We start from the raw sequence: 50,709 nt of genomic DNA, 5'->3' as shown, positions 1-50,709 counted from the left end.
CAAAGATCCTTTCTGGGAGACGGTGTATGCTGAGACATGATGATCCAGGGCCACAACCTCAGGAAGGGGACATTTCCTCAGTCCGGTTGAACGTTAATTGGGGTGACATTTTCTCAGTCCGTTGACAGAGGAATCTTGAAATCGGGCAGGTGCTGGCCAACCTCAAACCCGTCGTCCTTGCGCTGGTGGAGCAGGGGGTTGTCCTAAACGTCGTGGATTTTCGTGGCGGACCCTGGCTCGCTCTTTAGGCTGTTTTCACCTCCCTGGATTCATCACCCTCGACCGCCGACGGAAACACCTGATACGCCGCGTTCATGGAGTCATTCCCCAGAACGCGGAAACGCATGGCGCAATCCAGGTATTTCCTGGACAGTTCGAGGTCGCCGGCCTTCGGGGCCCCCTCTGCCATGCTGAGATTGATAAGGCGAGGGCATGCAGGTCGACCCCGGCACGATACGGTTCATCCGCCTTCTCGATGAACCCGGGCGCCAACCGGTTCACCAACTGGCTCACGCTGCTCAGGGGCTCGATCCTCCCGTATAGTTCCTCCCGTATAGTTCCATCCAGTCGCGCGGTCCTGCATCCGGCAGAGCTGGCCCCCCCGAGGTACTGGATGCGCTCCTGGTCATCCGCGCCGCCGGAATGCGAATCTTGCGGCCGCCCGGCCCCGAGCTCCGGTACCTGCGAGTCTTCCAGTGACCCGGCTCAGGAAGGCGTAAATCTGGGTGGAACCCTTGGTCAGTACCGGACCCAGCACAGCCAGAACGAGCACATAGACCGCCGCAAAAGGCTGCAGGACGGGGAGCAGCCCGCCGGTCTTGGCAAGCCCGGCCACGATGATCGAGAACTCTCCGCGCGAGAGGATCGTTAACCCGATATTGGCGGAGGCTCGCGGCGATAGCCGGGCCATCCGCCCGGCCAGCATTCCCGCCGCAAGGTTGCCGATTACGGTGAGCACTACCGCGGCCAGGGCCGGCCCCGTGGCCCCACCCAGAGCAAGGGGATCGATGCCAAGGCCGAAGCTGAAGAAAAACAGGGCGCCGAAGAAGTCCCGGAAAGGCACCACCATCTGGGCGATGCGACGGGCGTGCTCCGTTTCGGCGAGCACCAGGCCGACCAAGAGGGCGCCCACGGCCGAAGACACGTGCACTCTTTCCGCCAGGCCAGCCACCAGGGTGAGCCCGGCAAACAACCCCACCAGCAACAACTCTTCCGAGAGTACGGCCAGCCCGTGGTTCAGGCGAAACGCCAGCCGGCGCCCCAGAGTAAGGAAACCCAGCACAAAGGCGAGGGCAACCCCCACATGGCTGAGCGTCTTCAGTGGAGAAGCCTGCCCCGCCCCGATCAGTCCCGACACCAGGGCAAGATACAGCACGATGAACAGGTCCTGAAACAGCATGAGCCCGAGGATGATTTCCGTCTCCGGGTTGGCGGTCCGCCTGAGGTCCACTACCATCTTGGTGACGATGGCGCTGGACGAGACGATCGTAACCCCCGCGGCCGTCAGGGTCTCCCGCAAGGGCCAGCGCATCCACCAGGGAACTAGCAGGCCCAGGGGGAGATTGATCAGGGTGTATACCAGCCCGCTGGCCAGAATAGACCTTCGCGCCCGCAGCAGGCGCACCATGGAAAACTCCAGGCCCAGGAACAGGAGGAGAAACAGGACCCCCAGCCGCCCCATCACCTCGATGATCGAGCCGCTCTGGATGAACCGGAAATCAAACACGCCGAACCGGGGAGCGTGGGGACCGACCGCCAGGCCGGCCAGGATCGCAAAGGGCACGATCGACAGACGCAGTCGGGCACCCAGGAGGCCGGCCAGGGTTATGAGGCTCACGGCCAGCCCCAGCTCCAGGACTACGTTTTCCATCGCTCACCTCCCGGCCAGGACGAGCTTCTTCACCGCCTCCACCTGTTTCCGGTCACCCATGACCAGGAGGGTCGACCCCTCCCTGACCACCTGCTCGGGTCCCGGGTTGAGCTTCTTGGTGCGGTCCGGCTCGATGATGGCGATTACGGTGGCACCCGTGCTCTGGCGCACGTCAAGCTCCCCGATGGTCTTGCCCACCGCGGCCGCTCCCGGCCCCACCCTGTACCACTCCACCACCATCTGGTCAAAGGTGATCTCCACGTCCTCGAGAGCTCTGGGTCGATAGGTGAGGCCTCCCAGTATCCCCGCCACAGCCCGAGCCTCCTCGTCGTCCAGGGTCACCACTGATACGGCCTGTTCGGGATCGCCCGAACTGAAATGATACATTTCTCGCCTGCCATCGTCGTGGATAACCACCACCAGCTTGTCCCCGGTGCGGGTCTGGATCTGGAACTTGCGGCCGATCCCCGGCAGGTCGCACTCGCATATGGAAGCCATGATCATCTCCTCCCTGCCCTGCGCTACTGCCATCATAGCAAAAATAACCTCACTCTGAGGCCGTGATGGTCAGTTGCTTGGGAGTACAGCGCGATGCGATGCCCAGCATCACCCGCCACAGCCCCGGCCTACTCAAAGAGCCACCTCGAACTCGTCAGGCTCAATCAATGCGGGACGAAACACGTCTCTCCTCTGGCCATCGAATCACATCCGCCCGCCAGATGACAGGCCACCAGGTGCCCGTCTGCGTCGACCGTCGTCCGCCCCGGGCCGCAGGGTACGGGAGCCAGGATAGGCTCCTCTTTGGCGCAGCGATCCGTGGCCCGGGCGCAGCGGGGATGAAACCGGCAACCCGCAGGAGGTCTGGTGGGAGATGGCACATCTCCTTCCAGAAGAGGGGTTTGCAGCCACGCCGTCCCTCCGGTGACGGTTGGGACGGCGCGCATCAAAGCCCGCGTGTAAGGATGCTGCGGGGCGGCCAGGACCACCCGGCAGGGCCCTACCTCGACCACCTTGCCCAGGTACATGACGGCGACCCTGTCACTCATGTACCGCACCACGCTCATGTTGTGGGATATGAAAAGGTAGGCCAGGCCCAGCTTCTTCTGGAGTTCCTTCAGGAGATTGAGCACCTGCGCCTGCACCGACACGTCCAGGGCCGAGGTAGGCTCGTCAAGAACCAGCAGCTCGGGCTCGAGGGCCAGGGCCCTGGCGATGGCGATGCGCTGCCTCTGCCCACCGGAAAACTCGTGCGGATAGCGACCCAGGGTTTCCGCACCGAGGCCGACCATGCCGAGGAGTTCGACCACTCTCTCCCGGAGACGCTGGCCGCGCCAGCCGGCTACGTAGAGCGGTTCGCCTACGATGGCCTCCACGGTCATGCGCGGATCGAGAGAAGCCTGGGGATCCTGGAACACAATTTGCACTTTCCGGCGCACCTCGCGGGTAACGCCGGCCGATCCCGACAGCACCTGCCCTAACAGCACACACCCCGAGGTAGGGGGTTCCAGCCCCACCACGACCTGGCCCAGCGTAGACTTGCCGCACCCCGACTCGCCCACCAATCCCAAGGTCTCCCCCCGGCGAATGCTCAGGGTAACGCCGTCCACGGCGCGCACCCACACCCGGGGCCGACCGAACAGGTCCGAAGCCACCGGAAACCACTTGCGCAGGTCCTGGACGCTCAGTACCTCGGCAACGCTAAATTCAGAGCCCGGGTGCGCTGAACCGGTGTGGCACCCCTGAGCCGCCCTGACCCTCTCCCCTGCCCCCGGGGCCATCATGCCTTCCCCTCCCTCGTGCGAACAGGTGCATCTTCAGTAGCGGATGCCCTGGAACCCGACCCTCGCCAGCACGAAAGCATCCGCCCCCCCGGGAGGACCCTGTCTGGCGGCCTGGCGTGGCCACACACCTCCACGGCCTCAGGACAGCGGGGGTGAAACCGGCAGCCCGCCGGGGGACGCAGCAGGTTAGGGACCGAACCCGGAATGGTGCGCAGGGGCTGGTCGGGGGAAAACCGGTCCGGCAAACTGTCGAGGAGGGCGCGGGTGTAAGGATGAAGCGGATCGTCCAGCAAAAGGGGTGTGGGGCCGCTCTCGACCACCGCGCCGGCGTACATCACTGCTACCCGGTGGCACACCCCAGCCACCACCCCCAGGTCATGGGTGACGAAGAGAACCGCCGTCCCCATGCGCCGCACCTTTTCCCACAGTAGCCTCAGGACCTGGGCCTGGACGGTAACGTCCAGGGCAGTGGTGGGTTCGTCGGCGATCAGCAGGTCGGGCCCGCACGACAGGGCCATGGCGATCATCGCCCGCTGTCGCATCCCGCCGCTCAGCTCGTGGGGGTACTGGCTTGCTACGCGTTCCGGGTCAGGCACCCGCATATCCCCGAGTAGCTCGACGGCCCTGGCCCAGGCCGCCTTCGCGCTCAACCCCTGGTGGATCCGCACGACCTCAGCGATCTGAGCCCCAACCTTTATGGTGGGATTGAGCGAGGTCATGGGTTCCTGAAATATCATGCCGATCCGGCCCCCGCGGATCTTCTCCAGTTCCCGCGGCCGTAACCGGAGGAGATCCTGGCCCGCGAACTCTATTCTCCCCTTCATCGTCTTCCTGGCCGCGGGCGGGATGAGCCCGAGCACCGAAAGGGCGGTCACGCTCTTGCCGCACCCCGACTCTCCCACCAGGCCGACCACCTCGCCGCGACCCACGGAGAGGTTAACACCGTCCAGGGCCCGGACGGGTCCCCAGAAGGTGGGAAACTCAAGCCTCAACTCACGGATCGCAAGGAGATCCATGCTGTGCCCCCCAATGCGGCCCCTTCGTCATTGAGTCCGCGTGCGGGGATCGAACAGGTCGCGGAGCCCGTCCCCGCACAGGTTGAAACCCATCGCCGTGATGAAGATGGCCAGCCCCGGAAAGGTCGGGTACCACCACTGGTCCAGAATGAAACGCCTCCCGCTGGCCACCATGGCCCCCCACTCGGCCTGGGGAGGCTGAGCACCAAGGCCCAGGAAGCTGAGCGCAGATGCGGTCAGGATGGCATTACCGACGTCCAGGGTCGCCTGCACCAGCACCGGGGAGATGGAGTTGGGGATAACATGACGGAGGATAATCCACAGGTTGGAAGCCCCAAAGCAACGGGCACCCTTAACGAATTCCCTTTCCCGCACCTGCAGGCTCTGGCCGCGCACCAGGCGGACGTACACGGGTATGCGCACGAACGCCACCGCCAGCATGGCGTTGCCAAGGTTCGGGCCCAGAGCAGCCGCCAGGGCCATGGCCAGGATCAGCGACGGGAAGCTCAGGATGATGTCCATCAGGCGCATGATGACCGTATCCAGGCGACCCCCGAAGTATCCCGACACGCTTCCCACCAGGAGACCTCCGCCCAATGCCACCGCCACGATGAAAAACCCCGCCCCCACTGAGGCGCGACTCCCCCAGATCACCCGGCTCAAGATGTCCCGGCCCAGCTCGTCGGTCCCAAACCAGTGCTGGGGGCCGGGAGGAAGGAGCCGGGAGGCGAAAACGACCTCGTCCGGCGGGTACGGAGCCAGCCTGGGGGCAAAAGCGGCCACGGTTATCACCGCCAGAACCACACCAGTCCCCACCAGGGCTAGGGGATTACGCCGCAACAGGTACCAGCTATACCGCCAGCCACCTCGGGTCCCCATCACCAGCACCCCCTTAACCCACGGCCCTGATCCGGGGATCCAGCCACATGTAGGTCAGGTCCACCACCAGGTTGATGAGCACGTATCCCACCGCGATAAACACCGTAAACCCCATGATGGCGGGAAAGTCCAGGAAGTTGATGGAGTCAACCACGTAACTCCCCATGCCCGGCCACGCAAATATGGTTTCTGTCAGGATGGCACCACCCAGGAGGTCGCCCACGGCCAGTCCCACCACGGTAACGGTGGGGATCAGCGCATTCCTGAGGGCATGGCGGTAAATTACGGATCGGCCAGGGATGCCGTTGGCCAACGCTGTCCTGATGTAATCCTGGGACAACACTTCCAGCATACTGGCCCGGACCTGCCGGGTGACTACGGCTAGGTGAACATAGGACAGGCAGAGGGCAGGGAGTACGAGGTGCCGCACGGTACTCCAGAACGCGTCCGGGCGCCCTGCCAGCAGGCTGTCAAGCAGGAGAAAGCCCGTGAGCCGTGGCGGCGGAACGATGAAGGGGTCCAACCTCCCGGACCCGGGCAGCCAGCCCAGCCGGCCGTACAGGACGAGGAGGGCAACCAACCCAAGCCAGAACAGGGGCGTGGACACACCGGCAACCGAGAGCACCCGGCTCACGTGGTCGGCCACCGTGTCCTTACGGGTGGCGGAAACAATGCCCAGAGGTATACCGACCGCGACCGCCAGGAACATGGCGGTGAGGGCCAACTCGAGCGTGGCCGGAAAGAAGATCACCAGATCCTCGACCACCGGGCGCTGGGTACGGATGGAAATGCCCAGGTCGCCCTGCATCAGGTTCCTCATGTATCGCAAGTATTGCTCCCAGATCGGCCGATCCAGCCCCAGCTGGTGGCGCATCTGCTCTACCACTTCCTGACTTGCCCGCTGACCCACCAGCATACGGGCGGGGTCTCCCGGGACCAGGTGAGAAACCGAGAACGTTACCACTGTTACGCCAAAAAGCACCAGGAGGAGCAAGAGCATCCTCCTGGCGATCAGTTGGCCGAAGCCCATACTCGGCTACTCCTTACTCATGTCGGGCGTATTGAAAATGTTCAGCAACATGGGCTGGAATACGTAGCCCTTGACGTTCTTGCGGAAGGCGACCATGTAGTTCCGCTGGAAGAGGAAGATGTACGGCGCTTCCTGTATGATAATCTCCTGGGCCTGGCGGTACAGCTTCTCCCGCTCAGCCTGGTCGGTTATCCGGGCAGCCTGCCTGATGAGTTCGTCTACCCTGGGGTTCTTGTAAAACGACCGGTTCCCGGCCAGGCCGAAGAATTCGGAGTCGAACCAGTAGTTCATGAACATGTACGGGTCGGCGAAGTCCGGGGTCCAGTTGCCCACCGCCAGGTCGAAATCACCCCGGTCCAGCTTATCCCTCATGGTGGCATAGGCGAGCTTCTGCATCTCCACCTTGATGCCCAACTGGCCGAACGTGGATTGCAGCGACAGGCCAATGGGCTCCCAGGTGGGGTCCCGGTCAGCGTAGAGGTACCCCAGGGTCACCGGTGTCTTCACCCCCGACTCCGCCAGGAGCTGCTTGGCCTTGTCGAGGTCCATCTTGTACTGGAACATATCGGGTACGTGACCCCACATTCCCTTGGGAACAGGCCCGCGCATCTGCACCGCCTTGCCCAGCATCACACCCTTGATGATCCCTTCATAGTCGGTTGCGTACGAAAGGGCCTGGCGGAACTTGGGGTTGTCCAGGGGTCTACGCTGGCAGTTAAGGTAAACATACACTACCGAGAGACTGGGGAACTCCCGCACGTCCACATCGGGGTTCTTCTTCAGTTCCTCCAGCTGATCCACCGACAACTCCTCGGCGATATCCAGGTCTCCCCGTTCCAGTTGCAACCTGCGGGCCGAGGGGTCCTTGATGATCTTGAACATCACGGTGGCGAACTTTGGCCGCGGCCCATTATAATGCGGGTTTAACTCCAGCTTGAAGTACTGGTCTTTCGCCCACTCCACCAGACGGTAAGGCCCACTGCCCATGGTGTGCTCGGCCAGATACGCCTGCCCCTTGTCCCCGTTCTGTTCACGCTCCATAACCTTCGGATTCACTATCGATGCTCCGTTGTTGGCCAGGGTATAGATGAACGGGGGGAAGGGCGCGTTCAGCTTGAACCTCACCGTGTAATCACCCACCACTTCGACGGACTCCAGGGTGGGGAAGGCATCGAAAGGCCCTTTGCCCACGGCGCGCAACCTGTCAAAGGTGAACTTGACTGCTTTGGCATCCACGGGTGTACCGTCGTCGAACTTGGAACCCTGCTTCAGCTTGAACGTCCAGACCAGCCCATCGGGTGACACTTCCCACGATTCGGCCAGGTCACCCTCTACCTCGGTGGAACCCTGACCATTGACCACCTTGTACCGCATGAGCCGCTGGTAGCACGGGTAGGTGATGGCCCAGGAATTGTTCGTCACCGTTACGGCCGGGTCGAGGTTATCTGCATCCTCGGCTACCCCGATCACCAGGGTATCCTGCGGCACTCCGGCGGGCTTGAGCGGGGCCTCGGCCTTCTTGCCGGCACACGAAGTGCCCAGGAGCCCCACCACAAGTAGAGCTACCAGGGCAACTAACGGCCTCTTGCTCTTCCTCACGATCACGTCCCCCTCTCCTTAGCTTGGAGTTACGCTTTCGCTGCCGCTCCCGCCATTATCGTCGTTTTTCCCCGATCCCACCTCCCCGTTGCGTCCGCCGACCAGGCTTCTCCACCCGGGCGGCCGGGTGCAGGTTTCTCCCCGTCATCACAACAGCGGGGCACGGCCCAGCGCCAGCACCGTGAGGAAGGCCCGGAAAGCCTGCACCATGTCGGCTCCCTCCACCCCGATTACCCTGCCCTTGCGTTCTGAGAACGGGTAGACGGAAGCCTGGTCGGCCATCTGCGAGGTGAGGAACTCCACCTCGAAGCGCACGGGCGGGTCCACCAGGAAAGGCCGCGCCGTCCCCACCCGGCCCAGCGCCCTTTTCGCGCCCTCTGTAAGCATCGCTGTGGTGACCGCGGGCGGAAGGCACCGCGCCGTATTGCGGCCGTAAGCCTCCTTGACGGCCACGGTCTCCACCTCCCCCAGCAGGCCGCGCGCCTCCTCGCAAACCGCCCGGTCCCCGCTCACCAGGATGACGGGAACCCCGAAGTACCCGGCAATGGCGGCGTTAATGCCCACTTCGCCCACTTCCCTGCCGTTAAGCCACACTCTGCTCACCAGGGATCCGTAGTAAGTATGGTCCATAACTGCCCCCGTGGTGCCCATGCGGGCGTGGTATCCTATCAGCATGGCGGCCTCGTGCCCCTCGACGCCCTGCATCATGGACAACGGCTTGGTAGGCCCCGATATCAGCTCCACGCCTGGGTCAAGTTCCTCTATGGGCAGGTTGGTCATAAGGTTGTGAGAATCGTTCACCGTTACTTCCCATCCCGCTTCGCGGGCGGCTGCAACCACGGCACCCACGTCCCGTGCCATGAGGCGCCTCGCCCGGTCATAGTACCTCCCCTCCGGGAGCAGGTACTCTGTGCCTGTGACGCCCGTGATGCCTTCCAGATCGACCGATATGAACAACTTCATGCCTCTGCCCCCTGACCATTGCGAATATCTTCGCGCCCGGCGCGTTGGCCGGGCGGGACTGCGAACGCCTCGTTCTTCAAAACGTCACGCCTCCCCGCCGACAATCACCGCGACGGACGGAATGCGAAATCGGAAAATCGGGCTCCTCCCGCCGCCACACTTAACATCGTTCCCTCCAAAGCAAAAGCGGCAGTTTAGCCACGCTATTGTTTTATTCGTCGCTTTAAACCCAAATCCTGCTGGAGGCTGATCGCCCAGTGGGTCTGCAGCGGCTGACGTGCGCTCCCGGCGCCTGTGTTGGTTCTATTGTCACAACCCCGGGCGGGACTCCTCACACGCGCGGCCCGCGCCCCCACTTGCGTTCGTAATACGCGGCGTTGTACCGATCGGCTCCCTTCTGGTCGACGTAACGTCTCGTGCCCATGCCCTGGTGCCACACCGCACTGGCCCACGTGATCGCCACCTGGTACCCCCGTTCCAGCACCCGGTTATTGTAATCCCAGTCCTCGTACCCCCCGCACCGCAGGTATCCCTCGTCGAACAGCCCTACCTCTTCCACCACGTGTCTGGGCATGATCCAGGGACACCCATTTCCCGGCTGCAACCGACCGGCATGGGCAGTCGTGAAGGTTTCCACCTTCTCATCCGTATACTGGCCTGGTTCACCGGTCAGGTTGTACGGAGCAAGTTTGCCCACTTCAGGATGAGCTGCCAGCACCTGGAGCAGGCCTTCCAGCCACCCCCGAAAGAACAGCATGTCGTTGTGTATCCAGGCTATGTGAGACACACTGGCCTGAGAAAGCAGGAACCTAATCCCCTGATTCAGGGCAACGCTCAGGGAGATCTCTTCATTATTACGGATTACCGGTATGCCCTGTGCCTGCAGGTGCTGTGGTGTACCGTCCTGGGAATTGGCATCCACCGCTATGAGCAGGTACGGTGTGGTGGTTGCTCTCCTCAGGCTGGACAGGCAACGCCTGGTTTGCTCCAGGAAGTTATAAGTGGTCAAGATTATGCCTGGCCGGCCGGGACTTACCACGAGTTTGACCACCCCTGACGGCGGGACGTAGTACGCACGTCCACTCTGTGCCCCGTATCCATGCTATGCGAAAGACACCTGTCGCGGGCACTGACGGTCCCGTACCCGGGCGGCCGCAGTGCCCGCGACAAGCGTTCCCCACCATCTCCCTGACCACGGGCGCTTCGATGCCGAGAACCGGTGATCCTCCGCTCAGGCCGGTGCCGTTTGGCCGGTGTCGCCTCTCTTGCGCAACTCCTTCCGGTCAAACCCCATCAGGTTGCCGTGGTCGTCCACCCAGACGTCGTATCTCCCCAGGATGTCCATGGCCCTGGGGATTGATTGCTTCTCCACCAGTTCCAGAGATAGACGCCATTGACCTTCTTCCCTTACCATGCCTGTCACGCTGCTAAGTTGCAGCCCTGTTAACTCCAGCACCTTTTGCGTGCCCGCGCGGACCAGTTGATCCAGGCTCAGGTTCACCGCCCGTCAGCTCCTTTCCAGCTCCCGTCTTGCCAGTAACTGGCGACGGAACTCGCTTAACCGCCTGATTGCCGCCTGCTTAGCAGCCAGCCTGCGCCGGGCTGGCGCGGCCCGGGCGCGGGCCCGGGCTACGGCAGAAGCCAGAGATGCCGCCCACCGCCGTTGCTTTCGCATCTGCCACGTCACCCACCGCTCGTTCACCAGCGCCCCCTCTGCCGCTGGGTCCGTCATCCCCGTGCCCCGCCTGCCGGCCAGCACCCGGAGGGAGGATCTCAACTGCCGCCCGCTCGTGCGCCCGGTAGGGGCAGGACATGTCATACCCCGTCACCTCCTCAACAGGATTTCTGCGTCTTGCATCCGGTCCTGGATCAGCCGGCGCAAGCCATCCACCTCGTCCACCAGCAGGGCCAGGCCCGCTCCATCCTCCAGCGTAAGGTACAGGCAGCGCTGTCCATCCCTCTGTGCCCCCGAGACCCATACTGGTGTCACGGTCTTGATCCTCGTATACGGTAGGGGTGGAGCCGGCACGGCTTCCAGGCCCGTAGTTGTCACCAGGATTTCACCCGGCGTCCAACCCCCGGTTTTCGGGCTGTACCAGACGTGGCCGGGGAAGCAGGCGATAACGCCTTCCGGTTCGGTCTGACCCGCCCACCCCGCGGCCAGCCTACGGGAAGTGCGGGCAACCGCGCGTACCGCCTCATCCCAGTCCTCCCAGATCCCGTACCGAAGCATGGTCTCCACCGCTGCCACGGCAGCTCTCAAGCTAACCCCTATCAGGGGGACACCGGCCAGGGAGATGAGCAGGTCAGCCTGCAGGATGACACCCTTGTCAAGGAGGCGGTCGAGTAGTTGTACCAGGCCTGCCTGTCGGGGTTGGGTTGGTTTCATCGCCCAGGCACCTCTCCAGTGTTACTCGACGAAGGAAAAGGGGGGCCACGGCCCGGTGAAGCGCACGGAGAACCCAGGGATGGCTGCAATCCTGTCAAGGGCTTCTCCCAGCTTTTCCACCTGGCTGGTGGTGGCCAAGCAAGCCACTCTCAGCACCAGGTGCTCACCCTGACCGGTCCTGGCCACAGCCTCCGGTTTGGTTTCCGTGCACCGCGAGGAAATCTCGTCGAGAAAGCGCCGGGCGTGAGCCGAGCACGCACTCCCCACGGCTTCGGCCATTGCTTTGTCCAGTCGCTGTCGTTGCAAGTAAGCCAGGCCCGATGATAGTGAGGCCAGTTCCGCTTCAATAAGGCGGATCGTCTCGCTGGCAGCCCTGGCCTCCCTTTCCGCAGCTCCGGCATCCCAGGTGATCTCCACATCATACTCTGCCTTGCCTTCTATGCGCTGCCACGTGCGGTCCAGACGGTCGTACGCGTCCCGAATCCAGCTTCTCACCACCTCATCCGGGTCGGGAGCCTTGCCCTTCAAGATGGTGTCAAAGCCGGTCGGAATCACAGTGCCCCATTTCGCCATGGCCGCCTCCAGTACCGACTGGTGGGCTTGTAACCACTCGGTCACCCGCTTCGGGTCATCGGACTGGTAAGGCTCGGGAGGACATGCGTGCACCAGGGCCGCGAGATCCCGCTCCCGAACGAGGAAAACGCGGTTGCCGTCCACGCCCACCGCATGGAAATCGCCCTGGGACTCCCCCGTCCTGACCACACCGTAAAGGTACCTCCCTTCCAGACTGCTCTCTTGCCACTCTGGAGAAGCCGGATCTGCTGTCCCGGGGAGTGGCGGTAAAGTCATGTCGCCGGCAGCCGCGGCTGGGGTTGAATGAGGTGCCGGAGCTTGCAGGAGCCGGAAAAGAGCATCGAGGAATTCGTCCTCGCAAGGGTGACCCAGCCTGGCTAGCAGGTCCTCGATCAGGGGGCGGCTCAGCTGCAGTCCTGCAGCCCGTATTGCCAGGGCCAGGTACAGGGTGGCCAGACCGCTCACTGCTCACACCTCCCTCGGCCTTTGCCGGACCGGTCCACGGCTTCCCTCAACTGGCGCGCGACCGCGTGTACCCTCCTGGCTCCAGCGCCCAGGATCCACCAAGCAGCTCAGGAAGTCATCCACCACGTCATCAAGACCGTTCCGTACTGCATCCACGGTCTGGCGGATCCCCTGTTCGGTCTTGATATCGTCCAGAGCCCGGTCCAGGTCGAGGAGTGCACACCCGAGCCGTTCGGCCTCCTCGGGGAGCAGGCGTCCCGACTCCATACGGCGGATAGCCTGGAGTTTCAGGCAGTCGCGGATTATCTCGGCCAGGGCGACTACCAGCCCCAGCACCCCTTCTTTCAGGCGTTCGGCGTCTACGTTGATGGGCATGGGAAGTCATCCTTTTCTACCAGTACGCGCAACAGCCCGTTGCGGCAGGAAACCTGGACCCTCCCGCTCACGTGCAAAGGCGAGCCGACGGCCGCCAGTATCAGCACGTGCCCGTCCTCCTCAAATACCTCGGCCATTGGCCGGCTGGCCGGGACGACCCCGCCGGCAGGCACCTCCAGCCACCAGGCAAAGGTGACCTTACATCCGGTGGCGGGGTCTACCCGGCAGGGACTGAAGATCAGCAAATCACACCCGTACAGCTTCCTGCTGACGGGGTTGATTACCGAACGGATCCGCTCCAGCACCCGGGCATGATCCAGACCGGTGATTTGGGCCAGGTCGTCAAGGCGAGCGTGACCCTCCCACATCAGGTGCCAGACCATCCTGGCGCTGGCACGATCAACCCGCTCCAGCAGGTCACCCAGACCAGCAACCGTCACGGTAACCTCCCCCGTACCGAACCGGCAGTTACAGGGACCGCGGGCTGCGTGACCGCCGAGGCCGCGAGAGAATGCCGCCGCGGGCTCTGCCATCCACACCATGGGCACCCCTCTTGGAGCAACTCGTCAACGGGTACGATCTTTTCGCATTGAGGACAGCTCTCCTTGCCTACGGCGGCTTCTCTCCAAGCTGCCGTCTGCAGGTTGGTGCCAGACGGAAATTCCAGCCCGTAGCGGGCCGCCGTCTCGAATGAAGCCAGGGCCGCTCGCAGCTTGATGCCGAGAAGTTCCACTCCTGCCACCGAAACAAGGATATCGGCGTTGATCACCAGACCCTTGTCGAGCAGTTTGTCTATCACGTCCGCCAGCGTGGATCGGTCCCGTACGGGTTGTATGGGCATGGTGTCACCGCCACCCTTCCTGGTCTTGGAGGCCAGCATTCTGGCCGGCTTCTTCCCCGGCTTCTTCCCCGGCCTCTGTCAGTGCCTGCCAGCGGCTGGCCAGTTCGTCCCATGCTGCCTGAAACGACACTTCGTCGATCTCGCCTTTCCGGTACCTGTCTTCCAGTTCCTGCATCTGTTTGCGCACGGCCTCTCTATCGTTCATTTCTCTGTCCACGACTTCTGCAATCTGTTCCAGGATGAAGCGCAGGGACCGCACGGGTAACGTAACCGGCCAGAACAACAGATTCAGTAAGGAGAAACCTTGATGTCGTACCTGTTCCTCCACCGTCTATCCCTCGCTTTGGTGGGGCCGCCAGGGCAGGTTAATCTCCACGAAGTTATAGGGAGGCAGGGGAGCCACATACCTGAACGACAGACGGTTTGCGTACCGGTCGGCAAGAGCCCGGACAGCGCGCCCCAATTCCGGTTCTCGGTCCCTGCGCGCCAGGAAGGAAGCGTTTATCAACATCCGTACCGACCGGGGCTGGTTTAGCCGGTATCCCAGGCAGCAGGGAGCCAGGTAACTGCAGATCTCCGGGGCGAGACGCTGCCGCCAGGCTTCTACCGTCGCTGCCACCACCTGGCCCACCTCGAGGGCAAGCTGGTAACGCCGGTTGGGATGAAGGGCCTCCGTTGACTGGAACTCTCCGGGCTTGTAGCCTGCCGCACGCATTAGAGCTTCGGGTACCCAGAAGGCCTTCAGTTCGACCTCAACCTTATCGCGCAATCGCTCCAGTTCGGTTGCGAGTAGGCTGCGGTATCGGTCCAGACAGGCCCTCAGTTCGCCCTCGCCGGGAACCACCGTACCAAAGGCGACCGGCAGGACGGTGTACCGATGTATGAGGCTGTTCAGCACCCGGTCGTGGGCCAGCAGGTACGACATCCTGGGGGCAATTACTCGGTTGGGAGCAGGGCTCACAACCGCCGCCATGTCTCCCATCGGGATAAGCCTCACGTCTGCCGGCGGCTCGCCCACTCCTATGGGGCCCAGCGAAACATTGGTCCTGCCGTCAACTATGCCGTACAGGTAAAGGCCTGCTTCACCCACGAAAACATCCGCCTCCCAGTCGACGGCGAAGAGCTTCCACCGCTGCCTGCAGGTGCCGGTCGCGTATCAGGAAATCCCTGCTGCCCTGGGTTATCTGTTCCCTGACCATCATCATGGCGGCCTCCCGGCAGACGGCTGCCAGGTCGGCCCCTGAGAAACCTTCACACCAAGAGCCAAGCCGGACCAGATCTACATCAGGGGCGATCGGGCGGTGGCGCAGGTGAATCCGCAGGATGGCGAGCCGAGCTGCCTGATCCGGGAGGGGCACCTCGAGTTGCAGGTCGAAACGCCCCGGGCGCAGGAGGGCGGGGTCGATCAGGTCAATCCGGTTGGTTGCGGCCAGCACCACCACCCCCTGCAACCCCTCGACACCGTCCATCTCAAGCAGCAACTGGCTGACAACCCTCTCCGCTACACCGCCGTCCTCCTGACCTCCTCCCCGGCGACTGGCCACGGCATCGAGCTCGTCAATGAAGATGATGCACGGGCTGGCCTGCCTGGCCCTCCGGAAAAGGTTGCGAACAGCCTTTTCCGATTCCCCAACGTACTTGGAAAAGACGGTAGGGCCCTTGACAGAGATGAAGTTGACGCCTGCCCTGGTGGCCACCGCCTTGGCCAGGAGGGTTTTTCCGGTTCCCGGGGGACCGTAAAGAATTATTCCCCGCGGCGGATCGATGCCGGCCCGGGACAGGATCTCGGGGTAGCGGAGGGGCCACTCTACGGCTTCCTGTAGAGCCGCCTTGACGTCTTCCAGGCCACCCACTTCTTCCCATGTAACCTCCGGTATCTCCACGAACACTTCCCGGATGGCCGACGGGCCCACCTCTTTGCGTGCCTGCATGAAATCGGCGGCCGTGACCTGGAGCCCGGACAGCACCTCGTCGGGTACCCGGTGGGCGCTCAGGTCCAGCTGAGGCACCACCCTGCGCAGCGCAGCCATTGCTGCTTCCCGGCACAGGGCCTGCAAATCGGCCCCCACGAATCCGTGTGTGGCAGCAGCCAGCTCTTCCAGGGAGACGTCCCCGGCCAGAGGCATTCCTCTGGTATGGATAGCCAGGATTTCCAATCGCCCTGTCCGATCCGGGATCCGGATCTCGATCTCCCGGTCGAACCTTCCCGGACGACGCAGCGCAGGGTCCAGTGCCTCGGGGATGTTGGTGGCACCTATTACCACCACCTGTCCGCGGGGCTCCAGGCCATCCATGAGCGCGAGGAGCTGGGCCACAACGCGCTTTTCCACTTCCCCGTGTACGTCTGCCCTTCGGGGGGCAATGGCATCGATTTCATCCAGGAATATGACGCTGGGAGCACGCGCCTTCGCCTCTTCAAAGATCTTGCGCAGGTTGGCCTCGCTCTCCCCGTAATACTTGTGCATAATCTCAGGACCGTTCACGCAGATGAACCACGCACTTGTGGCAGAAGCCACGGCCCGGGCTATGAGGGTTTTGCCGCAACCGGGTGGCCCGTACAGGAGGACCCCCTTGGGAGGATCTATACCCAGCTGCCTGAACAGCTCGGGGTACCGGAGGGGTAGTTCGATCATCTCCCGGATGCGCAGTATCTCATCTCGCAGACCGCCCACGTCTTCGTAAGACACCGTGGCTGTGGGCTTGTCGTCAGCCGCGGCGGGTTCCACGCGAATCACGGTGTTGCGCTGTACCAGCACCGGACCCGCAGGTATGGTCTGGCGCACACGGAATTCCTGCTGCCTGCTCCCGAACAGCGATGCCCTTACCACATCGCCCGTCACCACCGGCATGGCCTCCAGCAAACGGGAAAGGTAAGTGGATTGCTGCGACCATTCCGGCCACCCGCCATCAGGGCAGCTCAGCACCAGCTTCTGGGCGGGAGTGACGGCTACCGGCCTCACCCGGACGCAATCACCCGTGCCGACCCCGCAGTTCTTTCGGGTGACCCCGTCAATTTGCACCCAGCCTGGTTGCCTGTCTTCCGGCCGGGCCGGAATCACCTTTGCCACGGTGGTACGCTTGCCCGCCAGTTCCACGACATCACCCGTTTCCACTCTCAGGGCCGCCATATCCATGGGGTGCATCCGGCAGAGCCCGCGGCCCACGTCCTGGAACATGGCCTCACTGACCCTCAGTTCCACCGGAGTCACCCCCCGGGCCGGTGGGATCCTGGGCACCGCAAGAGCCGGTGGCGCTCTTTTGGATTCTCACTTCCAGCACCCCGTGACGAACCGACCAGCGTAGCGTGTCGGACCTAACGGGAGCAGGGAGAGGGATGCGACAGAGTGTGGTTTCCCCCGACTTCACCACCAGGTCGTTGCCCTGCACCTGTGTCGAAACTCCTGCACCGACGTGTCTGGCGTGAACCAGTATGCGCAGGGACTCGCCCTCGTCCTGGATTTCGCAATCGGGTGCGTTATTTCGCGTTAGCAGCTGGCTTGCAGCCCGCCTGCGCGGCCCGGACTGCTCCCCCCGCAATCCCAGGCGTATTGAGTAGCCGAAGGTGCAAGCGGCGTCACCGGTGCGGTAGGTGCCGCTTCCGCTAAGGGATTCCTCATCCACGAGCCGCGACAGCGCTTCTCTCAGCTTATCCAGGAAGTCGTTCATTCACCGCTCACTTCCCCGTCGGCATACCAAAGCCGCTTCAGGAATGCCATCACTCCCTGGCCTTCCCCTAAGATGTCCCGGTAGACGTCGAGGATGAACTCGTCCAGCGGACGGGGCGACCGGCCCGTGGCGGCCAGCACTCGGCAGATAACGATGGAAGCCCGTACGGTGGGGGCAGGCTTAATCCCCGGGTCAGCGCGGGCAACCTGCATGACCTTCACCACCTGTCGGACCTGGTCTGAAGGAAGCCCGGACCTGGCCGCAACGATGGCTACCTCCTCCTCGAAGGTGTATGGCTGCAAGCGCATAGTGACCATGCGGTCCCGGAGAGCGTCCTGCGCTCCGTAAACGCCCGTGTATTCTTCCGGATTGCTTGTGAATATCACCCTGAAATCGGGGTGGACAGGTATGAACCCCACGTCCGGCGTAGTATCCGGTAATACCAGCACCCGTTCTTCTACCACTGAGAGCAGGACGTTATTTGTTTCCGGCCGGGAGCGGGTGAATTCATCGTAAACCAGGGTGTACCCGTGGCGACAGGCTGTGGCGAGCCAGCTGTCACTCCAGCGTTGGATAACGTCCTCCTCCACCTTGCGAACGGTACGCACAAACTCGTCAACTACCTTGCGCCGGTGCAGTCCGCGCAATCCCCCCACCAGGTCGCGGGACTCGAGGCTGGCATCGCCCTGCAGGAAGACAACCGGTCGCCCCAGACATGAAGCCACATGCAGGGCCAGGGACGTCTTCCCTACCCCACAGGGGCCCGAAAAATGTACCGCATAACCACAATTCAGGTAAGTCAGAGCTCGCTGCGAAATCCAGCGGAGAGAAGGCGTTTCCACGAAGCCTGCCCCTGGCGGCTGCTTTTCCACGTCTTCCAGCGGTTTGCTGTACGTCATCGTGCCATCACTCCCTAAGAAGTACATTTTTGTCCGTGGTGGCGGCGCGATGCGCCGTGAACAGCTCCCCTGTCCAGCCACGCCCGGGCCACGTTTCGGGCTGCCTGCTGACGGGCATGTGCATGCTCCCGTAACCGGCGATTGAGCACCTGGCGCAGCCACCACCTTTCCTGCGCCAGCTCCAGGCCTCGTCTGCGCCTGTTCCTCTTCGAGCAGAAGCAGGCGATAAGGGCCCCGTCATGAGGTAACACACTCACTTCACCCCTTGTCGCTCTTGGGAAGAAGGTGGCCGGATGTCCAGCGCCGGTCTCCGGACAGGGACTCCGGCCACCCGGTTTCGGGGTATGACAGTCAGCTATGAGGCCTCGCCCCATCCCTGCTTTGGAGCCGGAGGGTGCTCGTCAGGCGTTCGCCGGGAGGAGCCCGACGGCTTCAGCGTAGGTCAGCCACGTTTCTACCGAAGCCACCACGACGCGGACTTCCACGCCCAGCAGCTCGATACCGACCAGGGAAACCAGCACATAAGCGTCGATGACGATGCCTTTGTCGAGAATCCGGTCCAGCACCTCTACCAGGCTGGAAGCACCCAAACTGGTTTTAACGGCCATTTCTCTTCCCTCCTTTCCTGACTGAGTGCTCGGCCGAACCCGGTCTCTGTACTGTATACCACCCCGTCACGGGCTAGACCCCGAGTCGGCCAAGGAGGCTTGCCAGGGGGCTACGGGGAACGGGACCTCGGTTACGACGGTGCGAGTCTGGGCTCCAGTTCCCTGGCGGTAGTCAGTATATGCTCCCGGGGCACCTGAGGACATAAAGTGTAGCATTGCGCCTCGGGTATGAGAGACGGTCATTGCCGTATGAGCAGAGGCAGCAGGGCGGCGGGAAGCCGCACCTTGATCAACGTTTCCATAATCTACGCGGAAGCCGATGGCAGGACGAGGGAGCCGGGACTAAAGGTCGATCTTGCCCCCAGGTCGCTGTTACCGGGTCACCCCACATGGGCACCCGCGGGCATGGGATAAACGAAAAAGCAACAGAAAACACTTCCATCGGGCAGGATGATCACGGATTGCCCGCCCAGGTGAGAACTCTGGATCCCGGGCTTGTGCCGATACTGAAAGAACTGCGCTTGCCGGGCATCCTGGCCGGGTTGCTGGTGGGGGCGACGGCAGCAGCGGCACTGCTTTGGCGAACCCGCTCCCGGGCATGGCGGGGATGGACGCTTGTCTGGGCGCGAACCCTCGCCAGGATGTGGACTGCGGTCGGGCCCTGGCGGGTGGCCGGCACGTGGGCTGCCGCCTTCCTCCTGGGGACAGCGCTCTTCTTGCCCGGCATGGCCCTGGTGCAGGTGCCGCTGCTCCAGGCCGTGTCACGGTGGCAGGCCGGGCTCCTGCCCGACGCGGACCCCCTCGTCCTTTCTATCCTTCCGGTGCTTTTGTCCGGTCTGGTACACGAACCTGTCAAACTCGCCGGCGTCGTTGCAGCCCTCCGGCTGTCATCCTGGCTCGACGCCTGCCGCACCTCTCTCTCCCCGGGCCGGGGACCGGTGCTGGGCACCCTCGTGGGCGCGGGTTATGCGGCCATGCAGGCGGCCTGGTTGCTCTCGGTGGCCTTTTCCACCATCTCCACCCATCGGCAGCTGGGGCTGCTATCGCTCGCGGTTCCAGTATGGGAAAGAGTGACCGCGGCTTTCTACCACGCTGGCAGCGCCGCCGTCCTGGCTTGGGCCTGGACGAGGTCTCCCGCGGCTGCCCTGACCATTCTGGGGATCTCGGTGGGACTGCACGCACTGCTCAGCTACACCCAGGTACTGGTGGGGGCAGGCACCATCGGCCTCTGGCTGCCAGAGGTCCTTGCCACCCTCTTAGCCTTCGGTCTGGTGGGCTACAGCCTGGCGGTGGTCAGACCCGGATTTTCCCCTCCTGCCGCAGGCGCGTCATAAGCGAATCGAACTGGCTGTGCCGGTTCGCCAGGAAAGTGACCGCGTTGGGGGCCTTCTTTGCCGCGACCACGTCCTGGGCTTTTTCGGGGTGGTCGGCACTCAGGATGTGCAGAAAACCGTATACCGCCCCCACTGTCAACTCCACACCCCGAACCTCACGATAGGGAAACGCCGTGCACCGTCTTGCCAGTAGCGATCCTGCTGCCAGGCCTGTCTTGAGGATCAGGAGCCGGGAGTCTGTCGCCGCCAGTGCCTCCCCGGCGTTTCCAATGATCACCGCCACCACCTGTTCTCCCGGTGCCAGGCTTTCCTGCAACAGGGCAGCCACGCTGCTTTCCAGGCCCGGGGACGTGCGTTCCCCTCCCCGGGCCCCCGCAGCAGCCGTTGTCGGAGTGGCTGCGGAGCGGGAAGCCATACGTGCCTCCATGATCACGCTGAAGGCATCCCCCAGCCCGGCCCTTTCCAGGCAGGTAGTGCACATCCTCCTGCCGTCTACCGTCTTGAAGTGTTCGTCTCCCCTGAAGGCCTCTTTGCCGCATACGGCACACTTCACCGTTCCCTCCTGCTTCTGCAGGCACGAGCGGCAGTACCAGCGCCTGTCCACCACCACCAGCGACACCCTGGCCATTCCCATGTTGCTGGCGCCACACACCGAACATTCGGCCACAGCCATCCACCCCCGCCCGGGAATGTTCCTGCTGGTATTATCGGACAGGTAGGCGGCCCGCACAGGCCCGGTGCGCCCCTGGCTAGGTAGCCAGCCCCGGGGAAGAATAATGACGTCCGAGACCCTGGCGATGGTTCGGGGAGGAACTCGGATGGAAGCTGCGGTACCCTGGCGAAAGGCCCTGGGCCTGGTTGACCTGGTTCTCTTCACCGCGTCCGCCATCATAGTGGCTGACACCGTGGCAGCGTCCGCGGCGATCGGGGTACAGGCCATGGGGTGGTGGATCCTCAGCATCATCCTGTTTTTCCTACCCTACGGGCTGGTCACGGCCGAGTTGGGATCGGCCTGGCCCCAGGAGGGCGGCATCTACGTCTGGGTCAGGGAGGCATACGGGCCCTTCTGGGGGACGTTGACCTCCTGGCTATACTGGATCAATGTCGCCTACTGGATGCCCTCCGTGTACGTCCTGTTCTCGGCCGTTCTGGCCTCGGTGTTCTGGCCCGGCCTGGGAAACGTGGGCCAGGCCGCCGTCACCGTCAGCCTCGTGTGGATAACGGTGGCCCTGGGCATCATGGACATCCGGCTGGCCAAGTGGATCCCCAACGTGGGCGCCATCATCAAGGTCGTGCTCCTCCTGCTACTTGGCGGCATGGGGATCTGGTACGCCCTCACCCGCGGAGCAGCCAATTCCTTCGCCCCTCGGGAGTGGGTCCCCCGCTGGTCGGCCACCCTCTCCTTTCTGCCCGTCATCGTGTACAACTACATGGGGTTCGAACTCATGAGCGCAGCAGGGGAGGAAATGCACAACCCCCGCCGGGACGTGCCCCTCGCCATCCTGCTGGCCGGGACAGTCATCGCCGGCGTCTACATGCTGGCCACATTCGGGGTGCTGGCTGCCATCCCCCTGGAACAGATCAACATCGTGACCGGTATCACCGATGCCCTTAAGGTGATGAGCGAGGGTGTGCCGGCGCTGAGCGGCCTGTTCTACCTGGCCTCGGCCCTGTTGCTCGCCACTTTCCTGGCCAACATGGTGACCTGGAGCCTGGGGGCGAACCGGGTGATTGCCGCCACCGGGCTGGACAGGCAGGTGCCCTCCGTCCTGGGGCACATCCACCCCCGGTACGGCAGCCCGGACTATGCCTACCTGATGATGGGCCTGGTGGCCACCATCCTGGCGGTGGGGAACTACCTCACCTTCACCAGCGTGGCCTCGGTATTCTGGACCATCTTTGCCCTGTCGTCGGTGGTGTTCCTGCTCCCCTACCTGCTCATGTTCCCAGCATTCCTGACCCTGCGCACGAAGCGCCCTGACCAGCCCCGCCCCTTCGCGGTGCCGGGGGGCCGGGCGGGGGCATGGTTCTGCACCCTCCTGGGCGAGTTCTTCATTTTCATCGCCTGCCTGTTCTTCTTCTTGCCCCCCGAAGAAACCGCCAACGTGTGGGCCTACGAGATTCAGCTCGTCGGAGGAACCCTGCTCACCATCCTGGCGGGCACGGTTATCTATGCTCAGGGGCGTCGCCGGACTGCCTCCTGAGCAGCCCAGCGACGCAATAGCACCTTGCGGCCCGACGGGGTAACGGCTAAAATAGAACCCCGGGGGGTATGTCGTTGTCGTGCCGATCACCGTCCCACCGACTGCCGCATTACCTTGCGAAAGCGGGGCTGTTGGCCGCGGTAGTCACGCTGGCGCTGGCCGCACTCCTGGGGGGGTGCCGCCCGGCCGACCATTCCGGCGGGGGAGCGGCGCCGGATTTTACCCTGCCAGACCTGGCAGGAAACCAGGTGAGCCTCGCCTCCCTGCGGGGCAAGCCGATCGTGCTCAATTTCTGGGGGACCACCTGACCCGCCTGTCATACGGAAATGCTGCAGTTGCAGCAGATACACGATAGGTTCGGCAAACAGGTGGTTATCCTGGCCCCCAGCCTGGACCCGGAACGGGCTCCCGTGGAGCGCTTCGCGGCGGCAAGGGGTCTCACCTTCACCATCCTGCTGGACCATCGCGGTTCGGTGGCCACAGCGTACGGCATCAGGGCTATCCCCACCCTGGTGCTCATCGACCACCAGGGGAATATCCGCTACCGGCACGAGGGATACCCGGGGACGGCAACCCTGACCCGGGAATTGCAACAACTGATTGCGGAGGCGGAACGGTGAACCACCGGCTAGGAAAGGTTGTACTGCTCCTGGCTCTGGTTGCCCTGGGGGTGGGGGCAGCACGGGGAGAACCGGCTATCATTTACCGCAACGCGGTCACCCTGTGCCTCTCGTGCATCGGGCTGGCACCGTGAGGGTACGTGGCCGGGCAGTTTTGAGCCCGCATGGCTCGGGTGAAGCAGCTGGCCCACCGGCCCCCGGGCGCCCGCGTGGCGTGGGCAAGGTTGGCAGCCGGCGCACGTTCTGGCAAGTGGTTTCCCTCGTGGCGGCGAACCTGTACGCGCTGCCGGTGCTCAAGCACCTCCCCTATCCCTTTCTTCACTGTTACGCCTGCCCGCTCGCGATAGGGGCCTGCCCCGTGGGCACCATTCAGTACTTCCTGGCCCTGGGCCGGGTCCCCCTGTTAACCCTGGGAGCACTGGGAGCAGCGGGCTCCTGGTGGGGGCGCCGCACCTGCGGGTGGCTCTGTCCCTTCGGCTTCGTGCAAGAACTGGGCCATCGCCTGGGCCGCCGCCTCGGCCTGCCCGCATTGCAGGTATCAAACCGCCACTCCTGGACCCGGTGGTTGGTGGCGGCGCTGCTGGTGGTGACGCTGCCCCTGGCCCTGCACGAGCCCTGGTTTTGCAAGCTGTGCCCTGCGGGTACTCTAGAGGCGGGAATACCCTGGCTAGCCGTCGATCCCGGCCTCCGGGAAATGGCCGGCCTGCTCTTTGGGGTCAAGGTGGCGATCCTCCTGGTTATGGTGGCGGCGGTGCTGGTCGTAAAGCGGCCCTTCTGCCGGTTCGTGTGCCCGCTGGGGTTGTTCTACGGGCTGGCCAACCGGTGGAGCCGGCACCACCTGGAGGTGGACCCGCGCTGCACCGGGTGCGGGTGGTGCCGGGACCTTTGCCCTATGGAACACGAAGTATGGCGTGACCCCCGCTCTTCCCAGTGCATCCTGTGCCTGGAATGCACCCGTTGCCGTCACGTGCACTTCAGCAGCGGTCCCTGCATCACCGTCAGCAACGGTCACACTGCCGCTCCCTAGTGAGGGTAATAGCCATGCGAATTGAACTGCTGTACAGCCCGGGTTGACGGCACGTGAAACCGACCCGGGCGGTCGTAGAAGAGGTCCTCTTCGAGCACGGGTTGAGAGTGCCCGTCACCATGGTCCCGGTTCCCGACGCGAGCACCGCTCAGAGGCTGAGCTTCCTGGGATCACCCACTGTGCGGGTGGACGGCCTGGACGTGGACCCCGACGCGCGCGCTATGACGGGATGGAGTCTTGCCTGTCGCGTGTATCCGGGCCCGCTGCAACCCCAGGGGTTTCCGCCCAAGACCATGGTGGAGAAAGCCATCTCTGAGGCCGCCGCCCGCCAGATCAAGCTATAGCCTGGCTGAGGGGGTAGCTGGTGTGTTCTGGAGTAGCTGAATGCTGGCCGATATCCCTCTGTTTTGATCAGCTTTGCTGGGAGATCTCTTTGCGTGCCTCGGCCACCAGGGCCGCCAGATTAACGCTCCGGGAGGGGCTCACCGTGGAGATGGCATGCTTGTATATCATCATCTGGCGACCCTCGTTATCCAGTACCAGGGTGAAATTGTCGAAGCCCTTCACCAAACCCTTGAGCTGAAAACCGTTCACCAGGTAGACGGTGACCGGTACACCTTCTTTACGCACCTGGTTGAGGAACAGGTCCTGCAGATTAACCTGATCTTTGGGCAAAGGTTTCCCCTCCCGATGCTAGCCTTCTGACTTGCCTTTCCTTCTACGGGGGCCAACGATTTCCTGCCGCCATCTCTACTATCCGAGTGATGGCTTCTTCTTCCTTATTTTCTCCCAGGTCTATCCAGATCATCCCCTCTTCCCGCTTCATCCACGTGAACTGACGGCGGGCGAAATGGCGCGTGTTGCGGGCAAATAGCCGCCTGGCTTCTCCCAGGGTGGTCCGCCCGTACAGGTAATCGATCATCTCGCGGTATCCCAACGCCCGCATGCTGGGAAGCTGCGGGCTGTACCCGCGTTCCAGCAACCCGCGTACCTCCTCAACCAGACCGGCCCGCAGCATGTCCTCCACGCGCGCATCTATACGCCGGTACAGCACAGGGCGGGGACGGGTGAGGCCCACCACCAGCAGCCGGTAGGGACCGGGCCGGCGCCGGCTGGCGTGGGCCGAGATGGGGGTGCCCGTGAGCAGAAACACTTCCAGAGCCCGCACCACCCGGCGCAGGTCCCCCGGGTTAAGACGGCGCGCCGTCTCCGGGTCTACCCGGGCCAGCCATTCGTACAGGGCAGAGGCTCCCTCTGTCGCTGCCCGATCATACAGTCGCCTGCGCACGTCAGGGTCGTACGCCGGGGACGGGAAGTGATATCCTGCGGTAACCGCGCGGATATAGAGCATGGTGCCCCCGGCCAGGATGGGCAGGTGGCCCCGCCCGGCCACCTGCGGCACCAGCTCATCCACCGCGTTGCGGAAGTCGGCCACGCTCCAGCGTTGGTCAGGATCCAGGATATCCACCAGGTGATGGGCGACTTCGCGGCGTTCCTCCGGGCTGGGCTTGGCCGTACCGATATCCATGTAACGGTACACCTGGGCGGAATCCCCGGAAATGATCTCGCCGTCTAGGCGACGAGCCACCTCCAGGGCCACCGCAGACTTACCTACTGCGGTGGGGCCACATATCACCAGCAACAGGGGCAATTCGCTCATCGTCTTCCGAAGTGCCGTTCCAGGTCGGCACGGGTGACCTTCAATACCGTGGGCCGCCCGTGGGGACATACCCAGGGATTCTCACAGCAGGCCAGTTGGTCCACCAGGGCCTGGGCTTCCGCCTGGTCAAGAGGCATGGCCGCTTTCACCGCCGCCCGGCAAGCCGCGGTCGCCCGGCGCAGGTGTTCACGGGCCTCTCCCCGGACCGGTTCATCCAGTTCCTCCAGCAGCTCGCGCAGGCACGCTTCTTCGTGGCCGGTTGCCCACTCGGGGACTGCCCTCACGACTGCCGCATCGCCCTCCCATGGTTCCACCTCGAAACCGGCCCGGGATACCTCGTCCCGGAAAGCGCGCAACACCTCCCTTTCCCGGGAGCTGGTCTCGATCACCAGCGGGATCAGGAGCAACTGGCTCCGCTGGGGGAATTCCATGGCCTCGTAGAATACCCGCTCGTGGGCGGCATGTTGATCCACCACGTACAGACCCTCGGGTCCCTCCACCAGGAGATAGGTGCCCATGGCCTGCCCGATCACCCGCAGGCGGGAAAAATTGAGTTCCCACACCGGCCCCGGCTCCCCCAGTCTGGTCCTGCCGACCCGCACCCCGGCGTGCCGCGCCAGATCAAGGGTCACGGCTGCTTCCTGCTTGTTCTCTCCCACCTCGCCCCTGCTCTCCGTCGCCTGCCCCGGGCCCCCTTCCCATCCCCCGGTGGACGTGTCCGCGACCAGCGGGCGGGACATGTCGGAGGCACCCAGGGCTCGGGTCACCACCCGCACCAGCAGGGACTTCACCGCCTCTTCCCGGGCCAGGCGCACTTCCGCTTTGGTCGGGTGGACGTTAACGTCCACGTGTTGCGGGTCGACGGTCAGGAACAGGATGACGAAGGGATGGCGGCCCGGTGGCAACATGGGGCCGTACCCCGCCTCAACCGCCTGGACCAGCCCGGGGGCCCGCACCGCCCTCCCGTTGACGTACAGGGCCTGGGCCCAGCGCCGGGTGCGGAAGGTGGCAGAGCCACCCACGTACCCGGTCACAGATACTATCCCCGGCGGGTAGTCCTCTTCGGGGGGACATACCGGGGTCAGGGCACGGGCGGTGCCGGGGCCGTACAGTGCCACCAGCGTATCCAGCAGGCGACCGTCCCCCGGGGTGCTGAGCACCTGGCGCCCGTCCATCTCCAGGCGGAAGGCAATGTGGGGGTATCCGGCCGCCAGCCGCATCACCACGTCCACGCAGCGGAGACCTTCCCGGTGAGGATCCGAGAGGAATTTGCGCCGGGCGGGGAGCCCCGCCAGCACGTCCCGCACGGTTACCCTGGTGCCGGGGCGAGCTGCCGTTTCCTCCACATGCGCCACCCGGCCCCCCTCGACCACTACCCTGGTACCGGATGGGGCACCCGGCGGACAGGTCACCATCTCCACCCGGGCCACCGCGGCGATGCTGGGCAGTGCCTCCCCCCGGAACCCCAGGGTGGTCACCCGGCTCAGGTCGTCCGCACAACTCAGCTTGCTGGTACTGTGGCGGGCGAAAGCCAGGGGAGCGTCTTCGGGCGCCATCCCGCACCCGTCGTCGCTGACCTGGATGAGGTCGAATCCCCCGCGACGGCAGATCACCACGATGCGGCGGGCGCCGGCATCTATGCTGTTTTCCACCAGTTCCTTCACTACGGACGCTGGCCTCTCGATGACCTCTCCCGCCGCGATTTTTGCCACCGTGCCGGCATCCAGTTGCCGGATCACCCCACCGGCATCACTCCCCTTCGCAGGCCATCTCGCGTCGGGCCCGCTCGCTCAGTTCCTGCAACCTGGCAATGGCCTCCAGCGGCGTCATGTGCAGCACGTCAAGCTCCGCCAACTCCTGCAGCAGGGGGTTAGGACGGGGGTGAAAGAAGGTAAGCTGTTCAGGGGTCGCCTGTCGCTGTGTCACCGGGTTCCCATCGGGGCGAGCCGCGCTTGCCTCGAGTCCGGACAGGATGGTGCGGGCGCGCTCGATCACCGCCTCGGGCAACCCGGCCAGCTTGGCCACCTCCACGCCGTAGGAAGCGTCGGCACCACCCGGTACCACCCGGCGCAGGAACGCTATTTCCCGGCCCCGCCGCCGCACCGCCACCGAACAATTGGCCGCCGCAGGCAGCCGTTCCCCCAGGGCGATGAGTTCCCGATAGTGGGTGGCCAGCAAGGTGTGGCATCCCACCCGGTCGTGCAGGTACTCGGCCACCGCCCAGGCGATGCTCATGCCGTCGAAAGTACCGGTGCCGCGACCGATCTCGTCGAGCAGGACCAGACTGCGGGCGGTGGCATGGCGCAGGGCACGGGCCACCTCGCTCATCTCCACCATGAAGGTGCTCTGGCCGGAGGCAATGTCGTCGTAGGCCCCCACCCGCACGAACAGCCGGTCCACCACCCCCACCCTGGCCCGCCGCGCCGGCACAAAACTTCCCATCTGCGCCATGATGACGGCCAGGGCCACCTGGCGCATGTAGGTAGACTTTCCCGCCATGTTGGGGCCGGTGATGATCAGCAGGCGGCAGCCCGCGTCCAGGGCCACGCTGTTGGGCACGAATTCGCCTTCCTCCAGCATCCTCTCCAGTACCGGGTGCCGCCCATCCTCGATCCAGATGGCGTCCCCGTCGTCCACCTGGGGACGCACGTACCCGTAGCGCACGGCCACCTCGGCCAGCGAGGCCAGGGCGTCCAGATCGGCCAGGGCGGAGAATCCTCCGCCCAGCCTGTCTATCTCGTCCAACACCTTATCCCGCAATTGGCAGAACAGTTCGTACTCAAGTTCGACAAGCTTTTCCTGGGCCCCCAGGATGGTGCTCTCGAGTTCCTTCAGCCGGGTGGTGAAAAACCGCTCCGCCCCGCTCAGGGTTTGCTGCCGGGTCCAGTCAGGCGGCACGAGGGACAGGTTGGGCCGGGTCACTTCGAAGTAATATCCGAACACCTGGTTGTATCCGATCTTGAGTGACCTGATCCCCGTGCGCTCCCTCTCCTGCGACTCCAACTCTGCCAGCCAGGCGCGCCCGTCCCGGGCAGCCCGGCGCAGCCTGTCCACCTCCTCGGAAAACCCGTCGCGGATGATGCCTCCCTCGCGGGCGGATACAGGCAGGTCTTCCGCCAGGGCCCGGTTGAGGAGGTCGGCCAGGTCGCCCGGCAGGTCCAGGCGCTCCTGCAGGGATCGCAGGAGGGGAGAGGCGGCCCGGGCCACCACTTCCTTCACGCGGGGAAGAAGGTCCAGGGTCCGTCTGAGGTAACCAAGTTCCCGTGGCGTTACCGCGCCCGTGGCCACCCGGGCCAGCAGCCGCTCGCCATCGCAGGTGTGCCTGAGCAAGTCCCGCAGTTCTTCCCGCAACAGGGTGTCACCCACCAGTTCTTCCACCGCATCCAGCCGCTCCCCGATGAGGGCCGGGTCGAGCAGCGGCCGTTCCAGCCAGGAACGCAGGCGCCTTCCTCCCGCTGCGGTCACCGTCTGGTCGAGCACCCAGAAGAGGGTGCCCTCGGTCTTCCCGTCCGGCCAGCGGCGGAACAGTTCCAGGTTGCGACGGGCAGTGGGGTCAATGACCAGGTGGTCCCCCACCTGGTAGGTGACCAGTTCCCGCACGTGGGCGCAGGTCCCCTGGGTTTCCGTCAGATACTTCAGGACGGCTCCCGCCGCCCCGGTGGCAGCATCCAGACCCTCACAGCCGTACCCGCTCAGGGATGCCACCTGGAAGTGGGAAAGGAGCCGGCTGCGCGCCTCCCCGGGGTCGAAGTCCAGTTCGTCCCGGGGGGTGAGGATGCCCCCTGCCTCCCGCACCACCTTCCCTATGCCCGGGTCAGCCGCCAGGGCAGGCGGTACCAGGCACTCAGCCGGCGCCAAGCGGGCTACTTCTTCCAGGGCCAGCCGGGAGGCGTCCTGGCCCTCCCATTGGGTGACGCGAAACTCGCCGGTGGAGGCATCGGCGCTGGCCAGCCCCCAGCTCCGCCTGTGAGTGCACAGCGCCACCAGCCAGCGCTGCCCCTTTTCCTCCAGCAGGCGCCCTTCACTCACGGTGCCGGGGGTGACCGTGCGCACCACTTCCCGGCGCACCAGCCCGCGGGCCCTCCTGGCATCCTCCACCTGCTCGCAGATGGCTACCCGGTACCCCCGCTCCACCAGGCGGGATATATAACTGTCCGCGGCATGGCAGGGGATGCCAGCCATGGGGGCCCGGTTCCCCTTCCCCATCTCGCGGGAGGTCAGGGTGATGCCCAGTTCCCGGGCCATCACCTCCGCGTCCTGGTAAAATGCCTCGTAAAAGTCTCCCAGGCGAAAGAGCAGGATACTATCCCGGTGCCGATCCTTCAGGGCCCGGTATTGCCTCAGTACCGGCGTCACAGTATATCTCACCACCCACCGGCCGGCCGTGCAGCGTCCAGGTGAGGGCCCTTTCCACCCTTACCACCACCATCTTCCCCGCCCACTCGGGGGGCCCGGGGAAGACCGTCACCTTGCCCGTGCGGGTGCGCCCGGTGAGCTGTCGCGGGTCACGTTCCGAAACCCCCTCCACCAGAACCTCCACGTCCATGCCCAGCAGTTCCCGATTCTTTTCCAGGGAAATACTGTTCTGGATACGATTGAGTTCCTGGAGACGCCTTTTCTTCTCGGCCACCGGGAGCTGGCCGGGCATGGAGGCAGCCGGAGTTCCCCTCCGGGGCGAGAACATGAAGGTGAAGGCGGCATCGAAGCGAGCCTTCCGAACCAGGTCGAGGGTGTCGGCGAATTCCTCGTCGGTCTCGCTGGGAAAACCCACGATGATGTCGGTGGTAACACTACACCTGGGGACACGGGAGCGGATACGGTCAAGCAGGTCCAGGTACTGGTCCCGGGTGTACCCGCGATTCATCAGGCGCAGGATACGGTCCGATCCCGCCTGCACGGGCAGGTGAAAATGCTCGCACACCGTCCGACAGGTGGCGACGGCCTCGATCATGGCATCGGTGAAGTCGCGCGGATGCGAGGTGGTATAGCGCAGGCGGTCCAGGCCCCCTATCCCATCGAGCCGGCGCAGGAGGACAGCGAAGTCCACCCCGTCAGCCAAGTCACGCCCGTAATCGTTCACGTTCTGCCCCAGCAGGAAAACCTCCCGGTAGCCATTCCGAACGGCGTCTTCTGCTTCGGCCACCACCTCGTCCAGGGGTCGGCTGCGCTCGCGACCGCGCACGTAGGGCACGATACAGTAGCTGCAGTAGTTGTCGCACCCGTACATGATGGTGATCCAGGCCCGCACCCCAGGGGCACGCCGCACGGGCAGCGGCGGGGGCAACCGACCATCGTCCTGCCAGACCTCGGTCACCAGGGTCCCCGGCCTCACCAGGGTCAGGAGTTCAGGTAACCGATACAGGTTGTGGGTGCCAAACACCAGGTCCAGGTGAGGTGCCCGCCTGCGTACCTCGTCGGCCACGCCGGGTTGCTGGACCATGCACCCTCCCAGCGCCAGGACCACCCCGGGCCGCCGCTGCTTGAGCCGCGCCAGTTCCCCCACCCGGCCCCAGGCGCGGTCTTCCGCCGTCTTGCGGACACAGCAGGTCAGGATCACCACCATGTCCGCCTCATCCACGGACGGGGCCGGCTCGTATCCCAGGCCTTCCAGCATGCCGGCCACGTTTTCGGCGTCGTGCACGTTCATCTGACAGCCGTAAGCTTCCACGTAGTAACGACGCAGCGCCGGATCCCCCTCTTTCGGGCCACACCCTGTATCCTCACTCGCCCCCAAATGTACCAGAGCAAATGCGGCAGGGCAAGGTCGCCCGCCGCGACAGCGTACCGGGCGGGGGTGGCTCAGTCCCCTGCCGGCAGGACGCAGCATTACCTGGATGCGGAAGTGCGTAGCGCGACGGGCGCGTATGCTAGCGCCGGCCGAAGAGACGGGACCAGATGCTCCGGCGTTTGCGTTCGCGGCGGGTCCCCCGCGCCACCAGCTCGTACCGAAGTTGCTGCACCTCCTGCTGGGTGCGCAGGAGCGCCATGAGCAGGCGATCCCTGTCCTCTAGCCGCTTCTGCTCGCTGCGGGCCAGCTGTTCGGAGAGTCGCTCAATTTTCTCAATGAGGAGAAGGTCACGGGCAGTGGCACGATCCACGTAACGGACCAGCCGTCCCGACGCCCCCGCGCCCTGGTAGCCGGGAACCACTGCCAATCCCGCAGCTGCTTCCGCCAGCGCCTGCAGGCGGTCGCGGATCTCATCCCGGGACAACCCGGCGTTCCGGAGAGCGACAGCTTCTTTGAGCATACGGAAGGCCCAGTCCGTAAGCCGCCTCTTGCCTGACGGCACATCATCCTGATCCGGCCCGGCTACTCCCAAAATATCCCCGTACTCTGCCAGCAACCCCCGCAGGGTGTAAGGAGAAAGATTGAGGAGAGAACAGGCCTCGGCAAAGGTGTAGCTTGCCGCGCCCGGAGCCACCCGCGGCGTCGGCGGGGTAGCTTCCGCTGTGGGCGGCAAACCCACAGACGCTTCAGTTTCTACCCCAGGCGGCAACGAAGCCGCCGGGGTGTCCGCGCCACGCGGTATCTCGCCCCGTTCCCGACGATCGAGGAGTTCGGCCAACTTCTCCAGGTCTTCTTCCTCGTGCTCAAAACCCAAACCCCGTGCCCCTTTCGCACCAATTGGTTCTTTCTGTATGGAGCGATTTCCTGCTGCCGGCGGGGGCATGACATGAAGCGGCCATAATAGGCAGGGTCGGGCGCCTCCATAATAGGGCAGGAGGGCTGTCTCATGCTGCAACCCGGCGACCAGGAAATAGACGACCTCGGCTGGTTTGACTGGTGGGCGGCACTTTACTGCGACGAAAGCTTCGCCCCTGTCCGGCGTACGGAGGATGACGAACACCCGGCGGTCTGGGATGACGATTATCGTTACCTCAAACCACGTTTCCCGGGCAGCGGGCCACTCCTACTCTGACCCGGTGGAACCGGGCGGGAGCTGCCCCATGGCCCACACTCACCACCTGACCGGGCTGCCCCTTGCCACAATTGGGAGTCCCCCACATGTGCCAGTGGTCGTGATCGCCCACGGCATCGCAGTTGCGCCAGAATTCGGGGGTTATGCCCGTGTAGGTGGGATTCTTCAACAGGCGGGTCCGCGATCCATCCTTGATTTCCCAGGCCGCCTCGCAACCGAACTGGAAATTCAACCGACGGTCATCGATGGACCAGGATCGGTTGATTTCCATGTAGATACCCTGGGTGGTGTCGCGAATCATCTCGTCCAGGGTCCAGTCCCCCGGTTGCAGGTTTATGTTCGTCATACGGATGAGCGGGATGCGGTTCCAGCCGTCCGCCCGCATGGCCCCGTTGGACCTCTGTCCCAGGCGCGGGGCCGTTTCCCGGGACGTAAGGAAGCCGCTGAATACCCCCTGCACCACCAGGGGGACGCACTGGGCGGGAACGCCCTCATCGTCCCAGCCGAACGTGCCCAGCCCGCCCGGGATGGTGGCGTCCGCAGTGATGTTCACCTCTTCCGACCCGTAGCGGTAGCGACCCCGCAGGGAGGGCTCCAGAAAGCTGGTCCCGGCATAGGCGGCTTCGTGACCGAGCACCCGATCCAGTTCCACCGGGTGCCCGCACGACTCGTGCAGCTGCAGGGCCATCTGGCGCCCGTCCAGGATGACCGTGGTAACCCCCTCCGGGCAGGAGGGCGCATCCAGCAACTGGTTGGCCTCCCGGGCCACCCGTTCGGCGTGCTCGCGCAGTCGCATGCGCTCAACCGCTTCCCACCCGGCTGCCTCCCAGTGGCCGCGGTGGGCGTTGGGGTAACTACGGAACTGGACCTCGCCGCCCCGGCCGGCGGTCGCCTGGATGCCACCCCCTGTCGCCACCAGTTCCTGCTCCACCAACGTACCCTCGGTGGTGGCCAGCACCTTCTTCTCGCGCCGGGCACCCACCATCCCCTCGGTAACCCTGAGGGGACCGCCCACGGAACGCATGAGCCGGTCGGCATCGCGCAACAGGTTCAACTTTTCCGTGAGGGGCACGTCAAAAGGATCCTTCTTGACAGGCGTGGCGTAGAAACCGTGTTGCGGCTCCTGGGGAGCAAGCTGTACGGGCGGACCACCGGCACTGCGGCTAGCCCGGGCGGTGGCGACCGCCTCCCGCGCAGCCCGCTCCAGGTCCTCCCTGCTTCCCGAGGAGGTGGCCGCAAAACCCCAGCTCCCTTCCACCAGCACCCGGATACCGTACCCCTCGCTGCGGGAGCGGCTGATCCCCCGCAGGTGCCCGTTCCGCCACCTGACCTCTTCCTGCTCCCGCCGCACCCAGCGTACGTCGGCGTAGCTGCAACCGTGGGCGCGGCAGGCTGCCAGCGCTGCCTCAAGATGAGGACCTATCTCCGCCGTCATCCTGCCTTTCTTCACCGGATTCACCCCCACGGCGATCCGTCACCCCGGCGATATCCTCCACCACGCTCGCCGGCACCGTCACCTGCCCCAGCCTGACCGGGTAGCCGGATCCGGGGCCGTGGCAGTCCGAGCCTCCCGTCACCATCAACCCGAGTTCAAGGGCCAGGCGTTTGTACTTTTCTACCGTCTCCGGACTGTGCTCGGGGTAGTACGCTTCTATGCCCCCCAGGCCCTCGGCTACCAGTTCGGGGATGAACCTGTCGTCGGCGAGCAACCCCGGGTGAGCCAGAACCGCACAGCCGCCCGCCTCGCGTATCACCCTCACGGCCTCCGCGGGGCTCAGCCGCTCGCGGGCCACGTATCCCGGACGTCCCCGTTCCAGGTAACGGTGGAAGGCTTCCTCCACCGAGCGCACATACCCCGCCTCCACCAGCAAGCGGGCCACGTGCGGGCGACCGGGAACACCCCCCGCTGCCAGTTCCTCCAGGCGCCGGGCAGAAAGGGGCATCCCCAACTCGCTCATCCTGGCCACCATCCGCTCCATCCGCAGGCGTCGGCTGCCCCGCAGCCGGCCCAGGGTCTCCCGCAGGCCGGGGTGAGCAGTGTCCACGAAATAACCCAGCACGTGGACTTCTTCATCGTCGCGCTCTGCCCCCAGCTCCACCCCCGGCACCACGGTGATCCCCACCCGGGCCGCCTCCACCTGGGCCTCTGCGATCCCCGCCACCGTGTCGTGGTCGGTGATCCCCACTCCGCCCAGGCCACGCCGGGCCGCCTCCCTCACCACTTCCGCTGGCGTCCACGTCCCGTCGGAGGCGGTGGTGTGGACGTGCAGGTCAAACCTGCCCTTCACCGTCCGTCACCTGCTTGATCACGCGCAGGAAGTTGCCCCCCAGGATCTTGCGGATGTCTTCTTCCGAATAACCTCGTTCCAGCATGCCGCGGGTGAGCACGGGCAGGCGACTGGCATCCTCCAATCCCAGCGGCGTGGCCGGGATACCGTCGTAGTCCGACCCCAGACCCACGTGGTCGGGCCCCACCAGGGACACCACGTGGTCAATGTGACGCAACACGTCCTCCCAGGACGCCTGCCCGTCTTCCCTGAGGAACGCGGGAGCGAAGTTGATGCCCACCAGCCCCCCCGCCCGCGCCAGGGCCCGGATCTGGTCATCGCTGAGATTGCGCCGGTGGTCACACAGGGCCCGGCAGCAGGAATGAGACGCCACGAAGGGCCCCTGACACGTTTCCACCACGTGCCAGAACCCGGCTTCGGAGAGATGGGAGACGTCCACCAGCATCCCCAGCCTGTTCATTTCCTGAACAACCTGTACGCCGAATGTGGACAGCCCGCCCCCTGTGCGTTCCTCGCCCACTCCGTCTGCGATGAGATTCCGCTGGTTCCAGGTGAGAGTGATCAGCCGGACTCCCAGCCGGTAGAGGGTGCGCAGGTAGGCCAGGTCGTCGCCGATGCCCTCTCCCCCCTCGATGGCCAGGATGGCCCCCACTTGTCCCTGCCGGCCCGCCTCCTCGATGTCCGCAGAGCTCCGCACCAGGCGCAGGCCCGGGCAACCCTCCAGCTGCCGGTAGAAGAGGTCGACCAGCTGGAGGGCGCGTTGCAGGCCCCGGTCGGGCTTGAACTCGGGTTCGATGTAGCAGGCGAACACCTGCACATCCACGCCTCCCTCCCTCAGGCGGGGGAGATCCAGATGACCGTCCTGTCGCCGCTCCTCCAGGCTGGCGCGGCTCTGCCACAACCGAAGCACGGTGTCGCAGTGCCCGTCCACCACCACACAGTCGCGGTGCAACTCTTCGGGGTCCGTCGTCTCAATCACCCTTTCCGTCCCGGCCGTGTGGGACCAGCCCGTAGCCAGCCCACATCGCTCGGCAGTTAGTTTCCCCCCGCTCGCCCCGGAAGCGGTCGCGCAGCACCTCTTCCAGGAATGCGGGGGAAAACATAGCGGTCGCGGCCAGCGCGGCGCCCAGGGCAACCATGTTGATTACTCTCTCCCCGCCTGCCTGCCTGGCTGCGTCCCTCAGGGCCACCACCAGCTCGCGCCACAACCGCTCGCCTGAGGGGGCAGCTGCACCCCCGCCCGCAGCGACAGGGCAGGGGATGGCTGTGTCGCGGATGAGCAGGGTGGCGGGGCCGCAGAAGGGCAACAGGCGCCCGTACGCCCCTTCTGACAGGGCCACCACCAGGCCTGGCCGCCGCACCCGCGGATAGGCGATCTCTTCATTTGCCGGCACCACGATCACATCGGAACGGGTGAAGCCCCCGCGGGTGGCAATCCCGTATGAGGAAGTGTGGGCGGCGTTCAGACCAGCCCGCACCGCCGCCTCCCCCAGCAGGGCTCCCGCCAGCACCACCCCCTGGCCGCCTTCACCTCCGATGATGATTTCCCACCGTTGCCCCGGCCCGCACGGGCCGCTCGTCTGTGCCCTCTCGCTTGCCTCGCTGCCACCGCAACCGTTCATCGCTCAGTCACCTCGCCGGCCCTGGCACCCCGGGCAGCTTCCTGCACCTTCCGGTACCTCTCCTCGAAGGGAATGCCCGGGCGGTCCTGAAACACGCCTATGGCCACCTTCCCCTCCCGGTCCTCGGCCGGCAACTCCCAGTACTTCTCCAGGGGGACGGCCACCTTCCGCCAGTGCTCCATCATTTCCACTGGCCCTCCCAGGCGGTTGTACCGGCCGAAGTACACCGGGCAGGAAGACATCACCTCCACCATGGAAAACCCCTGGTGAGTGAGAGCGGTTTCCAGATAGCGGTCCAGGAGGTGAACGTGGTACACGGTGGCCCGCGCCACGTACATGGCCCCTGCCGCCGCGGCCACCCGGCAGAGGTCAAACCCCTCCTCGGCGTGGCCGAGGGGCGAGGTGGAAGTGGTGCTGCCGGCGGGCGTGGTGCCCGAGTACTGACCACCGGTCATGCCATAGTTCAGGTTGTTGGACACCACGGCGGTGATGGTGAGATTCCGCCGGCAGGCGTGCAGGAAGTGGTTGCCGCCGATGGTGGCGCAGTCCCCATCCCCCATGAGAGCCACCACGCGCAGGGAGGGGTTGACCGCCTTAATGCCGGTGGCGATGGCCAGGGCACGACCGTGGGTACCGTGTACGGCGTTCACGTTCAGGTAGTCGTCTGCCCGCCCGAAGCAGCCGATCCCGGTCACCACGACGGTCTGGGTTCGGTCTAGCCCCAGTCGGGCGAAGGCCCGCGCCACCGCGGAAAGCACGACCCCGTTGCCGCAACCCGGGCACCAGAAATGGGGCAGGTTGCGCGTAACCAGATAGGGACGGACCTCGGCTACGGGCATGGCGTCAGCACCCTCTCCAGGCCGGCCAGGACCTCCTCGGGCGTCAGCATCTCCCCATCGTACCGGTTGATGCCGGCCACATCGCGATGGAGAATGCGTTCCACTTCCAGGGCCAACTGGCCGTAACTCATCTCAGCGACCAGCACCTCGCGGGCGTCCGCCGCTGCCCGGGCCAGGGCCCGGGCCGGGAACGGCCACAGCACCAGGGGTACGAACAGACCCGCCGGCAGCCCGGCCGCCCTGGCTTCCTCCACGGCCGCCCGGGCCGCCCGCGCCGCCGCCCCGTACGCCACCACCAGGTAGCGTGCTCCCTCCGCATGGTAGGTCCGGTAGAGTTCGAGATCGGCCGCGTGGCGGGCGATCTTTTCGTGCAGGCGGGCGATCACGCGGGCGGCGTTTTCCGGCTGCGCGTTGGGGAACCCCGTCTCGTCGTGCATGGAACTGGAGACGTGGAACACGTAGCGGGAACCAAACCGGGCCAGGGGTGCCACCCCATCCGGCCCGCCCGCGTAGGGACGGTATTGTTCGGGGGGGCACGCCGGCTCCGGACGCCCAGCGCAGGCGGGCGGCGAGCCGGGCAGCACCACCCGCTCGCGGGCGTGGGCGATCACCTCGTCGCCAAGCAAGATCACGGGCTGGCGCAGCATATCGGCCAGCTCGAATGCCCGCATGGTCAGGTCGTAGCAGTCCTGCACCGTAGCCGGCGCCAGCACCACCGCCGGATGGTCACCGTGGGTCCCCCAGCGTGCCTGCATGAGGTCGGCCTGGGCCGGCCGCGTGGCCAGACCCGTGGAGGGCCCGCTGCGCTGGATGTCCACCACCACGCAGGGAACCTCCAGGGCGATGGCCAATCCCAGGTTCTCCTGCATGAGGGAAAAGCCGGGACCGCTCGTCGCTGTGAAAGCCCGCGCCCCGGCCAGGGACGCCCCCACCAGGGCCGCCATGCTGGCGATCTCATCTTCCATCTGCAGGTACACGCCCCCCACGGCGGGGAGGCGCCAGGAAGCCAGTTCGGCAATCTCCGAAGACGGTGTGATGGGGTAACCCGCATAGAAGCGGGCGCCGGCAGCCAGCGCCCCTTCCAGGATGGCCTCGTTACCCTGCCAGAACTCTACCCTCTCTGCCAGAGCCCAGCCCCCCTATCCCTCGTACGGCCACCCGGGCAGTTCGCACCGCAGCGGCTTGTCCTGCCGGTATCCCAGGGCATACTCCCCGATCATGATCTCCAGGATCTCGCGCGTCCCCTCGTATATCACCGCACCCTTGCTGTTGCGCAAAAAACGCTCCACCGGGTACTCGTTGGAATACCCGTAGGCGCCGTGAATCTGCACCGCATCGGACGCGGCATCGAACGACGCACACGTCGCATACCACTTGGCCAGCGCCGTCTCACGGGTGTTCCGCATGCCCTGGTTCTTCATCCACCCCGCCCGCCAGGTCAGAAGCCGAGCCGCCTCATAGTCACGCACCATGTGCGCGATCATCCGCTGCACGAGCTGGTGCTTGCCCAGGGGAACACCAAACGTCTTCCGCTCCTTCGCATACTTGCACGAGGCCTCGATACACGCCGCAATCAACCCCGTCGCCCCCGCCGCCACCGTGTAGCGCCCGTTGTCCAGGCACGACATGGCGATCTTGAACCCCTCGCCCTCCTGCCCCAGCAGGTTCTCTCTGGGCACAAACACGTCCTGGCACACGAAAGAGCCCGTGTTCCCGGACCGGATGCCCATCTTCCCATGGATGGGCTGCGACGAGAACCCGGGCATGTTGCGCTCCACGATGAAGGCAGAAATGCCCCGGTGGCCAACCTCGGGAGGCTCCGTCCGCGCAAAGAACAGGAACACGTCCGCCACGTCCGCCAGCGAAATCCAGGTCTTCTCCCCGTTCAGGATATACCCGTCCGCGGTCCGGGTGGCAGTGGCCTCCAGCGCAGCCGCATCCGTCCCCGCATTGGGCTCGGTGAGACCGAAGCCACCGATCAGCTCCCCCGTAGCCATGCGCGAGAGGTACTTCTGCCTCTGCGCCTCGTTACCCCACTGCAGGATGCCCAGGCCGCACAGACCCACGTGCACCGACATCACCACGCGCAGCGAGGTGTCAATGCGTTCCAGCTCTTCGCAGGCGATGGCCAGGCTGATGTAGTCCATGCCCCCGCCACCGTACTTCTCCGGGAAAACCAGCCCCAGGATGCCCAGCTCGCCCATCCGCTTGATGAGCCCGACGTCCCACTCGCCCTTTTCGTCCATCTCCTTGATGCGCGGTGCCGCCTCTTTCTCTGCAAACTGGCGCACCATGTCCCGCACCATCCGGTGCTCGTCGGTCAGCGCGAAATCCATCCCATACCCCTCCTTGTTCCCGGGTTCACCGGAGGGTATTTCTCCCTGAGGGACCCCGATACCTGCAAGAACAAAGCCCGCCTCGCGGCGGGCGAACCTGCGCTACCCCGGTGCCACCTCGGACTGTCCTCAACGGGGCTCCACGATGAACTTGATGGCCGTCCTTTCTTCGCCGTTGATGGTGACGTCGGTAAACGCGGGGATGCAGATCAGGTCGATTCCCCCCGGGGCCACAAACCCCCGGGCAATCGCCACCGCCTTAACCGCCTGGTTGATGGCACCCGCCCCGATGGCCTGTACCTCCGCCGACCCCTTCTCCCGGATCACTCCTGCCAGGGCTCCCGCCACTGCGTTAGGGCTGGATCGCGACGAGACTTTCAAGACCTCTGGCACGTCCCTTACCTCCCCGCATACCGTCTTGGGTTTGGCTCTGCGAGTTATCCTACCATATATGGCCTGTCTTGGCAATAGAAAAATTATTATGCCAATGCCCTATGCTACGGTCTATGCGAAATCCCCTTCTCCGCCGGAAGTTCCTTCCCGCCAGGAAATCCTCTGGATCGACCGGGCCTCCCCGGTGGTCTCGTCCACATCTATGCTGACGGCGTTGAACTGGCGCGGGCCCCTGGCCACATCGAACCGGCTGGGCAACTGATCCAGGAACCTCTGCACGATGATCTCCGTCCGCACGCCGATCACCGAGTGCCAGGGCCCGGTCATGCCCGCGTCGGTGATATAAGCCGTGCCCCTGGGCAGAACAACTTCGTCCGCCGTCTGCACGTGGGTATGGGTACCGATCACCGCACTTACCCTACCGTCCAGGAACCAGCCCATCGCCACCTTTTCCGACGTGGCCTCGGCGTGGAAATCCACCAAGATGACGGGGGTCTGGGCACGCAGGCGTTCTACCTCCCGGGCGAGGGCGCGAAAGGGACAATCGAGCAGGACGGGGGCAAATACCCTCCCCATGGCACACGCCACCGCCACGAGGATCCCCGACCTACTCTGCAGCACCAGCGACCCCCGGCCCGGAGGGTCTCCCGGCCAGTTGAGGGGCCGCAGAAGCCGCTCCTCCCTTTCTAGAAAGGGCATCACCTCTTTCTTGTCCCAGAGGTGATTGCCACTGGTGAGCACGTCCACGCCCATGGCGAAAAGTTCGGCCGCCACCTCGGGGGTAATGCCCAGCCCCCCGGCGGCGTTCTCCCCGTTTGCCACCACCAGGTCCAGCTTCCCCTCTTCCAGATAAGAAGGGAGAAGCTGGGCCAGCAGTTGTCGGCCCGGCTTCCCAACCACGTCCCCTACGAACAACACCCGCACCCGTATGTATACTCCCTTCCTCAAGGAGAAGGGGGGCCTTGCGGCCCCCCGCTCTCACTTGGCATAATCCACTGCCCGGGTTTCCCGGATCACGGTCACCTTGACCTGCCCGGGGTATTCCAGCTCGCTTTCGATCTTCTTGACGATGTCGCGGGCCAACCGGACGGCACCCAGGTCGTCGATCCTGTCAGGTTGCACGATGATGCGCACTTCCCGCCCGGCCTGGATGGCGTAGGCCTTCTCGACCCCTTCGAAGGAGTCCGCGATCTCCTCCAGTTTTTGCAGGCGCTTGACATAAGCCTCCAGCGTCTCGCGCCGGGCCCCGGGCCGGGCAGCAGAGATGGCATCGGCCGCTGCCACGAGCACTGCCTCCACCGTGCGAGGCTCCACGTCACCGTGATGGCATTCCACGGCGTGGATGACTTCCGCCGACTCCCGGTACTTGCGCAGGACGTTTACTCCGATGGCAGTGTGGGACCCCTCCACCTGGTGATCTATGGCCTTGCCTATATCGTGCAGGAGCCCGGCCCGCCTGGCCACCTGCACATCCACTCCCAGTTCGGCCGCCATCACGCCGGCCAGATGGGCCACCTCCAGCGAGTGGCGCAAAACGTTCTGGCCATACGAAGAACGGAACTTGAGCCGGCCCAGGAGCTTTATGAGTTCAGGATGGACCCCGTGCACCCCCAGTTCCAGGGCTGCCTGTTCGCCTTCTTCCCTGATGCGCGCCTCCACTTCCTTTTGGGCCTTCTCCACCATTTCCTCGATGCGAGCTGGGTGGATGCGCCCGTCTGCGACCAGCCGCTCCAGGGCTATGCGGGCCACCTCACGCCGGACGGGATCGAAGCCGGAAAGGATTACCGCTTCCGGGGTATCATCGATGATCAGGTCAATCCCGGTGAGGGTTTCCAGCGTCCTTATGTTGCGTCCTTCCCGTCCTATAATCCGCCCTTTCATCTCCTCGTTGGGCAACTCTACAACCGACACGGTGGTCTCCGCCACGTGGTCCGCCGCGCACCGCTGGATGGCCAGCGCTACGATCTGCCGGGCTCGTTTTTCCGCCTCATCCCTGGCCTCCTGCTCCACCTGCCGGATGAGCAGGGCAGCCTCGTGACGTACCTCTTCTTCCACGGTTTTAAGCAGGATCTGGCGGGCCTCCTCGCTGGAGATCCCGGAGATCCGCTCCAGTTCCTCACGCTGCCGGGCCTGCATGGCTGCCAGTTCTTCCCGGGCAATCGCCAGTTCCCTTTCTCGGGAAGCCAGGTTTTCCTCCCGCCGCTCCAGGTTGTCCAGCTTGCGATCGAGTTGTTCTTCCCTGGACATGAGACGGCGCTCGATGCGCTGCAGCTCTATCCTGCGCTCCCTGGTCTCCCGCTCGAACTCAGCCCGCAAACGGTGCACTTCTTCCTTGGCCTCCAGGAGGAGTTCTTTCTTTCTGGCCTCCCCCTGATCGACCGCCTCTTCGACGATGCGTTTAGCCTGGGCTTCCGCCGAACCTATCGCCGCCTCTGCTACCAGCCGACGGACGAAATATCCTGCCAGTAGGCCCACCAGCAGAGAAACCACCATCGCGAGGACGGTGTACCAGCCTATCACCGTCACCTCCCCTCTGGGCATATGCACAAAGGCCGGAAGGAAGCCTCCGGCCAGATTACCACATGCCTACCGATGCGTCCCTTTGCCCACACGCCGGATGCCGGATACTCTATCGATAAACAGCGGTAGTCTGCGCTCCCATCCGTAGGAATTCTAGCTATTTTCCTTTCCTATGTCAAGGATACGGCCAGCTCCCGCACTCGGGAAACGCCCTCCTTCATTTCCACCAGGTAGGCCTTGTCTCCCGTCTGGGCCAGGTGCTGGTTGTGAGTGACCATGATCACCTGGCGTCCAAAAGAAGAACTCGTCTCCTTGAGGAACGATGCCACCCGGGCAATGTACTCCTCGGAGACGTGCTTGGCCGGCTCGTCCAGCACCATCGGCCCCGCCAGGGGCGGCCGGGCCAGGAGCAGCAGCGCCGCTCGCAGGGCGAGAGAAACTACGTCAACCACTCCGCCCCCGCGGGCATCCTGCGGCCTGGTCTGCACCCGGTGGGTGCCGTAACTGGATACCACATAGAACTCGGCTTCCGACCTGCCCGCCCGTTCCTGGGTCACCACCTGAAATTCCAGGTGGGGGCCGAACACGTAGCGCAGGGCATCGGTAACCAGCATCTCCACCTGCTCGCGGGCATCCCGGCGGGCATGCTCGGCCACCGTGCGCAGCAGAGCCGCCACCTGGCCGTACAACTGCCTGTCCCTTTGTCTTTCCGCCAGGCTCTTCCGCAGGCGGGCCAGCTGCTCCTGCAGCTGCTCGCGCCTGCCCCGCCGTTGTTCCAGCACCTGGCGCGCCCGGGCCACCAGGCTTTGCACTTCCAGCTCCGTTGCCGTCACCACTTTGTCATCCCTACCTGCTCGGTCTTGGCTGCCCCGCCCTAGCCCGACCCGGTCAGGAGTTCCCGCGGGATGAGACTCCGGGCCTGTTCCAGGAGGTCCGCGATCTCCTTTTCCATCCGGGCCACCTCGTCATCCAGGCTCTCCGGGGACACCCCGAGTTCGGCCATCTCCGCCAGGATACGTTGCTTATCTTGCTCCAGGGCTTCCAGTTGGCCCTCGGCCTTCGCCCTCAATGTCCTGGCGTTTTGCAGTTGCTGTTTGAGCCTGGCCAGCTCGCCCTCCAGGTTCAAGCTACCTCCTCCCCTCTTCGAACATGTCCGCGAGAATGGTGGGAACCTGGGCCGGCGTGATTGGTGCGCCGCACGTGGGGCACTTCCCCAGACGGACCAGCAGCTGGCCGTAGCGAGCCCTGAGATCCTGTTCCTGGAGGCCAGCCTGATCCCGTTCCCGCGTAGCCTGGCCTATGCGCTCCCGGGCCCGTGCCAGGCGCAACTGCATGTCCCGCAGCTTCTGCCACCGGGCCGCCAGGTCCCCCGCCCACTCCAGGAGTTTTTCCGCCCGGGGAGTATCTGCCAACCGCGCCGCCACCCGCTCCCATTCTGCCCTGCGGGAGGTGGTCTCGCGCCAGCGGGCCGCCAGCTGGCGCAGCCGGGCGTACCGCTCCATGAGGACGTCGGCGTACCCCAGCGCTCTTTCTGCCCGGGGAAGGCCTTCCAGGCGTGCCACCACCCGGCCCAGTCTGGCCGCCTCTTCCCTGGCCCGCACCCACTTCTGCTTCAGCTCGAGCAGCCGTTGCACCCGCTGGCGCACCTCGTGCGCCTGCGCCAGCACCTGCTCAGCTCGCTGCAGGGCCTCTTCCTGGGCGGGCAGATCGGCAAACTCTGCCAGTTTCTCTTCCCACTCGGCGATGTCGCGGCTCAACTGGGCTTCGTCTCGGGCTGCCCGGCCCTCGTCATTCAGTACGTCGCGGATGGCGGCATCGATGATGTGGGCACCGATCACCTGGCTGATCGCCTTAGCCCGCAGGGTGCCCGATGCCTCCAGGAGAAAGGGGCCCTCGAGCTGGCCACCCATGTTCAAGAAGATCCCCGTATCGGCATCCAGCTGCAGGGCTGCCATACCGTGGGCCGCCAGAACCTGGGGCGGTACTCCCCAGCCCACCGCCTCGAAAACCTGCTCCTCGCCGTCCCTGTACAGGACGTAGCGGTTGGTACGGGGTCCCTTCTCCCGCACGATGCGGGTGCCGTCATCGAAGCTGACCGCGACCCGGCAGGTATCGGCCCCCACCCGCACGAAGTCGCTCCCCCGCGGCTCGTTATACAGGACCCAGCGGAGGGCCCTGATGATGGCGGTCTTACCCTGGTCCGAAGGCCCCACGATCACGTTCAGCCCGGGGCTGAAGGCGAGACGGGTGCGGGCGTGGCACTGGAAATTATCCAATTCGAGGCTGGTTATGTACTTCATTGTTCCCACCCGCCCCCGCCGGCCAGCCGTTCCCGGGCCATCCCGACGCGGCGCAGGGCCTCAACCTTCACCTCTTCGGGATACCCCTGTCCGCTGGCGATGGCCGCCACCATGTCCTCCACGTTGTACAGGTGACGTCCGTCCCAGGCCTCCCTCACCCGCTGGATGAAGTCGGCCAGTTGGGCTTCCCGGTAGGCCGCCGCTTCAATGAGCGAGCGATCCAGAACCTCGTCCCCGGGGGGTGCACTGCGCAGGGGTATGCCACGCACGGCGATGCCTCCCCCGTCCACCTCCACCAGCACCACCTGCGGGCGGCGGGCGACCTCGGGCAGGGTGGCCTCCAGCCGCACCATTGCTCCCGGGTTGACGAACAGGCGCCCCGGCACCGGCTCCAGGGGGAGGCGGGAATACCCCAGGTGGTAATGGCCCACCAGGGTGAGGTCGGCCTCGGTCTGCGGAGCCACCCGATCGATCAGTACGTAATCGAGCCCCGGCACCCATGGCTTCTCAAGCAGCATGCCATGGGCCATGTGGATAGCCACGTCGGCGCGGGCATCCTTCTTCACCACGTAATCCTCCCCGTCGCCGCTGTCGATGTCGTAGCGGAAGGGCGCACCCGTCAACTGCACTACGGGCCTGCCACCTCCGCCCAGCCACACCACCTCACCCCGCCCGATAAGCCTGATGCCCCCCAGGGCCTCCACCAGGCCGAGCAATGTGCGGGGCAGGCTCTCGGGGTTGTGCCCGTACACGTCGTGGTTTCCCACGATCCCGTAGATGGGCACCCGGCAGCGACGAAGCACCAGCACGAATTCGCGCACGACCCCGGGGGCCAGGTCGGGGCGATCGAACAGGTCCCCCAGGTGGAGGAGGGCATCCACCTGCAGGCTCTCGGTGAGCTCCACCACTTCCTCCAGCTTGGCCCGGCAGGTGGCGAAGAAATCGTCCCGGCGCCCCTGAGGAGATGTCCCCCTCAGGTGGGAGTCAGCAACCACCAGAAATCGCATCCTCAGCCTCCTCGCCCAGGACCTCCCTGGTCACTTGGCTCGCCAGTTCCCACTCGAAACCCCGCCTGAGCAGATGGGCCTGGAGGCGAGCCGGGTCGACGCGCTGCCGGTTACGCCGGAGCCAGGCCTGGGCCGCCCGCCGGGCCGCCAGCCTTTCCGGATCTACCTGCCCGCTGCCCGGCTCTTCCGCTTGCCCGCCCGGCTCCGCCGCAGCACCCGCCCCCCCGGCAGGCCCGGTCACCCCCACCGTCCCTGCGCTCCCGGCCAACTCGGCCAGGGCCTGACGGATGTGCTCGCGGCTCACTCCCCGGCGGGCGAGCCTGTCCGCCAGCGCCCTTTTACCCATGGGGCGATACACCAGGGCTTCCTGTATGTACGCGCGGGCGTAGGCCAGGTCGTCCAGCAGTCCCAGCTCACGCAGGCGCGTCACCACCTCTTCCTGCACTGACGCGTCGTAGCCGCGCCGGGTCAGGGCCATCCTGATCTGGTGTTCCGTCCGCGGACGCGCCAGAAGCCGCAGGGCACACTCCCGGGCAGCCTCTGGCCCGCCGGGTGCGCCCCGGCCCCCAGTGCCGCGGCTAGGCGTCGTCATCACTGGCTGCCGCCATCTTCACGGTCCCCAGACTGAGGGCTTCCCGCACCTTTCGCTCTATCTCCGCCGCCGTTTCCGGGTGCGAACGCAGGTAATCGCGGGCGTTTTCCCGGCCCTGCCCCAGGCGGACATCCCCGAAATTGTACCAGGTGCCCACCTTCTGCAACACGCCCACGTCCACACCCACGTCGAGTATGCCACCCTCCCGGGAAATACCCTGTCCGTAAATGATGTCGAAATCGGCCTGCCGGAAGGGAGGAGCCAGCTTGTTCTTGACCACCTTCACCCTGGTCCGGGACCCGATCACTTCCGTACCGTGCTTGATGGCCTCCTGCTTGCGTACCTCCAGGCGGATGGAAGCGTAAAACTTGAGGGCCCTGCCTCCGGGGGTAACCTCGGGGTTACCGAACATCACCCCCACTTTCTCCCGCAACTGGTTGATGAAGACCGCCACGCACCTGGTCTTGGATATAGCACCGGCCAGCTTGCGCAGGGCCTGGGACATCAACCGGGCCTGCAGTCCCACGTGGGAGTCGCCCATCTCGCCTTCCAGTTCTGCCCGCGGCACCAGGGCCGCCACCGAGTCCACCACCACCACGTCCACGGCCCCGCTGCGGACGAGAGCCTCGGCGATCTCGAGGGCCTGCTCCCCTGTATCCGGTTGAGAAATGAGGAGGTTGTCGACGTCTACCCCCACCCGGCGCGCGTACACCGGGTCGAGCGCGTGCTCGGCATCGATGAATGCCGCCACTCCTCCCATCTTCTGGGCCTCGGCGATGATGTGGAGGGCCACTGTGGTCTTACCCGACGCCTCCGGGCCGTAAATCTCCACCACCCGCCCCCGCGGTATCCCGCCGATCCCCAGGGCCAGGTCCAGGGCCAGGGAACCCGTGGGGATCACGTCCACCTGCATGCGGGCCGTCGCCTCTCCCAAACGCATGATAGACCCTTTCCCGAACTGCCTTTCGATCTGGGAAAGGGCCATCTCCAGAGCCTTGTCTTTATCCATGCGGTCCCCTCCTTCCTGGTCGGGAGCCGCTTCCTCTGCTGAGTATATCATCCTGTCCGTGAGGGGGACAAGCACCCGGGGCAGCCCGCCGACCCGCCATCTCCTCCCCACAGGCAGCGCCCCTTGGCCCAGCAAGCACTACCCGAGCGGAAAATGGGCAAGCGGGGTGTAAACCGGGCCGCCACGACCCAACACGCTCTGGAAAAGCACGATCTCGTTCACCGCAACGTCCCGGGTGGCGAAGCTGGCCTGCTCCAGCATCCTCACCAGGTCGTCCAGGCGATGGGGCGAACGCACGCGGCCCACGGTAAGGTGGGGCGAGAACGGTCTGTTCTCCCGGGGAAATCCCAGGTGGGCGAGTTCCGCATCCACCCTGCCGGCCAGGTGCCCCAGTTCCGCTGCTCCCCGGCCCACGCCCACCCAGATCACCTTGGGGCGACGGCGGGAGGGAAACGCCCCCGTCCCCGTTGCCTGAAAATCAAAGGGGGCCACGCCCCGCGCCGCCCGGCCCAACGCCTCCCCCAGATGGGGGAGCCGGGAAGCGTCCACTTCCCCCAGGAATTTAAGGGTGAGGTGGAAGTTCTCTTCCTCCACCCACTTGACGTCCGCCCGGGAACTGCCCAGGTACCGCACCAGTTCACCCAGGGCCTGCCGCACGGAGGCAGGCAGTTCCACAGCCACGAAAAGCCTCAACCCTATTCCCCCCCGGGACTGCCGGTGACCAGGTAACGGTACAGGGTGGTGAGGGCAACCTGACAGGCACGCTGCCGCACTTCCTCCCGGTCCCCCCGGAGGAAATCCGACCACGTGAACACGCCTTCCGGCCCGGCCAGGGCAAAGCACACCGTTCCCACCGGCTTACCAGGCTTGCCCCCTCCCGGTCCCGCCACTCCCGAGACGGCCAGGGCCAGATCGGCCCCCAGCCTGGCCCGCACACCCTGCGCCATGGCCCCCGCCACCTGCTCCGACACCGCCCCCAGCTGCTGGATGAGGCGAGCGGGGACGCCCAGCTCGGATTCCTTCACCTCATTGGCGTAGGAGATAATCCCTCCCAGGAAATAGCGGGAGGATCCGGGCACGGAGGTGATCCTGGCGCCCAGCATGCCACCCGTGCAGCTCTCCGCCACCGCCAGGGTAAGGCCCCGCGCCGCCAGCTTCTCCCCCACTGCCTGGGCCAGAGTTTCCCGGTCCGCCCCGAACACCCGCCACCCCAGCCGTCGCCGGATTTCGTCTTCCACGGGGGCGATGAGGGCCCGGGCCTGCTCGGGACCCGACGCTTTCGCCGTAACCCGCAGGTGAACCTCTCCCGGTTTGGCGTACGGTGCCACGGTGGGATTGTCCCAAGCGAACAGGTCCTGTACCAGGTGCGCCACCTGTGCTTCCCCCATGGCGCACACCTTGAGGGTGCGGCTCAGGATGACCTGCCCTCCCGCCCCCCGTTCCCGCAGGATGGGCTCGGCATACCGGTCCCAGATAGCAGAGAGCTCTCCCGGCGGCCCGGGCAGGAGCACCACCACTTTCCCTGCCTCCTCCAGGAACAAGCCCGGGGCCGTGCCCACCGGATTGGGGAGTATCCTGGCCCCGCGGGGAACCAGGGCCTGCTTGCGGGCGTTCGGGGTGAGAGGTCTCCCCCGCCGGCGGAAGAAACCCTCGATTTCCGCCATGACCTCCGGGTCGAACTCCAGGGGCCGGCCGAGGACCTGCGCCATCACTTCTTTGCTCAGGTCATCCTCGGTGGGACCCAGCCCGCCGGTCACCACCACCAGGTTGGCACGCTCCAGCGCCTTCCGGAACACTTCCGCCATGCGCCCGGGATTGTCACCCACCGCCACCTGGTGATACACGTCCACGCCCAGGGCGGCCAGACGCTGGCTCAGGAACTGGGCGTTGGTGTTTACGATATCCCCCAGGAGGATTTCCGTCCCCACGGCCACTATTTCCCCGATCAAGCCGGCCTCTTCACCTCGGCTGGAGAATTCTGTCCGGGGGGCCGGATTCCTGCTCCGCGAAGGGGCACGGGCCGGACCAAGCGAACCTTCCGCACCGCCGGCCCGGGCTGCCCGGCGCTCCCGAATCCGAGGATGGCGCGGATCTCCTCACCGGAGAGAGTTTCCGAATCGAGCACCCGTTCCGCCAGGCGGCGAATGGCCTCGGTCCTGGGGCCGAGCAGTTCCTGCGCCCGCTGCCTCTGGCGGGACATGATATCGGACATGGCCCGCTGCACGGCGTCGCCCGACACCAGGTCGGGATCCACTGCTCCCAGGACGGAGAGACCGGCATACACCATGCGCCGGGCCGCCTGGCACGCCGCATCGTAGTCGTTTGCCGCCCCGGTACTGGGTTCGCCCAGGACCAGTTCCTCTGCCACGGCCCCGGCCACCAGCACACAGATCTGCTCCTCCAATTCGCTGCGCGAGTAAAGGTAAAAGTCGTCCTGGGGAGCCTGCCGCACGTACCCGAGCGCACTCCCCCGCGGTGAGATGGTGAGAGAAGATATCGACCCGGGAGTGAGCAATTCACTCACCAGGGCATGACCGGCCTCGTGCACCGCCACCCGGAACAGTTCCTTGTGGCGGGGCTTGCGGTCCACTTTCTCCCCCATCATCACCTTGTCGATGGCTTCCCGCAGGTGCCTCTGCTCGACTTGTTGGGATCCCTCGCGCATGGCCAGGATAGCAGCCTCATTGGCAAGGCTCTCCAGGTGGGCACCGGAAAATCCCATGGTCTCCCGGGCGATAACCTCCAGGTTGACGTCGGGAGCCAGGGGCTTGTCCCGCGTGTGCACCTTCAGGATTTGCAGGCGACCGTCCCGGTCGGGCAGATCCACCCGCACCACCCGGTCGAAACGCCCCGGGCGCAGCAGGGCCGGATCCAGCAGGTCAGGCCGGTTGGTCGCACCTATCAGCAGGATGCGTATCTCGTCGTCGACGGAGAGACCGTCCATCTCCACGAGCAACTGATTAAGGGTCTGGTCATATTCCAGATGGGCGGAATACCGGCCCCGCTTACCCCCCAAAACTTCCAATTCGTCGATGAACACTACGGCACTCTTCTTGCCTGCCCGGCGGGCCTGTTCCCGGGCAC

At 65.0% G+C, this 50,709-nt stretch carries 54 protein-coding genes; 6 read left to right on the top strand and 48 right to left on the bottom strand.

What is annotated here, in order from left to right:
• Nucleotides 1–625 precede the first annotated feature (625 nt).
• The 22 genes from AB1446_07105 to gvpJ form a co-directional block, all read right to left on the bottom strand.
• Nucleotides 626–1,870 (bottom strand): cation:proton antiporter, encoded by a 1,245-nt coding sequence (locus AB1446_07105; GenBank protein ID MEW6546667.1) that lies wholly within the window; start codon nt 1,868–1,870, stop codon nt 626–628.
• A gap of 3 nt (nt 1,871–1,873) precedes the next feature.
• Nucleotides 1,874–2,368 carry a cation:proton antiporter regulatory subunit gene (locus AB1446_07100; protein ID MEW6546666.1) on the bottom strand — a complete coding sequence of 165 codons (495 nt, stop codon included), beginning with the start codon at nt 2,366–2,368 and terminating at the stop codon, nt 1,874–1,876.
• A 164-nt stretch (nt 2,369–2,532) separates the two neighbouring features.
• The gene (locus AB1446_07095) at nt 2,533–3,651 is read right to left on the bottom strand and encodes an ABC transporter ATP-binding protein (GenBank protein ID MEW6546665.1); all 1,119 of its coding nucleotides are present in this window, start codon (nt 3,649–3,651) and stop codon (nt 2,533–2,535) included.
• Nucleotides 3,648–4,667 (bottom strand): ABC transporter ATP-binding protein, encoded by a 1,020-nt coding sequence (locus AB1446_07090; GenBank protein MEW6546664.1) that lies wholly within the window; start codon nt 4,665–4,667, stop codon nt 3,648–3,650. The genes AB1446_07095 and AB1446_07090 overlap by 4 nt, the downstream gene beginning before the upstream one ends.
• 27 nt (nt 4,668–4,694) lie before the next feature.
• Nucleotides 4,695–5,546 (bottom strand): ABC transporter permease subunit, encoded by an 852-nt coding sequence (locus AB1446_07085; protein MEW6546663.1) that lies wholly within the window; start codon nt 5,544–5,546, stop codon nt 4,695–4,697.
• A 13-nt stretch (nt 5,547–5,559) separates the two neighbouring features.
• The gene (locus AB1446_07080) at nt 5,560–6,576 is read right to left on the bottom strand and encodes an ABC transporter permease (GenBank protein MEW6546662.1); all 1,017 of its coding nucleotides are present in this window, start codon (nt 6,574–6,576) and stop codon (nt 5,560–5,562) included.
• 6 nt (nt 6,577–6,582) lie between these two features.
• Nucleotides 6,583–8,175, bottom strand: a complete 1,593-nt coding sequence (locus AB1446_07075) for an ABC transporter substrate-binding protein (protein MEW6546661.1) — start codon at nt 8,173–8,175, stop codon at nt 6,583–6,585.
• Between the two features lie 147 nt (nt 8,176–8,322).
• Nucleotides 8,323–9,138 (bottom strand): M55 family metallopeptidase, encoded by an 816-nt coding sequence (locus AB1446_07070; protein ID MEW6546660.1) that lies wholly within the window; start codon nt 9,136–9,138, stop codon nt 8,323–8,325.
• A gap of 331 nt (nt 9,139–9,469) precedes the next feature.
• Nucleotides 9,470–10,177: a glycosyltransferase gene (locus AB1446_07065; protein MEW6546659.1), complete on the bottom strand. Its 708-nt coding sequence runs from the start codon at nt 10,175–10,177 to the stop codon at nt 9,470–9,472.
• Between the two features lie 192 nt (nt 10,178–10,369).
• Nucleotides 10,370–10,639: a gas vesicle protein GvpO gene (gvpO, locus tag AB1446_07060; protein ID MEW6546658.1), complete on the bottom strand. Its 270-nt coding sequence runs from the start codon at nt 10,637–10,639 to the stop codon at nt 10,370–10,372.
• A gap of 6 nt (nt 10,640–10,645) precedes the next feature.
• On the bottom strand, nt 10,646–10,957 hold the full coding sequence (locus tag AB1446_07055) for a hypothetical protein (protein ID MEW6546657.1): 312 nt from the start codon (nt 10,955–10,957) through the stop codon (nt 10,646–10,648).
• 6 nt (nt 10,958–10,963) lie between these two features.
• Nucleotides 10,964–11,527, bottom strand: a complete 564-nt coding sequence (locus AB1446_07050; protein ID MEW6546656.1) for a gas vesicle protein — start codon at nt 11,525–11,527, stop codon at nt 10,964–10,966.
• Between the two features lie 21 nt (nt 11,528–11,548).
• A complete protein-coding gene (locus tag AB1446_07045) occupies nt 11,549–12,565 on the bottom strand; it encodes a GvpL/GvpF family gas vesicle protein (protein MEW6546655.1) in 1,017 nt (338 codons plus the stop codon).
• Nucleotides 12,566–12,568: 3 nt separating this feature from the next.
• Nucleotides 12,569–12,940, bottom strand: coding sequence for a gas vesicle protein GvpK (gvpK, locus tag AB1446_07040; protein MEW6546654.1), 372 nt, complete (start codon nt 12,938–12,940; stop codon nt 12,569–12,571).
• Nucleotides 12,925–13,380, bottom strand: coding sequence for a hypothetical protein (locus tag AB1446_07035; protein MEW6546653.1), 456 nt, complete (start codon nt 13,378–13,380; stop codon nt 12,925–12,927). Before AB1446_07035 ends, gvpK begins: the two co-directional genes overlap by 16 nt.
• Nucleotides 13,377–13,781, bottom strand: coding sequence for a gas vesicle protein (locus AB1446_07030; protein MEW6546652.1), 405 nt, complete (start codon nt 13,779–13,781; stop codon nt 13,377–13,379). Before AB1446_07030 ends, AB1446_07035 begins: the two co-directional genes overlap by 4 nt.
• 4 nt (nt 13,782–13,785) lie before the next feature.
• Nucleotides 13,786–14,109, bottom strand: coding sequence for a gas vesicle protein GvpG (locus AB1446_07025; GenBank protein ID MEW6546651.1), 324 nt, complete (start codon nt 14,107–14,109; stop codon nt 13,786–13,788).
• Between the two features lie 3 nt (nt 14,110–14,112).
• Nucleotides 14,113–14,871 carry a GvpL/GvpF family gas vesicle protein gene (locus AB1446_07020; protein MEW6546650.1) on the bottom strand — a complete coding sequence of 253 codons (759 nt, stop codon included), beginning with the start codon at nt 14,869–14,871 and terminating at the stop codon, nt 14,113–14,115.
• Nucleotides 14,864–16,981, bottom strand: a complete 2,118-nt coding sequence (locus AB1446_07015; protein ID MEW6546649.1) for a CDC48 family AAA ATPase — start codon at nt 16,979–16,981, stop codon at nt 14,864–14,866. Before AB1446_07015 ends, AB1446_07020 begins: the two co-directional genes overlap by 8 nt.
• Nucleotides 16,962–17,447, bottom strand: coding sequence for an Hsp20/alpha crystallin family protein (locus AB1446_07010; protein ID MEW6546648.1), 486 nt, complete (start codon nt 17,445–17,447; stop codon nt 16,962–16,964). The genes AB1446_07015 and AB1446_07010 overlap by 20 nt, the downstream gene beginning before the upstream one ends.
• A complete protein-coding gene (gene gvpN, locus AB1446_07005) occupies nt 17,444–18,346 on the bottom strand; it encodes a gas vesicle protein GvpN (GenBank protein ID MEW6546647.1) in 903 nt (300 codons plus the stop codon). Before gvpN ends, AB1446_07010 begins: the two co-directional genes overlap by 4 nt.
• A 401-nt stretch (nt 18,347–18,747) precedes the next feature.
• On the bottom strand, nt 18,748–18,954 hold the full coding sequence (gene gvpJ / locus AB1446_07000; GenBank protein ID MEW6546646.1) for a gas vesicle protein GvpJ: 207 nt from the start codon (nt 18,952–18,954) through the stop codon (nt 18,748–18,750).
• A 461-nt stretch (nt 18,955–19,415) separates the two neighbouring features.
• Here gvpJ and AB1446_06995 point away from each other — a divergent pair, with 461 nt between their 5' ends.
• On the top strand, nt 19,416–20,288 hold the full coding sequence (locus AB1446_06995; protein ID MEW6546645.1) for a hypothetical protein: 873 nt from the start codon (nt 19,416–19,418) through the stop codon (nt 20,286–20,288).
• Here AB1446_06995 and AB1446_06990 read toward each other — a convergent pair.
• Nucleotides 20,248–20,955: a hypothetical protein gene (locus AB1446_06990; protein ID MEW6546644.1), complete on the bottom strand. Its 708-nt coding sequence runs from the start codon at nt 20,953–20,955 to the stop codon at nt 20,248–20,250. The two genes, AB1446_06995 and AB1446_06990, sit on opposite strands and share 41 nt — an antisense overlap.
• A gap of 151 nt (nt 20,956–21,106) precedes the next feature.
• Here AB1446_06990 and AB1446_06985 point away from each other — a divergent pair, with 151 nt between their 5' ends.
• From AB1446_06985 to AB1446_06965, 5 genes are all read left to right on the top strand, one after another.
• Nucleotides 21,107–22,492 (top strand): amino acid permease, encoded by a 1,386-nt coding sequence (locus tag AB1446_06985; GenBank protein ID MEW6546643.1) that lies wholly within the window; start codon nt 21,107–21,109, stop codon nt 22,490–22,492.
• 68 nt (nt 22,493–22,560) lie between these two features.
• The gene (locus tag AB1446_06980; protein ID MEW6546642.1) at nt 22,561–23,112 is read left to right on the top strand and encodes a TlpA disulfide reductase family protein; all 552 of its coding nucleotides are present in this window, start codon (nt 22,561–22,563) and stop codon (nt 23,110–23,112) included.
• Complete coding sequence (locus tag AB1446_06975; protein ID MEW6546641.1) at nt 23,109–23,246, top strand: CD1871A family CXXC motif-containing protein; 138 nt, start codon at nt 23,109–23,111, stop codon at nt 23,244–23,246. Before AB1446_06980 ends, AB1446_06975 begins: the two co-directional genes overlap by 4 nt.
• 128 nt (nt 23,247–23,374) lie before the next feature.
• Nucleotides 23,375–24,139 (top strand): 4Fe-4S binding protein, encoded by a 765-nt coding sequence (locus AB1446_06970; GenBank protein MEW6546640.1) that lies wholly within the window; start codon nt 23,375–23,377, stop codon nt 24,137–24,139.
• A gap of 53 nt (nt 24,140–24,192) precedes the next feature.
• Nucleotides 24,193–24,483 (top strand): hypothetical protein, encoded by a 291-nt coding sequence (locus tag AB1446_06965; protein ID MEW6546639.1) that lies wholly within the window; start codon nt 24,193–24,195, stop codon nt 24,481–24,483.
• Nucleotides 24,484–24,550: 67 nt separating this feature from the next.
• Here the strand turns inward: AB1446_06965 and hfq are convergent, their stop codons facing one another.
• From hfq to AB1446_06840, 25 genes are all read right to left on the bottom strand, one after another.
• The gene (gene hfq, locus AB1446_06960; protein MEW6546638.1) at nt 24,551–24,814 is read right to left on the bottom strand and encodes an RNA chaperone Hfq; all 264 of its coding nucleotides are present in this window, start codon (nt 24,812–24,814) and stop codon (nt 24,551–24,553) included.
• 43 nt (nt 24,815–24,857) lie between these two features.
• Entirely contained in the window at nt 24,858–25,799 is a 942-nt protein-coding gene (gene miaA / locus AB1446_06955) for a tRNA (adenosine(37)-N6)-dimethylallyltransferase MiaA (GenBank protein MEW6546637.1), read from the bottom strand.
• Complete coding sequence (mutL, locus tag AB1446_06950) at nt 25,796–27,538, bottom strand: DNA mismatch repair endonuclease MutL (GenBank protein ID MEW6546636.1); 1,743 nt, start codon at nt 27,536–27,538, stop codon at nt 25,796–25,798. Before mutL ends, miaA begins: the two co-directional genes overlap by 4 nt.
• 10 nt (nt 27,539–27,548) lie before the next feature.
• Nucleotides 27,549–30,155, bottom strand: a complete 2,607-nt coding sequence (gene mutS, locus AB1446_06945; protein ID MEW6546635.1) for a DNA mismatch repair protein MutS — start codon at nt 30,153–30,155, stop codon at nt 27,549–27,551.
• Nucleotides 30,103–31,467: a tRNA (N6-isopentenyl adenosine(37)-C2)-methylthiotransferase MiaB gene (miaB, locus tag AB1446_06940; GenBank protein ID MEW6546634.1), complete on the bottom strand. Its 1,365-nt coding sequence runs from the start codon at nt 31,465–31,467 to the stop codon at nt 30,103–30,105. The genes mutS and miaB overlap by 53 nt, the downstream gene beginning before the upstream one ends.
• Before the next feature lie 199 nt (nt 31,468–31,666).
• A complete protein-coding gene (locus AB1446_06935; GenBank protein ID MEW6546633.1) occupies nt 31,667–32,401 on the bottom strand; it encodes a hypothetical protein in 735 nt (244 codons plus the stop codon).
• A 277-nt stretch (nt 32,402–32,678) separates the two neighbouring features.
• Nucleotides 32,679–34,169 carry a TldD/PmbA family protein gene (locus AB1446_06930; protein ID MEW6546632.1) on the bottom strand — a complete coding sequence of 497 codons (1,491 nt, stop codon included), beginning with the start codon at nt 34,167–34,169 and terminating at the stop codon, nt 32,679–32,681.
• Complete coding sequence (locus AB1446_06925; protein MEW6546631.1) at nt 34,126–35,007, bottom strand: PHP domain-containing protein; 882 nt, start codon at nt 35,005–35,007, stop codon at nt 34,126–34,128. The genes AB1446_06930 and AB1446_06925 overlap by 44 nt, the downstream gene beginning before the upstream one ends.
• Nucleotides 34,991–35,986, bottom strand: coding sequence for a dipeptidase (locus AB1446_06920; GenBank protein MEW6546630.1), 996 nt, complete (start codon nt 35,984–35,986; stop codon nt 34,991–34,993). The genes AB1446_06925 and AB1446_06920 overlap by 17 nt, the downstream gene beginning before the upstream one ends.
• Nucleotides 35,979–36,629: a 2-oxoacid:acceptor oxidoreductase family protein gene (locus tag AB1446_06915; GenBank protein MEW6546629.1), complete on the bottom strand. Its 651-nt coding sequence runs from the start codon at nt 36,627–36,629 to the stop codon at nt 35,979–35,981. The genes AB1446_06920 and AB1446_06915 overlap by 8 nt, the downstream gene beginning before the upstream one ends.
• Complete coding sequence (locus tag AB1446_06910; protein MEW6546628.1) at nt 36,626–37,468, bottom strand: thiamine pyrophosphate-dependent enzyme; 843 nt, start codon at nt 37,466–37,468, stop codon at nt 36,626–36,628. Before AB1446_06910 ends, AB1446_06915 begins: the two co-directional genes overlap by 4 nt.
• The gene (locus tag AB1446_06905; protein MEW6546627.1) at nt 37,459–38,595 is read right to left on the bottom strand and encodes a 2-oxoacid:acceptor oxidoreductase subunit alpha; all 1,137 of its coding nucleotides are present in this window, start codon (nt 38,593–38,595) and stop codon (nt 37,459–37,461) included. Before AB1446_06905 ends, AB1446_06910 begins: the two co-directional genes overlap by 10 nt.
• 12 nt (nt 38,596–38,607) lie before the next feature.
• A complete protein-coding gene (locus AB1446_06900; GenBank protein MEW6546626.1) occupies nt 38,608–39,804 on the bottom strand; it encodes an acyl-CoA dehydrogenase family protein in 1,197 nt (398 codons plus the stop codon).
• Nucleotides 39,805–39,933: 129 nt separating this feature from the next.
• Nucleotides 39,934–40,197 (bottom strand): stage V sporulation protein S, encoded by a 264-nt coding sequence (locus AB1446_06895; GenBank protein ID MEW6546625.1) that lies wholly within the window; start codon nt 40,195–40,197, stop codon nt 39,934–39,936.
• A 111-nt stretch (nt 40,198–40,308) separates the two neighbouring features.
• The gene (locus AB1446_06890) at nt 40,309–41,127 is read right to left on the bottom strand and encodes a TIGR00282 family metallophosphoesterase (GenBank protein MEW6546624.1); all 819 of its coding nucleotides are present in this window, start codon (nt 41,125–41,127) and stop codon (nt 40,309–40,311) included.
• Between the two features lie 48 nt (nt 41,128–41,175).
• Nucleotides 41,176–42,738, bottom strand: a complete 1,563-nt coding sequence (gene rny / locus AB1446_06885) for a ribonuclease Y (GenBank protein ID MEW6546623.1) — start codon at nt 42,736–42,738, stop codon at nt 41,176–41,178.
• A gap of 149 nt (nt 42,739–42,887) precedes the next feature.
• Entirely contained in the window at nt 42,888–43,550 is a 663-nt protein-coding gene (locus AB1446_06880) for an ATP-binding protein (protein MEW6546622.1), read from the bottom strand.
• A 41-nt stretch (nt 43,551–43,591) separates the two neighbouring features.
• On the bottom strand, nt 43,592–43,843 hold the full coding sequence (locus AB1446_06875; protein MEW6546621.1) for a hypothetical protein: 252 nt from the start codon (nt 43,841–43,843) through the stop codon (nt 43,592–43,594).
• Between the two features lies 1 nt (nt 43,844).
• Nucleotides 43,845–45,017, bottom strand: a complete 1,173-nt coding sequence (locus AB1446_06870) for an AAA family ATPase (protein ID MEW6546620.1) — start codon at nt 45,015–45,017, stop codon at nt 43,845–43,847.
• The gene (locus AB1446_06865; GenBank protein ID MEW6546619.1) at nt 45,014–46,024 is read right to left on the bottom strand and encodes a metallophosphoesterase; all 1,011 of its coding nucleotides are present in this window, start codon (nt 46,022–46,024) and stop codon (nt 45,014–45,016) included. The genes AB1446_06870 and AB1446_06865 overlap by 4 nt, the downstream gene beginning before the upstream one ends.
• Entirely contained in the window at nt 46,002–46,616 is a 615-nt protein-coding gene (locus AB1446_06860; GenBank protein ID MEW6546618.1) for a regulatory protein RecX, read from the bottom strand. Before AB1446_06860 ends, AB1446_06865 begins: the two co-directional genes overlap by 23 nt.
• Nucleotides 46,603–47,625 (bottom strand): recombinase RecA, encoded by a 1,023-nt coding sequence (recA, locus tag AB1446_06855; GenBank protein ID MEW6546617.1) that lies wholly within the window; start codon nt 47,623–47,625, stop codon nt 46,603–46,605. Before recA ends, AB1446_06860 begins: the two co-directional genes overlap by 14 nt.
• Before the next feature lie 138 nt (nt 47,626–47,763).
• Nucleotides 47,764–48,318: an RNA 2',3'-cyclic phosphodiesterase gene (gene thpR, locus AB1446_06850; protein MEW6546616.1), complete on the bottom strand. Its 555-nt coding sequence runs from the start codon at nt 48,316–48,318 to the stop codon at nt 47,764–47,766.
• 2 nt (nt 48,319–48,320) lie between these two features.
• Entirely contained in the window at nt 48,321–49,574 is a 1,254-nt protein-coding gene (locus AB1446_06845) for a competence/damage-inducible protein A (GenBank protein ID MEW6546615.1), read from the bottom strand.
• On the bottom strand, nt 49,571–50,709 hold a 1,139-nt coding region (locus AB1446_06840), incomplete at its 5' end, for an AAA family ATPase (protein ID MEW6546614.1). The genes AB1446_06840 and AB1446_06845, both read right to left, overlap by 4 nt.

It is taken from the genome of Bacillota bacterium, assembly GCA_040757085.1.
Lineage (GTDB): Bacteria > Bacillota > Sulfobacillia > JACIYH01 > JACIYH01 > JACIYH01.
The sequence above is the reverse complement of the archived record's forward strand: the minus strand, read 5'-3'. Positions and strand labels throughout refer to the sequence as shown.

Bases quoted from the DNA above. Each gene is read 5' to 3' on its own strand.
- AB1446_07050 (MEW6546656.1), bottom strand. From the start codon at position 11,527: ATGAAACCAACCCAACCCCGACAGGCAGGCCTGGTACAACTACTCGAC.
- AB1446_06910 (MEW6546628.1), bottom strand. From the start codon at position 37,468: ATGCCCGTAGCCGAGGTCCGTCCCTATCTGGTTACGCGCAACCTGCCC.
- AB1446_07090 (MEW6546664.1), bottom strand. From the start codon at position 4,667: ATGGATCTCCTTGCGATCCGTGAGTTGAGGCTTGAGTTTCCCACCTTC.
- AB1446_07070 (MEW6546660.1), bottom strand. From the start codon at position 9,138: ATGAAGTTGTTCATATCGGTCGATCTGGAAGGCATCACGGGCGTCACA.
- AB1446_06915 (MEW6546629.1), bottom strand. From the start codon at position 36,629: ATGAACGGTTGCGGTGGCAGCGAGGCAAGCGAGAGGGCACAGACGAGC.
- AB1446_06860 (MEW6546618.1), bottom strand. From the start codon at position 46,616: ATGACGACGCCTAGCCGCGGCACTGGGGGCCGGGGCGCACCCGGCGGG.
- AB1446_07010 (MEW6546648.1), bottom strand. From the start codon at position 17,447: ATGAACGACTTCCTGGATAAGCTGAGAGAAGCGCTGTCGCGGCTCGTG.
- AB1446_07100 (MEW6546666.1), bottom strand. From the start codon at position 2,368: ATGGCTTCCATATGCGAGTGCGACCTGCCGGGGATCGGCCGCAAGTTC.
- AB1446_07105 (MEW6546667.1), bottom strand. From the start codon at position 1,870: ATGGAAAACGTAGTCCTGGAGCTGGGGCTGGCCGTGAGCCTCATAACC.
- AB1446_07055 (MEW6546657.1), bottom strand. From the start codon at position 10,957: ATGACATGTCCTGCCCCTACCGGGCGCACGAGCGGGCGGCAGTTGAGA.
- AB1446_06900 (MEW6546626.1), bottom strand. From the start codon at position 39,804: ATGGATTTCGCGCTGACCGACGAGCACCGGATGGTGCGGGACATGGTG.
- AB1446_06985 (MEW6546643.1), top strand. From the start codon at position 21,107: ATGGAAGCTGCGGTACCCTGGCGAAAGGCCCTGGGCCTGGTTGACCTG.
- gvpN (MEW6546647.1), bottom strand. From the start codon at position 18,346: ATGACGTACAGCAAACCGCTGGAAGACGTGGAAAAGCAGCCGCCAGGG.
- gvpK (MEW6546654.1), bottom strand. From the start codon at position 12,940: ATGCCCATCAACGTAGACGCCGAACGCCTGAAAGAAGGGGTGCTGGGG.
- AB1446_06865 (MEW6546619.1), bottom strand. From the start codon at position 46,024: ATGCGATTTCTGGTGGTTGCTGACTCCCACCTGAGGGGGACATCTCCT.
- AB1446_07095 (MEW6546665.1), bottom strand. From the start codon at position 3,651: ATGATGGCCCCGGGGGCAGGGGAGAGGGTCAGGGCGGCTCAGGGGTGC.
- rny (MEW6546623.1), bottom strand. From the start codon at position 42,738: ATGCCCAGAGGGGAGGTGACGGTGATAGGCTGGTACACCGTCCTCGCG.
- AB1446_07080 (MEW6546662.1), bottom strand. From the start codon at position 6,576: ATGGGCTTCGGCCAACTGATCGCCAGGAGGATGCTCTTGCTCCTCCTG.
- recA (MEW6546617.1), bottom strand. From the start codon at position 47,625: ATGGATAAAGACAAGGCTCTGGAGATGGCCCTTTCCCAGATCGAAAGG.
- AB1446_06870 (MEW6546620.1), bottom strand. From the start codon at position 45,017: ATGAAGTACATAACCAGCCTCGAATTGGATAATTTCCAGTGCCACGCC.
- AB1446_07030 (MEW6546652.1), bottom strand. From the start codon at position 13,781: ATGCCCATACAACCCGTACGGGACCGATCCACGCTGGCGGACGTGATA.
- miaA (MEW6546637.1), bottom strand. From the start codon at position 25,799: ATGAGCGAATTGCCCCTGTTGCTGGTGATATGTGGCCCCACCGCAGTA.
- gvpJ (MEW6546646.1), bottom strand. From the start codon at position 18,954: ATGGCCGTTAAAACCAGTTTGGGTGCTTCCAGCCTGGTAGAGGTGCTG.
- AB1446_07085 (MEW6546663.1), bottom strand. From the start codon at position 5,546: ATGGGGACCCGAGGTGGCTGGCGGTATAGCTGGTACCTGTTGCGGCGT.